This window comes from Serratia sp. EC4 (assembly GCF_059652115.1).
In genome coordinates, this window is sequence record NZ_JBNIDE010000003.1 from 224,887 (window position 1) to 281,337 (window position 56,451).

Sequence of the window (56,451 nt, forward strand, 5' to 3'; positions counted from 1 at the left end):
TGATGCAGCACATGCTTACTCTTGCGAAACTGACACAGCCGATGGCGAGTGTGCATTAACTCTCTCCTTACTTTTCCCTGTTTACCCTTCTTACTGGACGTTGCGGCGTTGTTGGCTGCATACATTCACGCCTGGCCGCAACGCCCATTACGTTGGGCGAGCCAAATTGAGAAACGCCGCGCCGCGCACGCCGCCGGCGTCGCCATAGCGCGCTTTCTCGATGCGCGGCAGCCGGGCCACCCGCAGCAGGTGAGCCGGCAGCCGCTGCGGCAACGCCTGGTAAATGGCGTCGAAGTTCGACAGCCCGCCGCCGATCACCACCAGGTGCGGATCCAGCACCGTCAGCAGGTTGCCCAGGCAGATCGCCAGCACGTCCATAAAGCGGTCGACGTGAGCCACCGCCTGCGGCTCGCCCGCCTGATAATGCGCAATGATCTCGGTGGCAGGCAAGCGCCGGTCATAGAAATGGGCGTACATCCATTCGAAACCGCGGCCCGATATGTAATTTTCAATGCAACCCTGATGGCCGCACCCGCAGGCAACGCGAGGCACATCACGCCCCAGCACCTCGAGCGCGTCCACCGGCAGGCGCAAATGGCCGAACTCGCCGGCGATATAGTTGCGCCCGGGCACCGTCTTGCCGCCGACGATCAGGCCGCCGCCTACGCCGGTGCCGAGAATGATGCCCAGCACCGTCGGGTAGCGGCGGAACTCGTCGTCCCAGGCTTCCGACAGCGCAAAGCAGTTGGCGTCGTTATCGACGCGCACCTCGCGCCCGATCAGCGCCGCCAGATCGCGCGGCAGCGGCCGCCCCATCGCCGCCGGCACGTTGGCGGTAAACAACGTGCCGTCATCGTCGTTGGGCAGACCCGGAATACCGATGCCGACGCTGCCGCGCCGGCCGCAAAACGCATCCGCCTCAAGGGTCAGATCGCACAGCGTGGCCAGCAGCTGCCGGTAATCTTCACGCGGCGTCGGCACCCGCTTTTGCCAAATGCGCTGCAGGTTGTCGTCGAACACCCCCAGCTCAATCTTGGTGCCGCCCATATCGAAACCGTAGTACATAACCCATCCCCAGGCTAAAAAAACGGGGCGGCATCGCTGCCTCCCCGTCGGTTTTATTGTCCGCTCAGCACCCGCGCCGGATCGATGCGGCTGGCGCGCCTCGCCGGATACCAACTGGCCAACAGGCTCAGCACGATGGCGGTCGCCAGCACGATCAGCACATCCAGCCAGTGCAGCTCGGAAGGCAGGAAGTCGATGAAGTAAATATCGCCCGACAGGAAGGAGTGACCGACCAGTTTCTCGATGCCACGGATGATGTTGGTCAGCTGCAGCGAGGCGATCACCCCGATCACCACGCCGCTCAGGCTGCCCAGCAGCCCGGCCAGCAGCCCGTACCAGATGAAGATGGCGCGGATAAAGCCGTCTTTGGCGCCCAGGGTGCGCAGCACCGCGATGTCGGCGCTTTTGTCTTTCACCGCCATCACCAGCGTGGAGACGATGTTGAAGCAGGCCACGCCAATCACCAGCACCATCGCCAGGTACATGATGGCGCGGATCATCTGGATGTCGCGATACATATAGCCGTACTTGCCGATCCAGCTCTTGATGTAGATGTAAGCGTTGGTCACTTCGCCGGCGTCGCGCACCAGCTTGTTGGCGGCGAACACGTCGTTCATCTTGAGCGCGATGCCCGTGACGCTGTCACCCATGTCGAGATACTGCTGCGCGTCGGCCAGCGGCACCAGCGCCAGGCTGTGATCGAGCTGGCCGCTGAGCTGCAAAATGCCGGTCACGTGCAGGCGAATGCGCTTCGGCTGCAGCAGCTTCATTTCCGGGTCGCTGTTGGGGATCATCACCGTGACATAGGCGCCCTGCTTGACGCCCAGCGCGTCGGCCACGCCCTTGCCGAGGATCACCTGCTGCTCGCCGGGCTTGAAGTTGGCCCAGGCGTCGCCCTGCACATACTGCGGCAGCGCGCTCAGTCGGCTCTCCTGCTGCGGATCCACGCCTTTGACTTCCACCGCGCGCAGCTGCGCGCCGTTTTCCATCAGGCCGGTAAAGTTAATGTACGGCGCGGCGGCCAAGATGCCCGGCACCTTTTCCACCCGCTGCAGAATCGACGGCCAACCGCTGAACGGCTGATTGACCGGCTCGAGCTCGCCGTGCGGCACCACCGCCAGAATGCGGTTCTTGAGCTCGCGCTCAAAGCCGTTCATCGCACTCAGGCCGACGATCAGCACCGCCACCCCCAGCGCGATGCCGATGGTGGAGATGACCGAGATCAGCGACACCATGCCGCCGCGTTTACGGCCGCGGCTAAAACGCAGGGCCGTCAGGAAGGACAGTGAGGCTCCCGCCATTACTCGGCCCCCATCAGGGTCAGCTGCGCCTGCAGGTGGCCGTCGGCCATTTCCAGCTGGCGGCTCAGGCGCTTGGCCAGCTGCAGATCGTGCGTCACCACTAGGAACGCGGTGCCCTGGCGCACGTTCAGCTCGCCCAGCAGATCGAAGATGCTGTCTGCAGTGCGTTTATCCAGGTTACCGGTCGGTTCGTCCGCCAGCACCAGCGCCGGGTTGTTGACCAGCGCACGGGCGATCGCCACGCGCTGACGCTCGCCGCCGGAAAGCTCGGACGGGCGGTGTTTGCTGCGCTTTTCCAGCCCGACCGCCGCCAGCATCTCCCGCGCTTTCTCCTGCGCCTGCGCCGGCTTGCCGCCGCCGATCAGCAGCGGCATGGCGGCGTTTTCCAACGCGGTGAAGTCCGGCAACAGATGGTGGAACTGATAGATGAAGCCCAGCTGGCGGTTGCGCAGCTCGGCCTTGGCCGCCGAAGACATGGCGTTCAGCGATTCGCCCTTGAAGATCACCTCGCCGGAGGTCGGCGAGTCCAACCCGCCCAGCAGGTGCAACAGGGTGCTCTTGCCGGAACCCGAGCTGCCGACGATCGCCATCATCTCGCCCTGCTGCATGGCAAAGCTGACGTTGCGCAGCACGTCGGTGTGCAGATTGCCTTCCTGGTAGGTCTTGCACAGGTTGTCACACTGCAGCAAAAGATGGTTACTCATAACGTAAAGCCTCAGCGGGTTGTACGGCGGCAGCGCGCCATGAAGGATAAAGCGTGGACAACAGGGAAACCGCCATCGCCACCACGGCGATGATCGTCACCTGCAGCGGATCGACCGCCACCGGCAGCGAAGCGCCGTCGATCAAGGCGCCGAGGATCGGCATCAGGTTATTCAGGTTGGTGGCCAGCAGCACGCCGAGCAGCGTGCCTAGCAGCGAACCGATAATGCCGGCGCTGGCGCCTTGCACCATGAACACCGACATGATCTGGCGGCGGGTCAGCCCCTGGGTCTGCAGAATGGCGACCTCGCCCTGCTTCTCCATCACCAGCAGGCCGAGCGACGTAATGATGTTAAACGCCGCCACCGCCACGATCAGGCTGAGCAGCAGCCCCATCATGTTCTTCTCCATACGCACCGCCTGGAACAGCTCGCCCTTGCGATCGCGCCAGTCTTTCCAGACAGTGCCCGCCGGCAGCGCCTGTTGGCTGAGGGTATCGACCGTCAGCGGCTGTTGCAGGAACAGGCGCCAGCCGGTGATGTTGCCGGCCGGGTAGCGCATCAGGCGCGAAGCGTCCTGTTGGTTGACCAGCAGCTGATAGCCGTCCACCTCGCTGTTGGCGTGGAAGGTGCCGATGAGAGTGAACAGGCGCTGGCTGGGAATGCGGCCCATCGGCGTGAACTGGCTGGCGCTCGGCACCATCACGCGCAGCGAATCGCCGCGCTTGACGCCCAGTTGCCCCGCCAGCTGTTCGCCGATGATGATGTTGTATTGGCCCGGCTGCAGTTGCTGCTGCTTGACGTTGACCAGATACGGGGTCAGCGGATCGGCCTCGTCGGGATTGACGCCGAGCATCACCCCGACCGCCACGCTGCGGGCGCTTTGCAGCACCACATCACCGGTGGTCAGTGGCGCGACGCGCGTGACGCCCTGCAGCTTCTGCACCTCGGAGGCCGGCAGCTGCTGCGGGTTGACCGATCCTTGCGGACTGGTGACCAACGCCTGCGGCATCAGGCCGAGAATGTTGTTTTCCAGATCCTTTTCGAATCCGTTCATCACCGACAGCACGGTGACCAACGCCATCACCCCCAGCGTAATGCCGATGGTGGAAAGCCAGGACACAAACCGCCCGAAGCGGTCTGAGGCTCGCCCGCGCATGTAGCGCAGGCCAATGAATAACGCGACAGGTTGATACATGAAATCCGTTTGATAGCCGTGGCTTAAGCAAAGTGATCATGGATAATAAAGGCTCTCCCTCGTTTAGGGAACACCCGACGGCCTTTTATTGCGTGGCGGCGAAGAGGGAGACGGCGGCAGCTTCGCGCGTTATTTATCCTCAACCGCAAAAAACAGACGGTATTAACCGGTTAAATAACCGGCAGAAAATTGATGGGCAGCGCTTTTTGCTGTGTCAGTTTGCCGGCCGCTGGGCTACTATAAACAGCATAAAGGCGCTGGGTTATCCGTGCCGGGACGCCATCCAACACATTGATTAAAGATACCTGAATGAGCACTTCCGATAGCCGTAACCGTTCTTCATCCCCCCGTTATTCTCTGCCCGATCGCGCGGGCGATCTGCGCCAACTGGGGCAACTGACCGGCGCGGCCTGTGCCGTGGAGTGCGCCGAGATCGTCGAACGCCACCCTGGCCCGGTGATGCTGATCGCGCCGGACATGCAAAACGCCCTGCGGCTGCGCGATGAGATCCAGCAGTTCACCGATCAGATGGTGACCACGCTGTCCGACTGGGAAACCCTGCCGTACGACAGCTTCTCGCCGCATCAGGAAATCATCTCGGATCGTTTGTCGAGCCTGTATCACCTGCCGACCATGGCGCGCGGCGTGATCATTCTGCCGGTCAACACCCTGATGCAGCGCGTCTGCCCGCACGAATTCCTGCACGGCCACGCGCTGGTGATGAAGAAAGGCCAGCGCCTGTCGCGCGACAAGCTGCGCGCGCAGTTGGAACAGGCCGGTTACCGCAGCGTCGATCAGGTGATGGAGCATGGCGAATTCGCCACCCGCGGCGCGCTGCTCGATCTTTACCCGATGGGCAGCGATGAGCCTTACCGCATCGACTTTTTCGATGACGAAATCGACAGTCTGCGCATCTTCGACGTCGATACCCAGCGCACGCTGAGCGAAGTCGAGGCCATCAATCTGTTGCCGGCCCACGAGTTCCCCACCGACAAGAACGCCATCGAGCTGTTCCGCAGCCAGTGGCGCGAGCAGTTTGAGGTGCGTCGCGACGCCGAGCACATCTATCAGCAGGTCAGCAAAAGCGCCTGGCCCGCCGGTATCGAATACTGGCAGCCGCTGTTCTTCAGCCAGCCGCTGCCGTCGCTGTTCAGCTACCTGCCGGCCAATACGCTGATCGTCAATACCGGCGATCTGGAGGGCGCCGCCGAGCGCTTCTGGCAGGACGTCAACCAGCGTTACGAAAGCCGCCGCGTCGATCCGATGCGTCCGCTGCTGGCGCCGGATACGCTGTGGCTGCGCGTTGACGCGCTGTTCGGCGAGCTGAAGGCCTGGCCGCGCATCGCGCTGAAAACCGATGAGCTGCCGGCCAAGGCCGGCAATACCAATCTGGATTACCATGCCCTGCCCGACCTGGCGGTGCAGGCGCAGCATAAATCCCCGCTGGATAATTTGCGGCGCTTTATCGAAGGCTTCGACGGCAGCGTGATTTTCTCCGTCGAGAGCGAGGGGCGGCGTGAAACGCTGCAGGATCTGCTCGGCCGCATCAAGCTGGCGCCAGCGCTGATTCAGCGTCTCGATCAGGCGGAGACGACAGGCCGTTACATGATGGTCGGCGCCGCCGAACACGGCTTCCTCGACGGCCTGCGCCAGCGGGCGCTGATCTGCGAAAGCGATCTGCTCGGCGAGCGCGTCAGCCGCCGCCGGCAGGACAACCGGCGCACCATCAACACCGATACCCTGATCCGCAACCTGGCGGAGCTGCATCCCGGCCAGCCGGTGGTGCACCTGGAGCACGGCGTTGGCCGCTACGTCGGCCTGACCACGCTGGAAGCCGGCGGCATCAAGGCCGAATACCTGATCCTCTCCTACGCCGGTGAGGACAAGCTGTACGTGCCGGTGTCTTCGCTGCATCTGATCAGCCGCTACGCCGGCGGCGCGGACGAAAACGCTCCGCTGCACAAACTGGGCGGAGACGCCTGGACGCGCGCGCGGCAGAAAGCGGCCGAGCGGGTGCGCGACGTAGCGGCCGAGCTGCTGGATATCTACGCCCAGCGCGCCGCCAAGGCCGGTTTCGCCTTCAAACACAACCGCGAGCAGTACCAGCTGTTCTGCCAGAGCTTCCCGTTCGAAACCACGCCGGATCAGGAACAGGCGATCAACGCGGTGCTGAGCGACATGTGCCAGCCGCTGGCGATGGACCGCCTGGTGTGCGGCGACGTCGGCTTCGGCAAAACCGAAGTGGCGATGCGCGCCGCCTTCCTGGCGGTGGAAAACGGCAAGCAGGTGGCGGTGCTGGTGCCGACGACACTGCTGGCGCAGCAGCACTTCGACAACTTCCGCGATCGCTTCGCCACCTGGCCGATCCGCATCGAGATGATGTCGCGTTTCCGCAGCGCCAAAGAGCAGCAGCAGGTGCTGGACGACGCGGCCGAAGGCAAAGTGGACATCATTATCGGCACCCACAAGCTGTTGCAGAGCGATCTGCGCTGGAAAGACCTGGGGCTGCTGATCGTCGATGAAGAGCACCGCTTTGGCGTGCGCCACAAGGAGCGCATCAAAGCGATGCGCGCCGACGTCGATATCCTGACGCTGACCGCCACGCCGATCCCGCGTACGCTGAACATGGCGATGAGCGGCATGCGCGATCTGTCGATCATCGCCACCCCACCGGCGCGCCGGCTGGCGGTGAAGACCTTCGTGCGCGAATACGACAGTCTGGTGGTGCGCGAGGCGATCCTGCGCGAAGTGCTGCGCGGCGGCCAGGTTTACTACCTCTATAACGACGTGGAAAACATCGAGAAAGCGGCGCAGCGCCTGGCTGAGCTGGTGCCGGAAGCGCGCATCGCCATCGGCCACGGCCAGATGCGCGAACGCGATCTGGAGCGGGTGATGAACGATTTCCACCACCAGCGCTTCAACGTGCTGGTGTGCACCACCATCATCGAAACCGGCATCGATATCCCCAGCGCCAACACCATCATCATCGAGCGGGCCGATCGCTTCGGCCTGGCGCAGCTGCACCAACTGCGCGGCCGCGTCGGGCGTTCGCACCATCAGGCTTACGCCTATCTGCTGACGCCAAACCCGAAAGCCATGGGCACCGACGCTCATAAACGGCTCGAGGCCATCGCGTCGCTGGAAGATCTCGGCGCCGGTTTCGCACTGGCGACCCACGATCTGGAGATCCGCGGCGCCGGTGAGCTGCTGGGAGAAGATCAGAGCGGCCAGATGACCACCGTCGGCTTCTCGCTCTATATGGAGCTGCTGGAAAGCGCCGTCGACGCGTTGAAAAACGGCCGAGAACCGTCGCTGGAAGATCTTACCAGCAGCCAGACCGAGGTAGAGTTGCGCATGCCGGCGCTGCTGCCGGAAGATTTCATTCCCGACGTCAATACCCGCCTGTCACTGTATAAGCGTATCGCCAGCGCGAAAAACGACGGTGAGCTTGACGAGCTGAAGGTCGAGCTGATCGACCGCTTCGGTCAACTGCCGGATGCGGCGCGCAATCTGTTGCAGTGCGCGGCGCTGCGCCTGCATGCGCAGAAACTGGGGATCAAACGCATCGAGAGCAACGAACGCGGCGGCTTTATCGAGTTCGGCGACAACAACCGCGTCGATCCGGGTTATCTGATCGGCCTGTTGCAGGGCAATCCGCAGGTTTACCGCCTGGACGGCCCGAGCAAGCTGAAGTTCACGCTCGATCTGGCCGATCGCCAAAAACGCCTGACGTTCACCGAAGAGCTGCTGAACGCCTTCCGCGAGCACACGCTGGCGGCCTGAGCCAACGCCCCCGCCGTGGCGGCGGGGGCGGCTTATTCGCGCGGGAATCCGGCGCCCAGCGGCGCCAGCTGCATCACGCGGCTGGTCACCACCCGGTTTTTGCCGCCGCGCTTCGCCTCATACAAGGCCTCGTCGGTCATGGCGATCGCCTTGTCCAGCGTCATGCCCGGCAGATACAGCGACACGCCGATCGACAGCGTGATGTGCGCTTCGTCGTGCGCATTCAGCAAGAACGTCGAGCTTTCCACCGCGCTGCGAATGCGCTCCGCCACCCCGCCGATGACCTGCGGATCGTAGCTGGCGGTGATCACCATAAACTCTTCGCCACCGTAGCGCCCGACGAAGTCCTCATTGCGCACGCTGTTTTGCAGCAGCCGGCCGACGCTGGCCAGCAGCACGTCACCGGCCGGATGACCGTAGGTATCGTTGATGCTTTTGAAGTTATCCAAATCGAGGATCATCAGCCCGCACGGGCGGCGTTCGGCACGCTGCAGCATCAGCTGATAATCGACGCTGGCGCGGTTGTTGATGTGGGTCAGGCTGTCGGTGGTGGCGCGCGCGCGCATCGCGAAATAGGCGTAGATATGGCGCTCTTTGAAATTCAGCGCATGATAGCAAATCGCCAGACAGAGCGCGGAAACCGCCTGGTACAGCAACACATCCGGCCACAGCCCGCTCATGTCCACCAGCAGCCACACCACCGCGATGCGATACAGCGCGATGACGCCAATCGTCAGGTAAAACGTCCGGTGGGATTTCTTCAGCCACACCCGCGACAGCAGCAGCGGCGCGACGATCGAGGCGATGAACAGGTTATCGACGGTGAAACCGCCGGTCAGCGCCATGGCGAACAGAAAACTCACCAACCCGCTGACGCCGCCGCCGAAGAAAGTCACCAATATCATCGGGATCATCGCAAAGCTGTAATGCACCTTATCGGTCAGCTCCAGCCGATCCTGGCTCAAATACAGCACCGCCACCCCGGCCAGCAGGCCGAAAACAACGCGCTTCCACAGTGCGGATTGATAAGAAAAAGGGGCATTCTTGCTGAGAAGGAAATAGCTTATCGACAACGTCGCGTAGGTGATGCAGGCGTCGCTGTAAAGGGTGGAAATGGACGCAATGTAAGTCATAAATAGTCAGCGCGCTCCTCGGGATCGCCAGGGGTAATGTGCAGACGTTGAATAACGCATCCCTGTCGTCTCCGCTTCGGCGGCGGCCATTTATACCCGTCGTCTTTCAAACCGCAGCGTTGTTACCTGCACGCTCTCACCCCAGTCACTTACCTGAGTAAGCTCCTGGGGATGCGATCGCTGGGTGCCTAGCTGCAATTTGAAATCCATAGGGATACACAGTCTATTAATAGAGTAGCAGTTCTATCTTATCGCCAAGCCGTCTATCTCACGACGCACGCTTCAGGCTACTCTGAGCGTTGTGTTATCGGGGGAGAACCGCATGAATATCGACGATGAACTGCAAGCGCTCAGCGAACAGGAAGCGACGCTGGCCTTTACCCATTTTGACGCCGCCACCGCCTGGGAACTGGGCGCGGCGCTGAAAACCGCCGCCGAGCGGCGCGGCCTGAGCATCGCCATCGAGATCCAACTGGCCGGGCAGACGCTGTTTTATTACGCCATGCCGGGCGCCACGCCGGACATTGCCGACTGGGTGCGGCGCAAGCGCAATCTGGTGAACCATTTTCACAAAAGCTCTTACGCCATCGGCCTGCGCCTGCAGCAGCGGCAAACGTCGCTGGAGGAGCGTTACGGGCTGAGCGTGCGCGACTATTCGGTGCACGGCGGCGCCTTCCCGCTCACCCTGACCGGCCTCGGCTGCGTCGGCAGCATCAGCATTTCCGGCGCGCCGCAGAAGGAAGATCACCAACTATTGGTGAGCACTTTAGCCCACTTTCTCGGCTTATCCCTGCCCGCCCTGCAATAACCGTTAAAACCTTGACTGTCACTTTCCTTTTCAGCCGCAGAATCTGCGGCTGACTTCTCTATTTTCGGCATTTAGCGCCGAACAAAAGGGCGACTCTCTGATTTCCTGCGCCAAATTGACACAGGTCTGGTAATCCGCTGAACAAAAGGCGTATGGTATCTGTCACGTGACAAGACGGACCTCATCGGGCCCGCCATTCCTTTCACTTTTGAAGATTTGGTACGCACCGTAGATGAAAACCCATGAAATAAACAAAATTCGCCCCTTCAGCGCGCTGATAGACGCCTGCTGGCGGGAACCTTATAACCTGGCGCGGTTGCTGAAAGACGCTATCGCCGGGGTGACGGTCGGTATTATCGCCATCCCGCTGGCGATGGCGCTGGCGATCGCCAGCGGCGTGCCGCCGCAGTACGGCCTGTATACCGCCGCCATCGCCGGCATCGTCATCGCCGTCAGCGGCGGTTCGCGCTACAGCGTCTCCGGCCCCACCGCCGCCTTCGTAGTGATCCTCTATCCGGTTTCTCAGCAGTTCGGCCTGGCCGGCCTGCTGGTCGCCACGCTGATCTCCGGGGTATTTCTGCTGCTGATGGGGCTGGCGCGCTTTGGCCGGCTGATCGAGTACATTCCGCTGCCGGTGACGCTCGGCTTTACCTCCGGCATCGCCATCACCATCGCCACCATGCAGATCAAGGATTTTTTCGGCCTGCAGCTGGCGCACACGCCGGAAAATTACGTCGGCAAGCTGTACGCCCTGCTGCAGGCGCTGCCGACGCTGGATTTCGGCGATACCCTGATCGGCGCCGTGACGCTGCTGATCCTGATCTTCTGGCCCAAGCTCGGCCTGCGGGTGCCAGGCCACCTGCCGGCGCTGCTGGCGGGCACCGCGCTGATGGGGCTGCTGACGCTGTTTGACCACCCGGTGGCGACCATCGGCTCCCGCTTCAGCTACCTGCTGGCCGATGGCAGCAGCGGCCAGGGCATCCCGCCTATCTTGCCGCAGCTGCTGCTGCCCTGGGATCTGCCGGGCGGCGGCGGGCAGCCGTTCACTCTGAGTTGGCAAACCGTTTCCTCCCTGTTGCCGGCGGCGTTTTCGATGGCGATGCTCGGGGCGATCGAATCGCTGCTGTGCGCGGTGGTGCTCGACGGCATGACCGGCAAGAAGCATAACTCGAACAGCGAACTGATCGGCCAGGGCGCGGGCAACATCATCGCGCCGTTCTTCGGCGGCATCACCGCGACCGCCGCGATTGCCCGTTCAGCGGCCAACGTGCGCGCCGGCGCCACCTCGCCGGTGTCCGCCATCATCCACGCGCTGCTGGTGCTGTTGGCGCTGCTGGTTCTGGCGCCATGGCTCTCTTATCTGCCGCTGGCGGCGATGGCGGCGCTGCTGCTGATGGTCGCCTGGAACATGAGCGAGGCTCACAAAGTGATTTACCTGCTGCGCCGGGCGCCGAAGGACGACATTCTGGTACTGCTGCTGTGCATGTCGCTGACGGTGCTGTTCGACATGGTGATCGCCATTACCGTGGGCATCGTGTTGGCGTCGCTGCTGTTTATGCGCCGCATCGCCCGCATGACGCGGCTAAGCGAACTGAGCGCCGATGACGGCCGCCTGGTGCTGCGAGTGAATGGCCCGCTGTTCTTCGCCGCCGCCGAGCGCATCTTTAGCGAACTGCTGGCGCGCAGCGAGGACTACCGAACGATCGTGCTGCAGTGGGATGCGGTGCCGGTGCTCGACGCCGGCGGCCTGAACGCCCTGCGGCGCTTTATCGACGTGCTGCCGGCGGATAAAAAGCTGGTGATCACCGACGTGCCATTCCAGCCGCTGAAAACCCTGGCGCGCGCGCGGGTGCAGCCGATCGAGGGCCGCTTACAGTTCTATCCGACCCTGCCGGAAGCGCTGGCGGCCACCGGCGCCTAAACGTAAAAAAGCCCGACAAGTCGGGCTTTTTTTATGGCGACGAGCGCTTAGTTGCTGGTATCCAGCTCCGGGAAGCTCTTCACCAGGTCGTCGATGGCTTTCATCTGCGCCAGGAACGGTTCCAGTTTGTCCAACGGCAGCGCGGAAGGACCGTCGCACTTGGCGTTGTTCGGATCCGGGTGCGCTTCGAGGAACAGGCCGGCCAGGCCAACCGCCATACCGGCGCGCGCCAATTCGGCCACCTGAGCGCGACGGCCGCCGGACGCGGCGCCGAACGGATCGCGGGTCTGCAGCGCGTGGGTCACGTCGAAGATCACCGGATGGCCGCCAGTGACGTTCTTCATCACGTTGATGCCCAGCATGTCGACCACCAGGTTGTCATAGCCAAAGTTGCTGCCGCGATCGCACAGGATCACCTGGTCGTTGCCGCCCTCTTTGAACTTGTCGACGATGTTGCCCATCTGCCCCGGGCTGACGAACTGCGGCTTCTTGACGTTGATCACCGCGCCGGTTTTCGCCATCGCTTCCACCAGATCGGTCTGACGCGCCAGGAAGGCCGGCAGTTGGATCACGTCAACCACTTCGGAAACCGGCTGCGCCTGCGCCGCTTCATGCACGTCGGTGATAATTTTCACGCCGAAGGTTTTTTTCAGCTCTTCGAAGATCTTCATCCCTTCTTCCAGGCCCGGACCGCGGTACGAGTGGATGGAAGAACGGTTGGCTTTGTCGAAGGAAGCTTTGAATACGTAAGGAATGCCCAGTTTTTGCGTCACGGTGACGTAGTGCTCGCAGATGCTCATCGCCAGATCGCGCGATTCCAGCACGTTCATACCGCCAAACAGCACAAACGGCAGGTCGTTTGCTACGTCGATGTCGCCAATGCTAACCACTTTCTGTTTCATGCTTTCGCCTTTGTTAAGGTTGTAACCGTCGCCTTGCAAACTGCACGGAGTCATTGAATTAATGCAGCGTCACCTGTTTCGGCTCAATCGAGTGGATCTGTACTTTGATCACTTCGCTGACCGGGTCTTCAGGACACTGCTCGACAAAATAGTTGAGATCGGAAATCGCGATGTGGTTGCACTCCAGCTGGGCATAAATCAACCCGCGGTCGCGGATCTCGTACGGATCTTCCGGATCGAAACACAGCACCGTTTCGCTGGTGCGCAGCGCCATTTCCAGCTGCTTTTCTTCCATCAGGGCGGCCTTCAACGTGTCCAGCATCTTGCGCACCACCATGATGTTCTCCGACTCATCGAGGTCGTCGTCTTCCAGCTCGGCACCCAGCCCCAGGTTGCCCTTGATCCACACTTCCAGCTGGTGCTCACTCAGGGTTTCGCCGTTCAGCGGGTTGATCAGCCACAGCTCTTCGTCCAGCCAATCGGCGCGCAGGATCAGCTGGGTGGGGAAAATCACCGGCAGCAGCGGCAGATCCAGCGCGTTGGCGATGTGCAGGAAAATGGTGCCCAGCGAGACCGGCGTGCCCTGCCGCCCTTCCAGCACCTTGTCCAGCCAGATGGCGTCCGACAGGCGGTACACGCCGCTGGCGCCGCCGAATCCCCAGGTCTTGTAGAACAGTTCAATGAGCGCATCCAGTTGCTGCTCCTGAGTGATATCGACCGGCACTGCCGCACGCGCTTCATCCACCAGCTGTTGCAGCTTTCGCTCCACGTCGGCAGCCGGGAAGTCGCGCCGCACCGACTGCGACACCAGGATCACCCCTTCGCTCAGCGGCGAGGTGTTAAATTCAAAATCAGCAATGCTACTCATAGGTATCCCATCAGAAACGGTATTTTCGTCGTGGCAAGTTTAATTATCAGATACAGACAGCCCAACGCCAGCACGAACGCCACGGTTCGCAGCCGCTGACTTTTGGTCTTCTTGCCCAATGCGACATAGCCAAGCAGGATATAGATAATAACGCCAAACAGCTTCTCGGTCAGCCATGAGTCCATACCCAGCAGCGGATAAAACCCGAACGTCACCACCAGCGCGATGCCGCTGACGAACAGCAGCGTGTCATTCAGGTGCGGCGCGACCTTGACCCAGCGGCGCCCCATGATCGGCGAGCGGCGCCACTGCCAGTAGAAACGCAGCACAAACAAGGTAATACTGATGGCGACCGTCAGCAAATGGAAATGTTTCAACGCGGTGTATGCAGTCATGATGCTCCCTTAAATGGCCCGGGCGTCGTTATTATGAGGGGCGCTTATCCCGGCCATTGGCCGAGCGTCACGCGGTCGTTGTCGCCGTAATCACGGTGGGTGGCGACAGCGGAAAATCCGGCGGCCTGCAGCAGCGCGCGCACGCTCTCGCCCTGCTGCCAACCATGTTCCAACAGCAGCCAGCCCTGCGGCTGCAAATAGTGCGGCGCCTGGCGCACGATGGCGGCCAGATCCGCCAGCCCGTGCTCGGCGGCGACCAGCGCGCTGCCCGGCTCAAAGCGCACGTCGCCCTGTGACAAATGCGGATCGGCGGCGTCGATATAGGGCGGATTGCTGGCAATCAGCGCAAAGCGTTGCCCCTCCACGGGCGCAAACCAGCTGCCCTGTAGAAATCGGACGTTGTCGATCCTCAGCTTGTGCGCATTGTGCTGCGCCAGCGCAACTGCGTCCGGCTGCACATCGACGCCGATTGCCGAACAATCCGGGCGCTCGCTGGCCAGCGCCAGCGCAATGGCGCCGGTGCCGGTGCCAAGATCGAGGAAGTGGCAGGATTGCGGCGGCAGGCGCGCCAGCGCCAGTTCCACCAGGCATTCGGTATCCGGGCGTGGGATCAGCGTCGCCGGCGAGACCGACAGAGGCAGCGACCAAAACTCGCGTTCACCCACCAGATAGGCCACCGGCTCACCGCGTTCGCGGCGCGCCAGCAGCGTCTCCAGCTGCTGTTGCTGCGGCGGCGTCAGCAGGGTTTCCCCGAACGCCATCAGGAAGGTTCTGGCCTTGCCGGTCACGAAACCCAACAGGATTTCCGCGTCGCGCCGGGCGCTGTCGCTGTGGGTCAAACGCGCGGCGGCGGCTTTCAGCCAGTGTTGATAGTCCATCACTCTTGCTCGGCGGACAGCGCAGCCAGCTGATCGGCCTGATACTCCTGCACGATCGGCTGGATCAACATGTCCAGTTTGCCTTCCATCACTTCGTCCAGACGGTAGAGCGTCAGGTTGATACGGTGGTCGGTCACCCGCCCCTGCGGGAAGTTGTAGGTGCGGTTGCGGTCGGAACGATCGCCGCTGCCCAGCAGGTTGCGGCGCGTGGACGCCTCGGCCTGCTGGCGCTTGGCCATCTCGGCGGCGCGAATGCGCGCGCCCAGCACCGACATCGCCTTGGCTTTGTTTTTGTGCTGCGAACGTTCGTCCTGGCACTCCACCACGATGCCGGTCGGCAGGTGGGTGATGCGGATCGCCGAGTCGGTGGTGTTAACGTGCTGACCACCGGCGCCGGAGGAGCGGAAGGTGTCGATTTTCAGATCGCCCGGGTTAATGTCCGGCAGCTCGGCTTCCGGCACTTCCGGCATCACCGCCACGGTACAGGCGGAGGTGTGGATGCGCCCCTGGGATTCGGTTTCCGGCACGCGCTGCACGCGGTGGCCGCCGGATTCAAACTTCAGCTGGCCGTACACGCCGTCGCCGGAAACTTTGGCGATCACTTCTTTGAAGCCGCCGTGTTCGCCTTCGTTGGCGCTCATCACCTCGACGCGCCAGCGGCGGCTTTCCGCATAGCGGCTGTACATGCGGAACAGATCGCCGGCGAAGATCGCCGCCTCATCGCCGCCGGTGCCGGCGCGCACTTCGAGGAAGCAGCTGCGCTCATCGTCCGGATCTTTCGGCAGCAGCAACACCTGCAGCTGCTGTTCCAGCGCTTCGCTGGTCGCCCGCGCCTGTTTCAGCTCTTCCTGCGCCATCTCGCGCATTTCCGGATCGTCCAGCATCATTTCCGCCGTCTCCAGATCCTCCTGCACCTGACGCCATTCCAGGAAGCAGCGGCTGACATCGGTCAGCTGCGCGTATTCTCGCGACAGCGCGCGGAACCGGTCTTGCTCGGCGATGACGCCGGCATCGCCGAGCAGCGCCTGCACTTCTTCATGGCGCTCTTGTAACGCTTCCAGTTTGGCAACAATAGAAGGCTTCATGCGTGGTAATAAACCCTGTTAATAGAGAAAACTAATGCTGATCCAGCCCGAGGCTGTCGCGTAATAACTGCAACCGCTCCACGTCGCCGTCGCCGGCGGCCTGCTGGAGGGATTTGGTAGGGGCATGAATAAGACGGTTGGTCAGTTTATGGGCCAGCTCGTGAATAACCTGCTCCACGCTGGCGCCCTGCGCGATGGCGGCCAGCGCTTTGGCCTCCATCTCTGCGCGGATTTGGTCAGCCTGCGAACGGTAGTCGCGGATGGTTTCCACCGCGCCCTGCGAGCGCAGCCAGGCCATGAAGTTGGTGCTTTCCTGCTGCACGATCGACTCCGCCTGCACCGCCGCCGCTTTGCGCTGCGCCAGGTTGCTTTGAATGATGGCGTGCAGATCGTCCACGCTGTACAGATAGGCGTTGGCCAGTTTGCCGACCTCCGGTTCGATATCGCGCGGTACGGCGATATCCACCAGCAGCATCGGCTGGTTGCGGCGCGCCTTCAGCGCGCGCTCCACCATCCCTTTTCCGATGATCGGCAGCGGGCTGGCGGTGGAACTGATGATGATGTCGGCGTCCGCCAGGCGTTCGTCGATCTCCGGCAGGGTGATCACTTCCGCGCCGACTTCGTCCGCCAGCAATTGCGCGCGCTCGCGGGTGCGGTTAGCGATGATCATGTGCCGCACTTTGTGCTCGCGCAGGTGGCGCGCCACCAGCTCGATGGTTTCACCAGCGCCCACCAGCAAGACGTTGAGATCGGCCAGCGATTCGAAGATCTGCCGCGCCAGCGTACAGGCGGCGAAAGCCACGGAGACCGCGCTGGCGCCGATGTCGGTTTCGGTGCGCACGCGCTTGGCAACGGAGAAGGATTTCTGGAACAGCCGCTCCAGCTCGCCGGACAGCGACTGGCCGCGTTGAGATTCGGCGAAGGCCTTTTTCACCTGGCCGAGGATTTGCGGTTCGCCCAGCACCAGCGAGTCCAACCCGCTGGCCACTCGCATCAGATGGCTGACCGCGTCGTTGCCTTGATGCCAGTAGAGGCTTTTCTTCACCTCTTCCGGACGCAGGTTGTGGTAGGCGCACAGCCAGGCGACCAGCTGTTCGTGCATGTGCTCCTGCTGCTCCACGCTGAGGTACAGCTCGGTGCGGTTGCAGGTGGACAACACGACGCCGCCCTGCACCAACGGTTGTTGGAGCAAGCTGGTCAGCGCCTCATCGATGGACTCTGGCGAGAAGGTCACCCTTTCACGCAGAGAAACCGGAGCGGTTTTGTGATTTATACCTAACGCCAGCAGGGTCATTGCTTCGAGTAATACTTCTGTTGGTACGGGTTCTCGTTGAACGGCATTCTACTTGATGCGCGGGATCAATAAAAGTAACAACCGCATCTTCCGTTCAATCGCTGTCATAGACGACATCAATTAATGAATAAGTAATAAATACAGCGGGATAAATAGTCAAAGGGTAGGTTGATTGTTTAAATTTTAGCGCAGTTTGCGATGACGCGCACGCTATTCGGCGCACATAACGGCGGCGTTTGCGCAACTCTGCACCGCTTATCGGGAGCGCCTCCCCCGCCTTCAGGCGATTGTGTTACGCTTAATGGCAACCCCGACGCGCGCGCCGCGTTGGCACTACGCCGGTAAACGCGGCAAGATTCAACGCGATGCAGCAAAAAATTGACGCGCCGCCGGCGCCCCGTTAGCGTGAGCGCTGAATCCGGGTTTCGTCGCGCATGCCCGCAAGGACAAAAGGACAAGAAAAAGTTATGCCAATACGCAAAGTTAGTTTGCTCCGTCTGATCCCGCTGGCCAGCCTGGTGCTGGCCGCCTGTACCACCACCAAGCCGACCGGCCCGGCCACCAGCCCGACCTCACCGCAGTGGCGCGCCCATGAGCAGGCGGTGCAGCAGCTTAGCACCTATCAGACCCGCGGCTCTTTCGCCTACTTGTCTGATCAGAAAAAAGTCTATGCCCGCTTCTTCTGGCAACAGTTTTCGCCGGAGCGCTACCGCCTGCTGCTGACTAACCCGCTGGGCAGCACGGAAATGGATCTCAACGTACAGAAAAACGTGGTGCAGCTGACCGACAACCAGGGCAAACGCTACGTCAGCGACAACCCGGAAGAGATGATCCGCAAGCTGACCGGCATGGCGATCCCGCTGAACAACCTGCGCCAGTGGATGGTCGGCCTGCCGGGCGAAGCCAGCGATTTTGCGCTGGATGACCAATATCGACTGAGCAAACTGACCTACCAGCAAGGCGGCCAGACCTGGAAAGTGGATTACCAGAGCTACAGCACCGAGGTGCAGCCGACGCTGCCGAACCGTCTGGAGCTGCAGCAGGGCGACCAGCGCATCAAGCTGAAAATGGATAACTGGACGCTCAAATGATCCGCCAGTGGCCCTCCCCCGCGAAACTCAACCTGTTTCTGTACATCACCGGCCGTCGTGAAGACGGCTATCACCTGCTGCAAACGCTGTTCCAGTTTTTGGACTACGGCGACACCCTGACCATTGACCCGCGCCAGGACGATCGCATTAACCTGCTGACGCCGGTCGAGGGCGTGCCGGACGAGCAGAACCTGATCGTGCGCGCCGCCCGCCTGCTGCAGCGCTATTGTGATGAACAGGGTCTGCAGACCGCGCCGCGCGGCGCCGACATCAGCATCGACAAGCGCCTGCCGATGGGCGGCGGTTTGGGCGGCGGTTCCTCCAACGCCGCCACCGTGCTGGTGGCGCTGAACGAACTGTGGCGCTGCGGTCTTGGCGACGACCAACTGGCTGCATTGGGGCTTAGCCTCGGCGCCGACGTGCCGGTGTTCGTGCGCGGCCACGCCGCCTTCGCCGAAGGCATCGGCGAGCGTCTGCAGCCGGCCGAGCCGCAGGAAAAATGGTATCTGGTGGCGCATCCCGGCGTCGGCATCCCGACGCCGGTTATCTTCGGCGACCCCGAATTAAAAAGAAACACCCCGGTTCGCTCCTTAAGTGAGCTGTTGCAGGCGCCGTACGCAAATGATTGCGAACCGATCGCAAGAAAACGTTTTCGCGAGGTTGAACAGCTTCTTTCATGGCTGTTAGAATACGCCCCGTCACGCCTGACTGGCACAGGTGCTTGTGTGTTTGCTGAATTCGACACAGAAATCGCCGCCCGTCAGGTGTTAAATCAAGCCCCGGAGTGGTTGTGTGGTTTTGTAGCGCGCGGCGTTAACGTCTCCCCACTACATCGCATTCGTTCCGGGCGGTTTGAGTCGTAGCTCAACGTTTCGCTGCGCAGGGTCATGCACACCTGGCCCTGTTATCCCTGCGCTGCCTGCGGTCTCAATTTTAGTTTTACATACCCGTATGTATATTGCGCCGGCGTCGCCGACTGCCCCTTGGCGATGTCGCATGACAATATCTTCTCTGGACGCAAGCCTGAGGTTCTTCTCGTGCCTGATATGAAGCTTTTTGCTGGTAACGCCACCCCGGAACTAGCACAACGTATTGCCAACCGTTTGTACACCAGCCTTGGTGACGCCGCTGTAGGTCGTTTTAGCGACGGCGAAGTGAGCGTGCAAATCAACGAAAATGTACGCGGCGGTGATATTTTCATCATCCAGTCCACCTGTGCCCCGACCAACGACAACCTGATGGAACTGGTTGTGATGGTCGACGCCCTGCGTCGCGCCTCCGCAGGTCGTATTACCGCCGTTATCCCTTACTTCGGCTATGCCCGCCAGGATCGCCGCGTGCGTTCCGCGCGTGTGCCAATCACCGCCAAGGTTGTCGCCGATTTCCTCTCCAGCGTAGGGGTTGACCGCGTTCTGACGGTGGATCTGCATGCTGAGCAGATTCAAGGCTTCTTCGACGTACCGGTAGACAACGTGTTCGGCAGCCCGATCCTGCTGGAAGACATGCTGCAGCAGAACCTGGAAAACCCGATCGTGGTTTCCCCGGACATCGGCGGCGTCGTGCGCGCCCGCGCCATCGCCAAACTGCTGAACGACACCGATATGGCCATCATCGACAAACGCCGCCCGCGCGCGAACGTTTCTCAGGTGATGCACATCATCGGTGACGTGGCAGGCCGCGACTGCGTGCTGGTCGACGACATGATCGACACCGGCGGCACCTTGTGTAAAGCGGCTGAAGCGTTGAAAGAACGCGGTGCCAAGCGCGTATTCGCCTACGCGACGCACCCGATCTTCTCCGGCAACGCCGTGGACAACATCAAGAACTCGGTGATTGATGAAGTGATCGTCTGCGACACCATTCCGCTGTCGCCGGAAATCAAGGCACTGAAAAACGTTCGCACTCTGACCCTGTCCGGCATGCTGGCTGAAGCCATCCGCCGCATCAGCAACGAAGAGTCGATCTCTGCGATGTTCGAGCATTGATCCGTCATCTTTCCGGTGCGGCGCCCACTGCGCCGGAAAGATAGCGCGCTCGACAGCAGAAAAAGAAAAACCCGTTGGTGCGTGAGCAACAACGGGTTTTCTACTCGTAGTCCGACATGACCTCAAACCTTAATGCACGGCAGATGTTCCCTTGCCCTGCTCTTGCTTCCCTTCTGCTTTTTTAATCAATGCGACGAACGATGTTGATCGTTGCGGCACCGTTTATCAAAGTGTTTTACCCACCAGTAGCGATCCGCCACCTGCTCGCGGCCGCCGATACGCGCGCCCACCAGCCACAACAGCGCGCCGACGAAGATGCTCATGATGGCGCCGTGGGCGAAAAACTGCGGCAGATTAAACTGGGATACTTCAGCAATAATGGAGTATCCGACACCGCCGATCATCACGACCAGCCCCAGCCCCATAAAAAAGTTGCCCACTCTGTCCGCGCTTCTACGTTTCATATGCCACCTCCATGATTGCCATGTGCCAACCGGGATAACGCTGCAACTTGTTAACCCACTTTGATAAGTTAAGTATAGTCCCTGTTGCGGCAAGGGGATTGCGGAGGCGATCACAAATGGTAAAGAATTATTGACACTTCTTAACACGGCGATGAAAATTAGCGGACAAATTGAATTATTCAGCTAATGAATTACTCGCCTTTCTTACCTAAGGTGACGGCAGAGATCGGGTTTTGTCATTCACCGCCCCGACAGGTAGACTAAGGCCCTTTCCATTACCCTGATCATAGCGAATCTCCCAGTGAGCAGTATTAAATTGATAGTCGGCCTCGCCAACCCGGGCGCGGAATACGCCCAGACACGCCACAACGCCGGCGCCTGGTACGTCGATCTGCTGGCCCAGCGCCACAATCAGCAGTTAAAAGAAGAGAGCAAGTTCTTCGGCTACACCGCCCGTTTGAACCTGGCGGGCAACGACGTGCGCCTGCTGGTGCCGACCACCTTCATGAACCTGAGCGGCAAAGCGGTGTTGGCGATGGCCAATTTCTACCGCATCGAACCCAACGAGATCCTGGTGGCGCACGACGAGCTGGATCTGCCGCCCGGCGTGGCCAAAATCAAGCTCGGCGGCGGCAACGGCGGCCACAACGGCCTGAAAGACATCCAGAACAAGTTCGGCAACAACCCGAATTTCTACCGCCTGCGCATCGGCATCGGCCATCCGGGCGACAAGAACAAGGTGGTGGGCTTCGTGCTCGGCAAGCCGCCGGCCGGCGAGCAGAAGATGATCGATGAAGCGATCGACGAATCGCTGCGCTGCACCGAGATGCTGATGAAGGACGGGCTGGAAAAAACCGTTCAGCGCCTGCACAGCTTCAAGGCGCAGGCCTGAACCTTGCCGCAGCGGGCGCCCTGCCCGCTGCCTGCTTTTAGCCGCGCGGGTTGAAGGTTTCCTCACCCACGCGGCGCTCATCGGCGGTGAAGCCCTCTTCCGCCACATAATACTGCGGATCGTCCAGCTCATGGCTGCAGAACGGCCCGGCGCGCTTGAGCAGGCGCACGCAGTCAGCGCTCAGGTGGCGCAGACGAATGCTTTTCCCCGCCGCCAGATAGCGCGCCGTCAGCTTATCGATCGCCTCTACGCCGCTGGAATCCATCACCCGGGTGCCGGCAAAATCCAGCACCACGCGCTGCGGATCGCTCTGCGGGTCGAACAGCTCGGCGAAAGCCGCAGCAGAGCCGAAGAACAGCGGGCCATCGAGCTGATACACCGCCACCTCGCCCGTTACCTGCCGCTGACGCACGCGGATGCGCGCCTGCTGCCAGGCGAACACCAGCGCCGAAATAATCACCCCGCTGATCACCGCCACCGCCAGATCGGTAAAGATGGTGATCAGCGTGACGGCGACCATCACCAGCGCGTCCGCCTTCGGCATGCGGCGCAAGCGACGCAGCGAGCTCCACTCGAAGGTGTTGTAACACACCACCAGCATCACCCCGGCCAGCGCCGCCACCGGCAGCAGGCCGATATAGCGCGACAGGCTGACCACGAACAGGATCAGCAGGATGGCGCCTACCGTGCCGGAGATGCGCCCGCGACCGCCCGAGGTGAAGTTGATGATCGACTGGCCGATCATCGCGCAGCCGGCGAAGCAGCCGAACAGGCCGCATACCGCGTTACCGGCGCCCTGCGCGATACTCTCGCGGTTGCCGTTGCCCTTCTTGCCGCCCATTTCATCCAGCACCGTCATGGTCAGCAGCGATTCAATCAAACCGACCAGGGCGATCACCACCGCATAGGGCAGCACCACCCGCACCATCTCCAGGGTAAACGGCGCCGTCGGCAGGCTAAAGTGCGGCAGCGCGCCGGAAATGTCCGCCAGATCGCCCACGCGCAGCGTGTGCAGGTTGAGGCCGATCGCCAACGCCGAGACCACCAGCAGCGCCGCCAGCGAAGACGGAATGGCTTTGGTCAGGCGCGGGAACAGCACCACCACCGCAATCGCCAGCGCCACCAGGCCGTACATCAGCGGGCCCTGCCCGGCGATCATCTTCAGCTGCGCCAGCATGATGACGATCGCCAGACCGTTGACGAAGCCGTGGATCGCCGGCAGCGGCACCAGCCGAATGAACTTGCCCAACCGAAAGGCGCCGATCAGAATTTGGATCCCCCCGGCAAACAGCGTGGCCCACAGCACGTAACCCATGCCGTACTGCGCCGCCAGACTCATCAGCACCACCACAATGGAGCCGGCGGCGCCGGAAACCATGCCCGGCTTGCCGCCGAACAGCGCCGTGACCAGGCCGATAATAAACGCGGTATGCAAACCGACGATCGGCGAAAGACCGGCGACCAGCGAAAAGCCGACCGCCTCGGGGATCATCGAAACCGCCACCACAAAGCCCGCCAGGACTTCATTTTTAACGTCCGCGATCCTGACGTTACTCAGGTTAAACATGCATTATTCACTTATGACAGATGACATCATCTCCCCGCGTAGCGGGTATGGGGTACCGCAAGGCGCGGCAGAGTGCAGGCGGGCACAGCTCAGGGTGGCGTAGGCAAGAAATACATCCGGCGCGTTTCCTGTCGGTTAATCGGAACGGCCAGTATGGGTAAATGTGATCCAAATCTCAATCAAAAACCGGTCGCCCGCGCTGCGCTCACCCCCGCCAAGCAAGTCTGATCGAGATAAACGCCCATTACGTGTATAATGGCGGCATTATTTTGCCCTTTATGCAGTCGGTTAAACCTAACCAGCTGATAGTTAAGATATTTAAGGTGATTACAACATGGGATTCAAATGCGGTATCGTCGGCCTGCCTAACGTAGGCAAATCCACCCTGTTCAACGCGTTGACCAAAGCGGGCATTGAAGCAGCCAACTTCCCGTTCTGCACCATTGAACCGAACACCGGTGTGGTGCCGATGCCCGATCCGCGTCTGGATAAGCTGGCCGAGATCGTCAAGCCGCAGCGCATTCTGCCGACCACCATGGAATTCGTCGACATCGCCGGCCTGGTGAAAGGCGCGTCCAAGGGTGAAGGCCTGGGCAACCAGTTCCTGACCAACATCCGCGAAACCGAAGCCATCGGCCACGTGGTGCGCTGCTTCGAGAACGACAACATCATCCACGTCAACAACAAGGTCGATCCGGCCGAAGACATCGACGTCATCAACACCGAGCTGGCGCTGTCTGACCTGGACACCTGCGAGCGCGCCATCCACCGCGTGCAGAAGAAAGCCAAAGGCGGCGACAAAGACGCCAAGGCCGAGCTGGCGGCGCTGGAGAAATGCCTGCCGCACCTGGAAAACGCAGGCATGCTGCGCGCGCTGGATCTGACCGCGGAAGACAAGGCGGCGATCAAATACCTGAGCTTCCTGACGCTGAAGCCGACCATGTACATCGCCAACGTCAACGAAGACGGCTTCGAGAACAACCCGTACCTGGACACCGTGCGTAAAATCGCCGACGCCGAAGGCTCCGTGGTGGTCGCCGTGTGCGCCGCCGTGGAATCCGACATTGCCGAGCTGGAAGACGAAGAGCGCGACGAATTCATGGCCGAGCTGGGTCTGGAAGAGCCGGGCCTGAACCGCGTGATCCGCGCCGGTTACGAGCTGCTGAACCTGCAGACCTACTTCACCGCCGGCGTGAAAGAAGTGCGCGCCTGGACCATCCCGGTCGGCGCCACCGCTCCGCAGGCGGCCGGCAAGATCCACACCGACTTCGAGAAAGGCTTTATCCGCGCGCAAACCATCGCCTTTGACGACTTCATCACCTACAAGGGTGAGCAAGGCGCCAAGGAAGCCGGCAAAATGCGCTCCGAAGGTAAAGACTACATCGTCAAAGACGGCGACGTGATGAACTTCTTGTTCAACGTCTAACCCCTTCCCCGCAGCGTTTCTCTCCGCTGCCGGAAACGGAAAAATCCACGCTTCGGCGTGGATTTTTTGTTTCTCGGTTCTGTGTTTTGACGGTCTGGACACAGAGCATCACGGTCTCATGTTTCCCACAGAACGATCTCGCCGTACATTTCATTGCGCCCGTCATGACGGCATTATCCGCATCACAGCACGAAAAACGGCTCTCGTGTTGATCCCTTGTCCTACAGGAAAAAGCTTGTCATCTTCCCTTGCGTCTTTATAATGAGTATTTACTCACTTATTAAAGGAGCCTCACCGTGGCCCGTCCCCGCAGTGAAGAAAAGCAGCAGGCGCTCTTGCAGGCCGCCACCGACATTTTTGCCGAACAAGGATTAGCGGCGCCCACATCGGCCATCGCCAGGAAAGCCGGCGTCTCGGAAGGCACGCTGTTCCGCTACTTTGAAAATAAGGACGTACTGCTGAGCGCAGTCTGCGACTACCTGCTTGATGAAATGGAGCGCCTGCTGACGCAAAGCTTGCAGGGCGTTTTGCCGGGTAAAGATCAAATGCAGCTCGCCTGGGATGCCTACATTGATTGGGCGCTCGCCAATCCCGCCGCGTATGCGACAGGGAACAAATTGATGGTCTCCGGCAAGTTATCCCCTGCACAGAGGGAAAGAAGCGTACGGTTCGGTGATATTTCCCAGCTGGGTATTCCATTGGTTCAAGGGCTGGATTTACCGCAGTCGAGCGAGTTTCAGGGCATGATCTGCACGGTAATGGCCAATGGCGTTATCGATATGGCCGTTCAAAAACCGCACCTGTTGGATATTTACAAACGCGCAGGTTATGAAGCCATGGTGCGGGCCATTGAGCTTCCTGGCGCTCATACAGCCATCTAGCTTCTTTTTTTAATTAAATAATGAGTATGTGCTCACGCATTAAAAAGACACGACAATCATGCCACCCGTTTCAAAACTAAAAATGCTGCGGAGACGGGCCTGTCCAAGGCTCCGCCGACTCACAATCGTTTCTTTTATTCTCAACGTGTCTTTGATCCTCTGCGGGTGCGTAACCTCGCCTGCATCAGACCGTCTGTCAGGAACCCAGCATGTTCCAGCAACATGGCGAGCCTCCCTGCCTGACTCGGCACACGTGCCTGTGTGGAATGCATGGCCCTCCGCCCGAAATGAATCAGGCGCCCGGCGCTTGCGCACTCCGGCTGGCAAGCCCAGTCACGAGGAGAATGAGCGCGGAGCAAAAACGCCGGTTGCGCGTGCAAATTTGGAGTGCGTTCAAGCGTTATGGAATGACGCTCGCAAACTGGTTGCGGCAGAGGCTGCGGCCCTCTATTACGCATCACGCACCTGCCGGCGACAACACGCGTTCTCTCTCCAAAGCGCGCCATTGCCTGAATCCCCCGAACGGGCGAGACAAACGCCCCCGCGTCGAACGTCCTCCCCTCTGCGTGGGGACGTCGCCGAGCGTGGCAAGACCGCTGCCGATGGAAACGGAAGCAAACGCCACACCACCAGGAATTCCGTTTCCTTGATGTTGGATTTATCGCGCGTGGATACCGATCCCGGCGAAAGCGCAGCGGATTGGCGGGCTGAACCGCATGAGCATCATAACCGCGTGCGATCGACCGTGCGGAAGTGGATACGGCGTTTGTTCACTTCGTCAGAGCGAACAGTGCTCCAACGCCAGGCTGAACCGCAGCAGAACAGCACCGGATTCGTTTGAAATTCAATACAGAACAATACATCGCCGCGCCGTTGGCGACTGGTCCGACAAATAATTACCTTATGGGTTCTCCCGATGACACAACTGATAGCTCAAAACACGCGCCCCCGCTTTTGGTCTTTACAGACACTTCGTACAACCGCGCTGATGATACCGATTGCCGCCGCCTTATCGGCCTGCGATGCGCCGGCGGACAAGGTTGCCCCACCGGCAGATAAACCGACGCTGACCGTGGCCCTGACGACGCCGGCAAGACAATCCCTTTCCCGCACCATCACGGCCAATGGTTCGATTGCGGCCTGGCAAGAGGCGATCATCAGCCCGGAGGCTAATGGACTGCGCGTGCAAAAACTGTTGGTGCAGGAAGGGGATGTGGTGCGCCAGGGCCAACCTCTGGCGGAATTTACACGCGATTCCGTGATGAATGACTGGCTGCTGGCGAAAGCCGATCTCAACGAAGCGAAAGCGGTCGCGTTGAATGCGCAAGCGGATGGAAAACGAGCGCGGTTGTTGCGCGGTGTCGGCAGCCTGAGCGAACAGGATATCCAAAAGCTGTTAACCCAGGAAAAGACGGCACAGGCGCGTCTGGAATCGGCGAAAGCGCGGATGGCGGCCCAGCAGTTGCGACTAGACCAGACGATATTGCGCGCCCCCGATGACGGCATCATTTCCGCGCGATCGGCCGCGGTCGGTTCAGTTCCTATGCAAAGCACCGAAATGTTCCGCCTGATCCGCCAGGGAAAATTTGAATGGCGAGCGGAATTGTCGGCGCAGCAGCTGGAACAAATCCAACCGGGGCAAAAAGCGCAGATCGCTTCACCTGGCGGTAACACCTGGGAAGGCATCGTGCGCCTGGCGGCACCGACGGTCAATTCGACCTCGCGCCGCGGAATTGCCTATGTGGACATCCTCCCATCAACCGCGAAGAATGCCTCGCCGATTCGGCCCGGCACGTATGCCAGCGGTACGATTACGGTAGGCGATCGGCAAGGGCTGACCGTGCCGCAATCCGCCGTCGTGGCGCGCGACGGTTTTCACCTGGTGTTCACCGTAGATGACGAGCTGCATGCACATCCGCTTAAAGTCGCGGTAGGCCGTCTGGTGAATGACCAGCAGGAGATCCTGTCCGGTCTTCAAGGCGCGGAACGCATCGTCGCCAGCGGCGGCGTGTTCCTCAATGAGGGCGATAAAGTCCAGTTGGCCAACACGGCCGAGGCTTCCAACTCATCGGATCCGCGCTAAGAGGCCCATTATGAATATCTCAACCTGGTCCATTCGCAACCCTATTCCGTCCATCTTGCTCTTTGTCATCTTGAGCGTTGCCGGCTTTTATTCTTTCAAATTGATGAAGATCCAGAGCTTCCCGGACATGGATGTGCCCACGGTCACCGTATCAGCTTCGCTTCCGGGCGCTGCGCCGCCCCAGCTCGAAACGGAGGTGGCGCGCAAGCTGGAGGACACCGTCTCTTCGGTACAGGGTTTGAAGAACCTGCGCACCACGATCCAGGATGGACTGGTCGATATCTCAGCGGAGTTTCGTCTGGAAAAACCCGTTCAGGAAGCGGTGGATGAAGTCCGCTCAGCCGTGCAAAGCATTCGCACCGAATTGCCGACGGATTTGCGTGATCCTATCGTTCGCAAGCTCAACATCACGGGCAAACCTGTCCTGGCCTTTTCCATCAGCGCCAGCAAGATGGATGAGAATGAGCTGTCCTGGTTTGTGGACAATACCCTGTCGCGGCGTCTGAGAGGCGTCGCCGGCGTAGGGTCGGTCACCCGTGTGGGCGGCGTGAACCGCGAGATCCAAGTCGAACTCGATCCGGTCAAACTGGAGGCGATTGGCGCCACCGCCGCCGAGGTTTCCCGCCAGTTGCGCGATGTACAGATGGACGCGACGGGCGGGCGAGTCGATCTGGGGCGGGGAAAACAGCCGCTGCGTTTGGTCGCCCGCGTCAAGAACGTGGATGAATTAGCCGCAGTCGAACTGTCGTTGCCCGGCGGGCAACGTTTTCGCCTGGACGACGTGGCGACGCTGAAAGACACCATTGCAGAACGCAGTTCACTTGCGCTCCTCAACGGCCAGAAGGTGGTTGGCTTTGAGATCACGCGCGCCAAAGGCGCCGGTGAAGTCGAGGTCGGCGACAAGGTTGAAAAAGTTCTGGCGCAATTGCGTGCGGAGCGGCCTGATTTGCACGTCACGCAGGTCTTCGACTTTGTCCGGCCTGTGCAGGAGGAGTTCGACGCCTCCATGCACATGATTTATGAAGGCGCCATTCTCGCCATCCTGGTGGTCTTCATGTTTCTGCGCGATATCCGAGCGACGTTGATCTCGGCGGCGGCGTTGCCCCTGTCGATTTTACCGGCCTTCATCGGTATGGACATGATGGGCTTCTCGCTCAGTATCGTCACGCTGCTGGCGCTATCGCTGGTGATTGGCCTGTTGGTGGATGATGCCATCGTCGAAGTGGAGAACATCGAACGCCACATCGGCATGGGCAAACCGCCGTACCAGGCCGCGATGGATGCCGCATCGGAAATCGGCCTGGCCGTCGTCGCCACGACATTTGCCTTGATCGCCGTTTTCCTGCCGACGGCCTTCATGTCCGGCGTTGCCGGAAGATTCTTCACGCAGTTTGGATGGACGGCGGCGCTGGCGGTGTTTGCCTCGCTGGTTGTGGCGCGCTTGCTGACGCCGATGATGGCCGCCTACCTGATGAAGCCGCATACGCGCCCTCAGCGCGATCCTTTCTGGATGGCGCTCTACCTGCGCGCCTGTCGGTGGACGCTGCGGCACCGCGGGCTCACCCTGGCGCTGGCCGGCGGGTTCTTTATCGGCTCTCTGATGCTTATCCCTCTGCTGCCCCAGGGCTTTTTCCCTGCAGATGACAACTCCCAGACGCAGGTGACGTTGGAACTGCCGCCGGGGAGCACGCTGGAACAAACCCAGGCAGTGGCCGAACGCGCTCGGCATCGCCTGGCCCCCATCCCGCATATCCGCAACATCTATACCACCATCGGTGGCGGCGCAACGGGCGGCGATGTCATGGCTTCCGACGGAAAAACCGATGTTCGCATGGCAACGCTGACGGTGTTGTTGGATGCGCGTAACGAGCGCCCGAAGAAACAGGTCATCGAAGGCGAGATACGCACGGCAATGGCAGCGCTTCCGGGCGTGCGCAGCAAGGTGGGGTTTGGCGGCTCAGGTGAGAAATACCAATTGGTGCTGGCCGGCGATGATCCTCAGCTGCTGGCAAAGGCGGCCGATGCCGTATTAAGTGACCTGCGGCAGATCCCCGGCCTCGGCAATATTGCCTCCAGCGCCGGGCTGGCGCGCAGCGAAGTCCTCTTGCAGCCCAATTTCGCCAAAGCGGCCGATCTGGGGGTATCGGGCGTCGCGATTGCCGATACCTTGCGTATCGCAACCGTGGGTGACTACGATCAGTTTCTGTCAAAATTCAACGTGGAGCAGCGCCAGATCCCGATCGCCGTCAAGCTGTCAAAGGACATCCGTGAAGATATGGGGGTACTTGAACGTTTGACCGTACCAGGCGCCAGAGGCCCGGTGCTGCTCAATCAGATCGTCAATATCGAGCAAGGCAGTGGGCCGGCGCAGATTAATCGCATCAATCGCACACGCAGCGTGACCCTTGACGTGGAACTGTCGGGCACCCAGCTCGGGGATCTGGCCGCTCAGGTGGCGAAGCTGCCGTCAATCCAGAATCTGCCGACCGGCGTGCACCAGGTTGTGCAGGGTGATGACGAAATGATGAAGGAGCTGTTTTCCGGTTTCGGTACGGCAATGGTCGCCGGCATCCTGGCCATCTATATCGTGCTGGTTCTGCTGTTCAAAGACTTCTTCCAACCGATCACCATTCTGGCCGCGCTCCCGCTGTCATTGGGCGGCGCATTCGTTGGGTTACTGCTGGCGGGCCAGTCTTTCTCGATGTCATCCCTGATCGGGTTAATCATGTTGATGGGGATTGCGACCAAAAACTCGATCCTGCTGGTCGATTATGCGATCGAGTCACGGCGCGGCCATTACGGCCCGAATGGCGAAGTGCTCAATAAACCCATGAGCCGGACAGAGGCGCTGATTGATGCCTGCCACAAACGTTCCCGCCCCGTCATCATGACGACGTTAGCGATGGGGGCGGGCATGTTGCCCGTGGCTCTGGGTTTCGGCAGTGCCGATCCCAGCTTCCGCAGCCCGATGGCGGTGGCTGTCATCGGAGGATTGATCACCTCCACCGTGCTGAGCCTGCTGGTTATCCCTGTCGTTTATACCCTGATTGACGATCTCGAAAACTGGCTGCGCAAGTTGCCCAGCCTACTGGCACGCAGCAAGAACCTGAGCGGGAGGAAAAAAGCCGGGTTTGCCATGCTTACCGTGGTTTTGCTGTATTGGCTGGCATTTCCTGTCATTCCGTTCCTCGACATTCCCTACAAGATTGTCGTTGTCTCTACGCTTGTCGTGGTCGGTGAAACCTTGTTTGTCATTGCCATCGCCCTGCTGGGCAAAGAGTATTGGGGCCAGATCAAACACTGGCTGCGGCAGAAGGTCTTTAAGCGAAAAGGCTAAGCGCTGATGACGGTTCGCGGTGGCGAATAGCGTTTTACCGCCGCCGCGCCCCCATCAACTTCCCTCCCACGCCGAGGGCCGATTCTCGCTGCGCCACCTCTCCCCCGCCGAAGGCCCCGGCGCAGGCGGTTTCAATTCGTCAATGGTCCACAGCGAGAACGGCGTTTCGTCGGCGTGCAGTTCCCGACACAGCCCGCGGGCGGCGATGTCGGGTTGCAGGATGCGGGTGCAGGCTGCCAGGAATTGCTGCTGCTCTGCGTCGTTGTCCATGGCGCGGGCGATATGATCGATGGTCACCCGCACGAAGTCATCGGCCGGCTCGCCGCCGAGATAGGCCGACCCTGGCGGCAGCGCGTGAAAAAACACGTTGACGTAAAAACGCGGCAAGAAGTCCTGATATAGGGCGGAGGCCTTCTGTGCGATCGCGCGTTTAGCGGCAATACCCGACGCGCCCCGATCGCTGCGAGTATCTGCCGACGGAGAAGGGAAAGGATCTCGGGTTGCTGGTGATGGCGATGATTCAGATTGGCGACAAATGGAATCTGTCCGAGCTGGCCGGGCCGCCGCTGCGCGTAGTTGACCGCGCGACCGGCCACCCCGCTACCTTGCCCGTGGTAGATGCCGTGACCGGCGAATCGCTGCCGCCGCAAAACCTGGCGCTGGCGGCCGAGCCCGGCGCCGATGAGATCACGCGATGGCGGCTGGCCGTCGGCCAGGCCCGTTAACGGCGCGCTACAACAGCGCAATCATCTTCAGCAGTTCCACCCGATTACGGATGCCGAACTTCTTGCCGGCATTGTTGAGGTGCGAATAAACGGTTTTCGGGTGCAAATTCAGCCGCCGCGCGGTCTGGCGGATATCTTCGGTGCGGGCGGTTTCACACAGCACCGCCGCCTCGCCAGGCGTGATCGCCGCCGCCCGATGCCGGTTCACCACGCGCCGTTCGCCCGCCGCTTCACGGCGGACTAGCGCCGCGCAGGTTTCCCGCACCACCTGCAGCGCTTCCCGTTTGTGCAAAATCGCATCCGGCCGCGCCGCCGCGATAAATGCCAGGATCAGCGGCGAAGTCTTATCGACGAAGAACAGTATCCGGACGTCTTTATATTCAGCGCGGCAAAGGTCAACAAACCTCAAATAGGCTTCGAACCGATAGATTTCATGGGGAAAATCCATGATAATTAAATCAGGCGCCGGGCTTATATTTTTAACGATGTTAATATTAGGCGCAGATAAGGTTATCACCCCACCGCCCAATAATGTTTTCATACCTAACCGGCACAACGACGAACCGTCGATATAAATCACTCTCACTTTAATTCTCCTTATCAGCATGAAAACATGCTTCCACACCTTAGGCAGCTTGTCGCTGTTCTTTTTTGGGGTAATTCGTTTGCAAAGCACACCGATATAAAACATCTTGATAACATGTTTTTCAAATAATCACGCAACAGTCAGCACGTTGATTAATACGCAAAAAAGGCATGAATGTTTCAAATTATTTCTTAAGTAAAAACTGACAACCCAATAAAAATGCAACGCAATGATATAGATCTATTTTCCATTTTGTATGATATAAGGGAAAATGAAAATAAATGTAACAACCCACACCATCACCTTATTACCATGTGGAAAACACCTATAGGGAAAATTCTTAGTTTGTTAGGATGAAAATCCATGTTTGCCGACGCGTTTAAAAAACAATTGCGCAACATGATTAATCAACAAACGCACGTCAGTAATTTATTACTGTCAGGAAAGCTTTTCTCTAAAGTTAATTAAAGGGCATTTCACATGAATGTTAAATTAGTCGCATTATCCATGCTGGCTCTCTCCGGCGCCTGTGCGGCCGCCTCATCCAATACCGTGCAATTCAAAGGCGAAGTCAGCACGCAAACCTGTTCGGTGAATATTAACGGCAACCAATCCAACCCGGTCGTGTTGCTGCCGACCGTCGCCGCCAGCAAACTCGCCGCCAAAGGCGCCACCGCCGGCGACACCACCTTTACCGTTAACGTGACGGGCTGCGCCGCGGCGACCAGCGATACGGCGATCAAAACCGTGCTGGCGGGCAACAACCCGACCACTAACGGCAACCTGGGCAACGCGGGCGATGCGGCCAAGGTGTCCATTCAACTGCTGGACAGCGACGCCACCACGCCGCTGTCATTCGCCAGCGGTTCGACCGTCACCACCTCCGCGATGACGCTGGCGAAGGACGCCACCTCCACCTCACAGAACCTGGTGGCCCGCTACTACGCGGAAGACACCGGCGTGGCGGCCGGTTCGGTGATCGCCACCGCCCAGTTCGCCATTAGCTACAAATAAGCCGGCGTCAGGCGCCATACCTGTTGATGCCAGCGCCGTTCCTTAGCGGGCGGCGCTGAATGACTCGCTCCCTTTATCGGTTCACGTTTATGCCGCAGATAACCCGCTCCGCCCGCCGATGGGCCGCCCTGTCGCTTTGCCTAATGAGTTTTGCCGCCACCCACGCCTTGGCCAGCGTAACGCTGCTCGGCAACCGCGTGATCTACCCCGCCGAGGCGCGGGAAAAAACGCTGCAGTTCACCAATGACGACGGCGCCCCGGCGCTGATGCAGATCTGGCTCGACATCAATAACCCGCAGTCCACGCCGGAAAACGCCGATGCGCCCTTTGTCGCCTCGCCGCAAATCTTCCGCATGGCCCCGCACAGCGGGCAAATGGTGCGGCTGTCGTTCGTCGGCCAGCCGCTGGCGCGCGATCGCGAATCGCTGTTCTACCTCAACTTCCTGCAGGTGCCCGCCGTGCGTCAGACGGACAGCGACAAGAACAAACTGCTGCTGGTGGTCACCAATCGGCTGAAGGTGTTCTATCGCCCCGCCGGGCTGGCCGGCGACGCCAACCACGTCATCGATCGGCTCAGCCTGCGCCAGGTCGGCAACGCGCTGCGCATCGACAACCCGACCGGCTACTACGCCAACATCAGCCAGGCCGCGATCCTGAGCGGCGCGAAACGCACCGTGATCCCGCAGGCGGATCTGATCCCGCCGTTTTCGCAGGCCAGCTGGTCGGTGAACGGGGAAGTGCGGCAGGTCGCGCTGCGCGTCATCAATGACTATGGGGTGGAAATCACGCGCACCCTGAACGTCGCGCGCTGAAACCAGACAGGGAGGTTTTCATGTTCGATGTCCGCAAGGCGACGCCGCTGCCCGCGCGCTGGTGCTGCGCGCTGCTGGCGCTGCCGCTGGGCTGCGCCGCCGCCGACGGCTATACCTTCGATCCCGCGCTGCTGCGCGGCAGCGTGCTAAGCAACAGCGCCCTGAGCCAGTTCAACCAACAGGACGCCGTCGCCCCCGGCAGCTATCAGATCGATCTGTACCTCAACGGCCAGTTTCTCGAACGCGACCAAATTCGCTTCGTGCGCGCAGACAAGCAGGTGCTGCCCTGTTTCGATCGGCCGCAGCTGACACGCTTCGGGCTGAAGAATCCGCCGGCGGCCGAGGCGGAATGCCTGCTGCCCGGCCGGGATCTCAAAGACATCGCGGTGAATGCCGATATCTCGCGGCTACGGCTGGATCTGAGCATTCCGCAGGCGCTGTTGAACGGCCAGCCGCGCGGCAGCGTCAACCCCGCCAGCCTGGACAGCGGCGAATCGATGGCCTTCGTCAATTACAACCTCAACCAGTACCACGTCAGCTACCGGCAGGGGCAAACCCGCGACCTCGATTCGACCTACGCCAACCTGAACGGCGGGTTCAACCTCGGGCTATGGCGCTACCGTCAGCAGTCCAGCTACCGCTACGATCGGGAGTTCGGCGGTCACCTGGACACCAGCCGCCGCTACGTGCAGCGCGCGATCCTGCCCTGGCGCAGCGAAATGCTGTTGGGCGAAGGCTTTACCGACGGGCACTTCTTCTCTGGCCTGGGCTTTCGCGGCATTCAGCTCAGTTCGGACGATCGCATGCTGCCGGATTCACAGCGCGGCTATGCGCCGGTGGTGCGCGGCGTGGCGAAAAGCAACGCGCGCGTGACGGTGCTGCAGGGCAAAAGCACGCTGTACGAAACCACCGTTGCGCCGGGGCCGTTCGCCATCAACGATCTGTACGCCACCAACTACGCCGGCGATCTGACCGTAGTGGTGACCGAAGCCGACGGCAGCGTCAGCACCTTCACCGTGCCGTTCGCCGCAGTGCCGGAATCCATCCGCCCCGGCCAGTCTCGCTACTCCGCCATTGTCGGCCGTTCCCGCTACGTCGGCGACAACGATCTGTTCAGCGAAGTGACCTGGCAGCACGGCCTGACCAACGCCCTGACCTTCAACCTCGGCAACCAGCTGGCGGACGGCTATCAGGCGATGATGCTGGGCGGCGTGTACAGCAACGAACTGGGCGCCTTCGGCATGGACACCACCTATTCCCACGCCAGCCTGCCGGACGGCGGCGCCTCAGGCTGGATGCTGCATCTCTCTTACAGCCGAACCTTCAGCCCGACGGACACCACCTTATCCATCGCCGGCTACCGCTACTCCACCGAAGGTTTCCGCGATCTCAGCGACGTGCTCGGCGTGCGGCGCGCCGCCGTCACCGGCCAACGCTGGCAGTCCGACTCCTACCGCCAGCGTTCGCGTTTCGAGGTGGCCGTCAATCAGGGCATGGGCGCGTTCGGCAGCCTGACGATGTCCGGCTCGACCCAGGACTACCGCGATCAGCGCGGCCGCGATAATCAGCTCCAGTTGGGCTGGGGGAAAACCTTCGGCAACGGCGTGGCACTTAACCTCTCCGTCACCCGCACCCGCAGCCTGGGCTACGGCAACGGCGACTACCGCGGCTACGGGCCGCTGGACAACGTCTACAGCGCGCCGTTGGCGCAGAACACGCAGACCGTCACCGCCCTGTCGCTGAGCTTCCCGCTCGGGCGTTCGTCATCCGCCCCCAGCGTCTCGCTGCTGGCCAACCACAGCCAGGGTCAGGGCGGCAACTATCAGGCTGCGCTGTCGGGCAGCGTCGGTGACGAGCAGCCAGTCAGCTACGGCCTGAACTTCACCACCGACGACGATCGCCAACAAAGCATCTGGGGCGGCAACCTGCAAACCCGCCTGCCCTACGCCAACGTCACCGGCTCGTTCTCCACCGCGCGCCAGTATCGACAAGGCTCACTGTCGCTGCAGGGCGCGGTGGTGGCGCACCGCGGCGGCGTGACATTAGGGCCGTATGTCGGTGACACCTTCGCCCTGATCGAGGCGCCCGGCGCCAGCGGCGCGCAGGTGATGGACGGCCAGGGCGCGCGTGTCGATCGCTTCGGCTATGCGCTGGCGCCGGCGCTGGTGCCCTATCACTACAACACCGTCGCGCTGAACCCCGAGGGTATGAATGACAAAGCGGAACTGGAAGACGGCCAGCGGCGCGTGGCGCCGTACGCAGGCGCCACGGTGCGCCTGCGCTTCAACACCGTGCGCGGCCAGGCGCTGCTGATCACCGCGCAGCGGCCCGATAACGCGCCGATCCCGATGGGCGCCACCGTATTGGACAAAGCGGGCAACAGCGTGGGCATGGTCGGCCAGGCCAATCAGGTGTATCTGCGCAGCGACCGGAATGCCGGTGTGCTGACGCTGAACTGGGGCGACGCGCCCGGTCAGCAGTGCACGCTGCATTACCGCCTGCCCGTCGCGGAAGACAGCCCGATCCAACGGCTCAGCGCCCCGTGCCGCTAGCCCGTTTAACTTATCTCAGGAGAGACGATGAAACGCATTTCTTATCTGGTCGCCGCCCCGGCGCTGTTCGCCCTGTCGCTGTTCGGCGCGCCCGCGGCGCTGGCGCAATGCACGCGGGTCGCCCCCTGGATCGACTCCGGCTGCGATCCTTGCGGGGTGGGCACGGCGCTGGGTCGGGTCAACCTGACCAGCACCTATCTGCAGCCCGTCGGCACGCCGCTCGGCACCAGCGTGTTCGATCTGACCTCCGGCACCCGCTATCCCGATCCCAATAAGGTGCTGTATGAATGCGATGCCGGCGATGTCGGGCAAATTTATGAAGTCTTCGCCACCAACGGCGACGATCGCGTCGGCGGCTATAACGATCTGGGTGCCAGGGACGGCAACCCCAACTATTACGCCACCTACTTCCCTTACGTCGGCATCCGTTTGACCCACCTGGATTCCGGCAAGGTTTTTACCCGTTACTGGCAGTCGGCGCCGATTACCCGCTACGCCACCGTCGGCAACAAAATCCAGATCCGGGTGAAAGACTTCAGCGCCATCCGCGCCGATCTGATCCGCATCAGCTCGCTGCCGGGCGCGGGCGCCAGCAACTACTGCGGCTACAGCGCCGGCAACCCGCTGGTGGGCATGGCGTCGACCACCGGCAATTCGAACTATACCTGCACGCAGCCGAACGGCTATGTCACCTTTCAGGGGCCCGGCATCGCCTCGGATCCTATCGGCAGCGACTCCGCCACCAACTACGCCACCTGGGGCACCGGGCGCTGGAATGCGATGGGCATGGGCACCGCACCGATCTCTTCGCTGACCTATACCGCCACCTGCGTGGCGCGCAACGTCACGCCGCTGGTGATCCTGCCGACCCTCTCCGTCAGCCAGTTGACCGCCGGGCAAACCTCACAGGCGCAGTTCACCCTCAATATCGAATGTGACAACGCCGCCGTGTCCGGCGTCAGCAGCAACAATACCGCCCTCGGCCTGCAGGTGCCGTATGAAAGCTATGTCGCGGCGCAGCGACTCGGGTTGGTCAGCGCCAACGGCGGCGTGAGTTACCTGCTCTCCAGCGGCTACGGCACCGACAGCAGCGTCGCTACCGGCGTGGGCATCGCGCTCGCCAACGCCAGCAACGGCGCGCCAATGAACTTTGTCGGCTGGGCGCGCTGCAGCGCCGGGCAATGCCCGCAGGGCAACGACGCCGGCTGGTATCCGGTACTCAACGGCGCCAGCGGCGGCGGCAGCACCGCGGCGGGGTTTACCCACTACACCACCCAGCTCACCGCCACGCTCGCCCGGCTGCCTGGCCAAACCGTCACCGCCGGCAAGGTGGACGCCAGGGCCTACGTCTGGGTTAAGGTGCAATGATGAGAAAGAAATGCCTGATTATGGGATGCGCCCTGCTGCTGGCGCTGGCTTCCATCGGCGCGCAGGCGGGCATCATCGCCTCCGCCACGCGGGTGATCTTTCACGAGGGCGAGACGGAAAAAACCCTGATGCTGCTCAACACCAACGGCTATCCGATCGTGGCGCAAACCTGGGTCGATAACGGTGACGTCAACGCCGCCCCCGAACTGTCCCGCGCGCCGTTTGTCACCCTGCCCAGCGTATTCGCCCTGCAGCCTTCGGCGCTGAAAGGGCTGCGGATCCTGTTTGCCGGCGCGAGCCTGCCCGCCGACAGGGAGTCGGTGTTCTGGCTTAACCTGTATGAGATCCCGCCCAGCCGGCCGGCCACGCCGCCGCTGGCGTCGAGCGTGACGCTGGCGATGAACACGCAGATGAAAATCTTCTACCGGCCCAGCGCGCTGAAGGGAAACGCCGACAACGCGGCCGAGGCCGTTTCGTTCACGCTGCAAAAATCACCGGGCGGCTATCTGCTGCGCTGTCACAACCGGTCGGCGTTTTATCTCTCGTTCGCTCGCATTGCCGTGCAAACCGACAGGCGCGATGCCCCGGTGCGGCAAGAAAGCGACATGATGACCGCGCCATTAAGCACGCGAGATTATCACCTGGACGACGTTGCAGCGTCGGAACTCCCCTCTCAGATCACCGTTCAGGCCACCCTCATCAACGACCAGGGCCAACAGATCGTCAAGTCATACACAGCAAACCCATAACGATAAAAAGCAGCACATTTTTTAAGTACAGGAAATAGGGAAAATGAGTCTAAGCAGATTCCAGCTACAGTTTCACCTGGAGAAACAGGCCAACATCATCAGGCAGTCACCGGCGTTTCACGCCGCCATCGTCAAACACGGGGAGTTATTGAAAGAGACCTACAAGAAACATCCGCTGTTTTACAAAATCATCTTCAGGAACAGCCGGTTCATCATTTGTTCCACCATCCTGTCCATTTATTACCACCAGCCCGCCGCCGGGCTGAAAGACATCAAAGCCTTTTTTAAAGGGAAAAATTTGATCAGCGAGAACTCCCTGGACTCCTTTCTGTTTTTCTTGCGGGTCGGGCGCCGGCTGGAGGTCAAACCCTGTGAGCATGACAAACGCCAGTTACGCTATAAGCCTACGCCGCACGCGCTGGCGGAAACCCAGGCGCTGATCGCCTCAATGGCGCGGCCTTATCAGGCGCTGGCGCCACAGATGCCCATCGCGGCGCTGCTGGCGGCGCCCGGCTTTCTGTCCACCTTTTTCGCCGCCTACGGACAACTGATGCTCAAGGAGATCTACCTGATCGATCTGGTGCAACAGTCAGGGCTGTTTATCAGCAAAGATGCCGGCCACATGGTGCTGTTGATGCTGTTTATCGAAAGCATCCGACAGGACTCCCCTTTTCTGCTGCTCTCCTCGGCCAAAATCGCCAAGTCCTGCTCCGTCTCACGCGCGCACGTGAACCGCATTCTGCAGGCGGCGGAAAAATCCGGTCTGCTGACCACCACCAATAATGTGGTGATCGAACTCAACAGTTCGTTCTTCATCATGGCGGAGCGCTATTTCAGTCTCTATTTCGCAATGGTCGAATTCGGACTTGAACGGGTTTGGCAAACGCAACAATCCGCCTCGCACTCCTGAGCCCTTTACCGCGCCCGCAATACCCGATCGATCAACCCCCAGGCCGCCGCTTCGTCGGCGGTCATGAAGCGATCGCGATCCAACACCCGCTCCACCTCTTCATAACTCAGGCCGCAATGTTGGGCATACAGCCGAATCACCCGGTCTTTGGTGCGCTTCATCTCTTCGGCGTGGATCAAGATGTCGGAGGCCTGCCCCTGAAAGCCGCCCAGCGGCTGGTGCACGTGCAGGCTGGCATTAGGCAGCGCCATACGGTGCCCCGGTTCGCCGGCCATCAACAGGAACGACCCCATCGAACGCGCGGTGCCCATGCACAGCGTATGCACCGGCGCGCGGATATACTGCATGGTGTCGTAAATCGCCAGCCCGCTGGTGATCGCCCCGCCCGGCGAGTTGATGTACAGGTGGATCGGTTTTTCCGGGTTTTCCGCCTCCAGAAACAGCAACTGGGCACACAGCATTTCGGCCACGTCGTCGTTGACTTCGCCGTTAAGGAACACGATCCGATCGCGCAGCAGGCGCGAATAAATATCAAAGGAACGTTCTCCCCGGCTGGTCTGTTCCACCACCATCGGGACGAGCATCATCTTCTCACGCATCGGTGAACTCCTGGGTTGGCAACAAAGAGAAATGTGTTTAACGCGTCAGGCGGCGCGCATCACCGTCGGCGGGCCATCGTTGGCGGCGTCGAGCTGGTGGATAATCCGCAGCAGGCTGCCGCCGCCGGCGTCCGGCACGATCTGCAGGGTGACGACGCTTTCGAGAAACGGCGGTTGGTCGTCGCGCAGGCGATAGCTCACCGCCTCGCCCGGCGTGGCGGCCAACGGTTCAGCCTGCGCCAGATCCCCCGTCGGCAGCCATTGCTCGCGCAATTCGGGAACGCTGAGCGCCCGCCACACTTTTTCCGGCGGCGCCTCGAGCGCATACTCCAACACCAGCCGGTCGCGCGGCGGCCGCTCAGCCTGTTTGTTCATTGATCCATGTCCTTCAGCAAGGTTTGCAGCGCGTCGATGCGCGCCGGCCAGTAGGCGCGGTACTTCGCCAGCCACTGGGCGATCTGCGCCAGCCCTTCCGGGTCGACCTGGTAATTGACGCAGCGCCCCTGCTTCGTCTCGCGTACCAGTCCGGCGTTACGCAGCACCGCCAGGTGTTGTGACATCGCCGACTGGCTGATGGGCAGCCCTTCGCGCAACGCACTGGCGTTCATGCTGGCGACAGCGAGTTTGTCGAAGATGCGGCGGCGGGTCGGATCGGCCAACGCCTTGAAGATGTCATTTTCGTTCATATAAACACATTAGTATTCACTTATGTATTATGCAACCGAGCACGGCATTTTTTGCTGCAAAAGAGACTCCGCGCCGCAGCGCGGAGTGAATGGACGAGGCATGATCGCGCTTATGAACGGATCGGGATCACCAGCACGTCGATATTCAGTTGGTTGATGGCGTTGCGGGTAGAGGAAAACAGGTTGCTCCACAGATCGTGGTGATGGCCGAACACCAACAGATCGATGTTCTTGTCCACGACCGCCGTGCGCAGTTCGTCAACGAAGCCGCCGCGCCCGATAATCACTTCCGCGATCGGGTAATTGACGTTTTGCGTGGTGGGTTCCAGCTCTTTGCGGATCTTCTCTTCGAACGGCACGCCGTCATAGCTGCGTTCCGAAAAGCCGATCGCCGCGTGGTAGGTGTCGTAGTGGACGTCCACATAGATCAGCGAGAGTTTGGCCTGCAGCGCTTCCGCCAGCAACGCCCCCTTTTCGACCAGCCGTTTGCCGTCATCGCTCAGATCGGTGGCGATGACAATATGGTGGTAACACATAGCGCCTCCTGTCATGGACTCGGTTGAGCCGAGGCTCCGATATCACGCCGGGGTCATATCGTTATGATTAATTTTAGTTCAGAAATGGCGCTCATGGCGGGAGGTGATGCGGTGGGAAAGCCCCGTTGCCGGGGCTGAAGGCAGAAATTATTTCTCGCGCTGCGCCTCAAACCAGACGTTGCACAACGACAGGATCAGCGTGTTGGCGTCTTTCACCAGCACGTTATCGCCGGGCACCCCATCAGTGCCCTGATCGGTGATGCCTTTGATGACGGTATCCGCGTGCTGAATGGCCACACGCTCGACCGACGGCGTGCTGATGCCCAGCATCGGGAAATCGATATAGGAGCTGCTGCCGGCATTGTCCTCGACAAACTCCTGCGCTTCTACGGTGCTGACGGTCGCCCCTTCGCTTTTCAGCGCCGTGTCGTTCCAACTGAACGCATCCGCCTTATAGCTGATTTTGCCGCCGATCAGGCTCTGCGCCTGTTGCTGATCCCAGCAGCCGGTGGTTTGAGTCGGCACAATTTTGCTGACGCGCCAGTTGCCCAGCAGTTGTTTAGGGATCGGCCCGGTATCGCTCTCCGCCGCCCGAACCTGAGTCGCCGAGACGCAGGCCAACACCACCAGCGGCAGCAGCGCCTTGCTCCAAGTGTTCAATCGCATTGTCTATTCCTTCGTTTCAGTACCCAGTCTGCCCTTACGGGCCAACGGCTATCATAATAAGCCCGCCGATTCGCCGTCAAAACAATCCGCACCGCGCCGGGCAGCGGCCGCTCATAGCTAATCGCTATGAGTCATAGTGAATCAGTATTTTGTTTTAGCCCAGCGATTACCTACAGTCACTGCCACTATTCTGCCCGCCAAAATTAGCAGGCAATGTTGACAAGGACTCTGGGAAAATGACATTTACGCTGAAAAACCTCACGTTGGCGCTGGCCGCCGCCGGCACGCTGCTGCTGACCGCATGCGGCCCGACCGCACAGGACGAGCACCACATCAAGGTCGGCATCAGCGCCGGCATCGATCAGTCGCTGTGGGCGGTGGTGCAGAAGGTCGCCAAGCAAAAATACGATCTGGACGTGGAGGTGGTGACCTTCAACGATTACGTGCTGCCGAACGAAGCGCTGAACAATGGCGATCTGGACGTCAACGCCTTCCAGCACAAGCCTTACCTGGACAAGCAGATGCAGGAGCGTGGCTACAAGCTGGCGGCGGTGGGCAATACCTTCGTCTACCCGATCGCCGGGTATTCGAAGAAGATAACCGCACTCAGCCAGTTGCCGGACGGCGCGCAGGTGGCGGTGCCTAACGATCCGACCAACCTGGGCCGTTCGCTGCTGCTGTTGCAAAAACAGGGGCTGATTACCCTGAAAGACGGCGTCGGCCTGCTGCCGACCGCGCTGGATATCGTCAGCAACCCGAAAAAGCTGAAGATCGTCGAGGTTGAAGCGCCGCAACTGCCGCGCGCGCTGGACGACCAACAGGTGACGCTGGCGATCATCAACACCAACTATTCCAGCCAGATTGGCCTGTCGCCGGCCAAGGACGGGCTGTTTGTCGAAGACAAAAACTCACCTTACGTCAACATCTTCGCCAGCCGCATCGACAACAAAGACAGCGAGAAAGTGAAGGATCTGGTCAAGGCCTACCAGACTGATGAAGTGGCGGCCAGCGCCGCCGACATCTACAAAGGTGACGCCGTCAAAGGCTGGTAAATCTCTCCCGTATGCCCGTGGCGCCAGGCCACGGGCCATGCCAACCTCAGCCGCGCTGAATGGACACGCCGCCGTCCACCAGCATCGCGGTGCCGGTGACGAATGAGGAAGCGTCAGACGCCAGATACAGCGCCGCCTGCGCGATCTCCTCCGGCATCGCCAGCCGCTTCAGCGCGTGCAGATCGGCCACCTGCGCCAGCGCCTCCGGGGTATTGCTCATCTGCCGGCCCATCGCCGTGTCGGTGCCCCCCGGCAGCAGCGCGTTCACCCGAATGCCGCGCCCGCCAAACTCCACCGCCAGCGCCTGCGTCAGGCCGATCAGCCCCGATTTGCCGGCCGCATAGGCTGCCGTGCCGGGAAACGCCGCGGTGTGGCCGACGAACGTGGAGGTGAAAATCACCGAGCCCGCGCCGCGCGCCAGCATGGCGGGAATTTGATGCTTGGCGCCGTAATAGGCGCTGGACAGGTTGGTTTCCAGCACCTCGCGCCATTCTGACGCGCTGAGCGCCAGCGACGGCCCCAGCGGCCCCAAGGTGCCGGCGTTGTTGAAGGCGATATCCAGCCCGCCGAATTCGTCGACCGCCGTCGCCGTCAGCCGTTCGGCGAAGGCTTCGTCGCGCACGTCACCCACCACCGCCAATGCTCGGCCGCCCTCGCGCCGAATGTCCTCCACCAACTCGGCCAACAGCGGCGCGCGCCGGGCGCCCAACACCAGCGCTGCCCCCTGCCGGGCGAACAGCAGCGCCGCCGCTTTGCCGATCCCCGAACTGGCGCCGCCGATCACCGCCACCTTGCCGTTTAATGCATTCATCGCTCATCCTCACGCGGTTTAAAGATCCTCAGTGTGAGGCAAGATCCCGCGCCGCGCTGGCCGCAAGCGGACATGTAACTGACGCCAATAAAAAAGGCGCTGCAAGCAGCGCCCCGGCAACGCGAACCTGGCGGTTAACTCACGGCCTGGCCGCGTATTTTCCCTGATTGGCTGGCGTCACCAGCTCGAACGGGATCCAGTAATACGGCTCGAGCTTTTCACCGTTGATCATGCGCTGCGCCACATCGACCGAGGCCTTGCCCTGGCCGACCGCGTCCTGGAACACCGTGACCTGCATCTTGCCGGAGGCCAGCGCCTTGAGGCCGTCGGGCGTGGCGTCGATGCCGCCGATCAGCACTTTCTTGTCCGCCTTGCCCGCCTGCTGCAGCGCCATGATCGCGCCGATCGCCATCTCGTCGTTGTTGGCGGCGACGATGTCGATCGCTTCGCCGTTGGTCAGCCAGTTCATCATCAGATCCATGCCTTCACTGCGTGAATAGTTGGCGCTCTGCTTCTGCACCACTTTCATTTTCGGGTACCTGGCCACCACCTGCTCCACGTCTTTGGTGCGCTGCAGCGCGCCGGCGTCGGTCAGGTTGCCGATCATCACCGCCACGTTGCCCTGATAGTTGGCCAGCCGCGCCAACTCTTCCATCTGCAGCGTGCCGGATTCCCGCTCGTCGGAGCCGACGAACACCACGCCCTGCGGCAGTTTGGCGTCGCCCGGCGTGCGGTTCACGTACACCAGCGGCACGCCGGCGGCCTGCACCATTTTGGTCATTACCGGCGTGCTGGCCGAGTTGACCGGATCGACGATAATCGCGTCCACCCCGGCGCTGATAAAACTCTGCACCTGATCGGTCTGGCGGCCGACGTCGCCGCGCGCGTCCTCGAACTGCACGGTAATGCCGCGCGCCTTGGCCTCCTTGTCGATCGCCTGGCGGATAATGGTGAGGAAGTTCTGGTCGAAATAGGCCATCGATACGCCGATGGTTTGCGCCAATGCCGGGGTGGACGCACACAGCGCCACCGCCAGCCACAGCCCTTTCAGGTAATTCATGATGTGCCCCCCGGTAAAAAAACACCGCCGGCCAACCTTGGCGCCGGCGGCAATTCACGGCAATCAGTGTTTTTTGCGGTTGCGACGCATGTCGATCGACACGGCGGCGACGATAATCACGCCTTTGATGATGTCCTGAATGTAAGAATCGACGCCGATAAAGGTGAAACCGCTTTTGATAAGGCCGAGGATCACCGCGCCGATCAGCGTGCCGGTGATGCGCCCGACGCCGCCCATCAGGCTGCTGCCGCCGATCACCGCCGCGGCGATGGCGTCCAGCTCGTACGACATCCCCATGCTCGACTGGCCGCTGCTGACGCGCGCCGCCAGCACCACGCCCGCCAGTCCCGCCAACCCGCCGGCGATGGTGTAAACCGTCACCAGATATTTGTTGACGTTGATGCCGGACACCCGCGCCGAGGTCATATTGCCGCCGATGGCGTAGATGTATTTGCCGTAGCGGGTGTGTTTGAGCGCGATATGGAAGATCACCGCAATCACCAGGAAGATGATCACCGGCATCGCGCCCTGGCCGATTGACGTGAAGCCGTCCGACAGGAAGCTGACCGGATTGCCCTTGGTGTAGTACTGCGCCAGACCGCGCGCCGATACCATCATCCCCAGCGTGGCGATGAACGGCGGAATGCCGGTGCGGGTGATCAGGAAGCCGTTGATAAAGCCGCAGACAATGCCCACCCCAATCCCCGCGCCGATCGGGATCGCCGCCGGCAGATCGAGCAGCCCCGGGTACATCGGCGAAATGCTGTCCGAGGTCTGCGCCAGGCTGGCCGCTACCACCGCGGTCAGCGCAATCAGCGAACCGGAGGAGAGATCGATGCCGGTGGTGATGATCACCTGGGTGACGCCCACCGCGATGATGCCGATAATCGCCACCTGCAGCACGATCAGCAGCAGGCGGTTCGGGTTCAGCAGGAACGACTGATCGCGCATGTACCAGCCGAGGATTTCGAAGATCAGCGCGATGCCGATCATCACGATGAAGATGCCGGTATCCTTCGGCATTTTGCCGCTCAGCCCGGAGAACAGCGTTCCCTTGCCCGTTGAATCGGCGGAGAGCGGCTTCTCAATCTTTACGTTACTCATGATGTTCACCCTTCGTTATTCTGAGGCCAGCGCCAGGATCTTTTCCTGGTCCGCGTCGTCTTTGTCCAAAATGCCGGTGATGCGGCCGCCGTGCATCACCATCACCCGGTCGCTCATGCCGAGGATCTCCGGCAGCTCGGAGGAGACCAAAATGATGGCGACGCCGCGGTTGGCCAGCTCGCTGATCAGGCGGTAGATTTCCGCTTTCGCACCCACGTCGATGCCGCGCGTCGGTTCGTCGAGGATCAGAATTTTCGGCTGCGCCAGCAGCCAGCGCGCGATCAGCACCTTCTGTTGGTTGCCGCCGCTGAGGTTATTGATGATCTGATCCATGGTCGGCGTTTTGATGTTGAGTTTTTTGATCTGATCCATGCAGTCTTTGGCCATCTGTACGTGGCTGACGAAACCGTTCTTGCCGATGTATTCCGACAGGTTGACGATGCTCATGTTCTCGACCACCGACAGCACCAGAAACAGGCCGGATTTCTTGCGGTCTTCGGTGAGAAACGCCAGCCCGCTCTCGATCGCCTTCGCCGGGGAATCGACCTTCACCGCCTGGCCTTCGATAAAGATCTCGCCGCCGTCCGCCGGATGCATGCCGAACAGGCTTTCCATCACTTCGCTGCGCCCGGCGCCCACCAGCCCGGCGACGCCGAGGATCTCGCCGCGTTTGACGCTGAACGACACGTCATGGAACCAGCCGCTGCGGCGCAGCCCCGCCACCCGCAGCACTTCCTCGCCGATATTGTTGTTGAATTTGGGGAACATCTGCGTCAGTTCGCGCCCCACCATCATGGTGATCAGCGACTGTTTGGTCAGGTTTTCGGTTTTGTCGCAGGCGATGAAGGTGCCGTCGCGGAAAATGCTCACTTCGTCGGTGATGGCGAAGATCTCGTCCATCTTGTGGCTGATATAGATGATGCCTTTGCCCTGCTCGCGCAGTTCGCGGATGATGGCGAACAGATGCACCACTTCACCTTCGGTCAGCGCCGAGGTCGGTTCGTCCATGATCAAGACGTCGGCGTTGTAGGACACCGCCTTGGCGATCTCCACCATCTGCTGGTTGGCGATGCTCAGATCACCCACCAGCGTGTCCGGCTGCAGTTTGATGTTCAGCCGCGCCAGCAGCTCGCGGGTGTTCTCGTTCAGCTGTTCGTGGTTGACGAACCCCAACCGCGCCGGCTCGCGCCCCAGCCAGATGTTTTCCGCCACCGTCATGTAAGGCACCAGGTTCAGCTCCTGGTGGATCATGGAAATGCCCGAATGCAGCGCCTGCAGCGTGTCGCTGAAGGTGACCGGCCGGCCTTTGATTTTTATCGAGCCTTCATCCGGGTGGTAGATGCCGATCAGGCATTTCATCAGCGTCGATTTGCCCGCGCCGTTTTCTCCCATCAGCGCATGCACGCTGCCGGGTTTGATTTTAATCGAGACCTTATCCAGCGCTTTGACGCCGGGGAACTGCTTGCTGATGCCTTCGGCCTCAAGAACATAAGGGTACATACCGCTTACCTCCGCACTGACCCACGTTTTCCGCCGCGCTCGCCCCACACCGGCGCCCGCGGCGGGCTTCAAGGCTTATTTCTTGTTTTTATCGGCGAATTGCTGGTAATTGGCCTGAGTGATCAGCTGGTAAGGGATCAACACGTTGCTTTCCACTTTTTCGCCTTTCACCAGCTGAACGGCGGTCTGCACCGCGCCCTCGCCCTGGCCTTTGGCGTCCTGGAACACGCTCAGCGCCAGATCGCCCTTCTTGATGAACTCCAGCGCGTCCGGCGTGCCGTCAACGCCGGCCACCAGCACGCCGGATTTTTTGGCTTGCTTCAGCGCCAAAATAGCGCCGATGGCCATTTCGTCGTTGTTGGAGGCGATGGCGTCGATCTGTTGGCCGGACAAAATCCAGTCGGTGGTGACGTCCACCGCCTCTTTGCGGAAGAACTTGGCGGTTTGCTTGTCGACTATTTTGATGCCGGGATAGTTGGCCGCCACTTCTTCCACGCCGCGGGTGCGGTCGCGCGTGGCTTCGCTCGACAGCTCGCCCATCAGGATCATCACGTTGCCCTTGCCGTTCATCAGCTTGGCCAGCGCTTCCATCTGCAGTTTGCCGGCCAGCTTGGAGTCGGATCCGACGTAGGCCATGCCGGCCGGCAGCGCCACTTCCGGCTTGCGGTTGACGAACACCAGCGGGATCTTGGCGTTCTCGGCCAGTTTGATCATCGGCTTGACGCCCTGGGTATCCACCGGGTTGAGGATGATGGCGTCGACGCCCTGGCTGACGAAGTTTTCGATTTGTTGAATTTGTTGCGCGATGTCGCCCTTGGCGTCTTCGAACTGGCCGCTGACGTTGCCGTCGGCTTTCATTTTGCTTTGCATCGACTGGCGCAGAATGGTGAGGAAGTTGTCATCGAAGTAAGCCATGGAAACGCCGATCTTGATGTCTTTCGCCAACACGCTGGCCGGCAGCATGCACATCAGTACCGAGGCGGCGATCAGTTTCTTCAGCTTCATGTTCGTTACCCTTTAATCGTTAGAATGAAGAGGTCTGTTGGTTGACAGCTAATGAAAAATATTTTTTACATTCAAACAACAATACGGTCGGTGTTATCCCTTTGATACGGCGAAATTACCGCGTTATCGCCGTATTAAGGCCGTGAACAAAATGGTGATCGATATCTAAAAACAGATTAAAAACAATCAATTGAAATAAACCCCTGGAGGAGAAAGCCGCGTCCTCGCCGCTTTTTTAAATGTTTATTTCATAATTTAGATTATTGAAACTTTTTAACCCAAACAAGCGAAACATGCGTTTTGGAATGGCTTATTAACAAAAACATGACATGGATCTAACAAATGAAATGAAAGCCGCCCGCGAGCGTTCCCCTTTCGTGCGCCGGCAAAAACTGCGAGCGGGCGCGCAGTTTGCGGTTTCCGCGTTTCCCGACCATCCTTACTCGGCAATAATGGACATATCCCTATCTCAGGAGGACCTGACATGCAGCTCAGCAGTAAGGTGCGGATGAACCGCCTGTTCAACAACGGCAAGTGCCTGGACGTGGCGATCGATCACGGCATCGCCAACGAACCGGATTTCTTAATCGGCCTGGAAGATATCGAACGGGTGATGGGCAACCTGATCGCCGCGCGCCCCGACGCCATTCAGGTCAACTACGGCCAGGCGGATCTGCTGCAGCGCGCGCCGCAGCGCGAAAAGCCGGCGCTGGTGCTGCGCACCGACGTCGGCAACGCCTATAACGCCGCGCGCCACCGTGAGATGTGGGCGGTGTTGCACAATCCGGAAGCGCCGATCCTGGCCGCGCTGCAAATGGACGCCGCCGCGGTGGTGGTCAACCTGTATATGATCCCGGATGAACCCGGCATTTTCCGCCAATGCGTAGAGAACATCGGCCGCCTGCGCCACGCCTGCGACCGCTACGCCATGCCGCTGATGATCGAACCGCTGGTGATGGCCCCGGCCGGCCAGGGCGCCGCCTACGGATCGCTGGGTGACGTGGAGAAGATCGTGCCGCTGGTGCGGCTGGCGCGCGAGCTGGGCGCCGACATCATCAAGGCCGATCCGACCGATCGGGTGGAAGATTTCCACCGCGTGGTGGAAGCGGCGCGCTGCCCGACGCTGGTGCGCGGCGGCGGCAAGGGTGAGCTGGGCCCGGTGCTGGAGAAATCCGCCGCGCTGATGGCGCAGGGCGCCTCCGGCATGGTCTATGGCCGCAACGTCTATCAACACAGCAACCCGTCGCAGGTGGTGCGCGCCCTGATGGCGATCATCCATCAGGGCGCCAGCGGCCAACAGGCGCTGGAGATCTACCACCAGCAGTAACCCGCTTTTGTAACTAAAATAACCCCCCGCTCCCCCGGCAGCATGCTATAACCTGCTGCCGGTAACTGCAGCTTGCCGCATTCCTCGCTAGAATACGCCGTGATATCGCCATTCGGAGAACCGCCATGCCAAAACAACGGGTGCCGCTCAAGCTGAGCACCTCCATCACGCTGATGGTGTCCGCCATCATCGCTTCGGTGCTGCTGGTGGTGTTCGCGCTGTTTTTCGTGCAGATGAGCCGCGAGGGGCAAGATCAGCTGCAGCAAAAAGCCATCGCCGTCGCCAACACGCTGGCGCTCTCCAACACCGTGATCGACGGCTTGCAGCGGCGCGATCAAAGCGGCGCCATTCAGCGCTTCGCCGAGCAGGTGCGCCATCAAAACGAGCTGCTGTTCGTGGTGGTGGTGGATATGCAGGGCATCCGCTATTCGCACCCTAAACCCTGGCTGATCGGCAAGCATTTTATCGGCGACGATCTGGCGCCCGCGCTGCAAGGCAACGTCAACAGCGCCATCAACCGCGGCACGCTGGCCCCGGCGCTGCGGGTGTTCGTGCCGGTGTATGACGATCAGAAAAAACAAATCGGCGTGGTGGCGCTCGGCATCGCGCTGGACACCGTGCAGCGGGTGGTGGCGGAGAGTCGTTGGATCATCTATTGGACCATCGCCTTCGCCGCGCTGGTCGGCAGCCTGGGCACCTTTTTCCTGGTCTCTGCGCTCAAACGCATCATGCTGGGTTTCGAGCCCTACGAAATCTCCAACCTGTTCGAACAGCGCAACGCCATGCTGCAGTCGATTAAAGAAGGCGTGATCGCGGTCGATAATGAATCCCGCATCACCATCGTCAATGACGAAGCCAAGCGCCTGCTGCGCCAGAGCGGGCCGGTGGAAAACCTGCTGCTGGAAGCCGCCAGCAAGCATTGGCCGGCGCAGCTGCATCTGGCGGAGGTGCTGGCCAGCGGCGAACCGCTGCGCGATCGGCAGATCAGCTTCAACGGCAGCGAACTACTGACCAATACCGTGCCGGTGATCGTCAACGGCCAGGTGACCGGCGCCATCGCCACCTTCCGCGACAAAACCGAAGTCAGCCGCCTGCTGCAGCGGCTGAGCGGCATGGCGCACTACGCCGACGCCCTGCGGGTGCAGTCGCACGAATTTATGAACAAGCTGCATGTGATACTCGGCATGCTGCACATGAAGGCCTATCAGCAGTTGGAAAACTACATCATCAACACCGCCAGCAACTACCAGGAAGAGATCGGCGCGTTGCTGCGCAAGATCCATTCGCCGGAAGTGGCGGGCTTCTTCATCGGCAAGATCAGCCGCGCCCACGAGGCCGGCATCGAACTGACCATCGAGGAAACCAGCCTGCTGCCGGAAACCGACGATGCGGAGACCACCCACGTGCTGATCAGCGTGCTCGGCAACCTGATCGAAAACGCCATCGACGCCATCGACGGCGTTGAGGGCCACGAGATCGGCCTGAGCTTCCATCATCACGACGATCAATTACACTGTATCGTCAGCGACGACGGCCCCGGCATCGATCCGGCGATCGGCGCGCGCATCTTCGAACACGGATTTTCCACCAAGGGAACGGGACGCGGCATCGGCCTGGCGCTGATCCGCAGCCATCTGGAGAAACTGGGCGGCAGCATCGATTTCGAATCCGAACCGGGCGAGCTGACCCAATTTTTCGTGCACCTTCCCTATCAGGCCAAGAGCAGAGCCCATGATTAACGTACTGATTGTCGACGACGACCCGATGGTGGCGGAGCTGAACAAATACTACCTGAGCCAAGTCGGCGGTTTTCACTGCCAGGCGACGGTCGCCACCCTGAGCCAGGCGCGCGCCCTGCTGGCCGATGCCAGCGTCAACATCGATCTGGTGTTGCTGGATATCTACATGCAGCAGGAGAACGGGCTGGATCTGCTGCCCGGCCTGCGCGAACTCGGCGAGAAGACCGATGTGATCATCATCTCCTCCGCCAGCGACGTGAACACGGTGCAAAAAGCGCTGCACTACGGCGTGGTGGATTATCTGATCAAGCCGTTCCAGTTCAGCCGCTTCAAGGAGGCGCTGAGCCACTATCGGCAACAGTCCCAACTCTTGGCGCAGCGCGAGTTTTCGCAGGCCGACGTCGACAGTCTGTTGCGCCGCCAGCCCGGCGGCCAGGAGAGCAAAAAGCTGCCGAAGGGCCTGACCAGCATCACCCTGAGCACGGTGTGCGAGTGGATCGAACAGCAGCACGACAGCGAATTCTCCACCGACAACCTGGCCAACGCCATTGGCATTTCGCGAGTGTCCTGCCGCAAGTACCTCATCTATCTGGCGGAGAGCGGTATCCTCGGCACCCGTATTCTGTACGGCGCCACCGGCCGACCGGTATATCTGTATCAGCTGAAGCCGGACGCGATCGCCATGCTGAAAGAGCATTGCCGCCCGGCCTAAACGACGTCGGGCGCAGAAAGCGCCCGGACGTTGAAGGTTAGAAGTTGTGCCTGTAACACTTCGCCTCGGGGTGAGGATCTTTCGAGTGTCTCCGCAGGCAGCGCTGCTTTTTCTGCTGCTGTTCCAGATTCCGCTGCTGCCGCTCGGCGGTCTCAGCGGCTTCGCGCTGCTGTTCGCGTGCAATCGCCTGCTCGTTGGCCAGCGTCAGGTTATCGACATTCCACACCTTGTGGCGCAATGCGTCGCGCTTTTTCTGGTACTCCTCGGTGACCTTACTGTCCTTCGGCGCCGCCGCATGGTATTCCAGATCCACCCGCGCCTGCGCGAAGCTGGAACAACACAAGGCCACGCCGGCCAACACGATCCTTTTCATCAATGACTCCTTTTACATTACATCGCTTGACTCTGCGCACACGCCGGCTCAGCAACCGTTCGGCGATGCCGTCGGCTTTTCCTCTGAACGGGAGACGCGCTGCCCGCCGGTGACGGGCGCCTTGCCGGGCTCGATAGCGCACTCCGCCAACCGCGCCAGCTCTTCCGCATCGCGCTCCGTCGGCGGCGCTTCCTCGCTTATTTCCTGCCGCAGATCCTGCGCCAGCGCTTTCAGGCGCTTTTGAAACAGCACCGGCGACAGCCCTTCGCACGGCCTGTCGTAGCGCGCTGCGCCGGCGCTTTGGCTTAGCGGCGGCAACAGCAAGAGAAAGATCGCGGCCATGTTCTTCGTCATGGGCAACTCCTTTGATTACGCCGAAATAAACCGGCGGTTCCCTATAAGGAAAACGAATTGTCTGCTAACGCAATGAATGGTCAAGCCACGGCAGAATAACGCAGGAAAGGTAAACCCTCCGACAATATCGGCAGAATGCGCGCATTAATTTGGCTGAATATATTTAGCGGTTTAACGATCGAATATTTTCGACCCATCTAACGTGCCGCCAATACCGATATTCCCTTCATGCAATACCGACGAGGCAGACTCACCCGCCATGATGCGTTGCCGCTGCTCCCGCGTGGCCGGCTGGGGCTGAGACCAGTCTGGGGACGTCGACGTCGGCTGGATCGCGCCGCAGCCGCTCAACAAAAACAACGATACCGTAGCACAATAACGCCATGTCATAGTTTTCTCCTTAAAGGAAATAAAATACCCGCAGCCGGCGGCAAGGGTAAATAAAAAATGACTTTCTTTAGTTTAATAACCGCCGTTATTTCATCTTCCGACCGCCGATGTTAACCACTCGGTTCCTCTGTTAACCCGAAATAAACATTTTCGCTTAGCCAGCCGATAATTCGCAGGCAATAAAAAAGGCCGGGCTAACCCGACCTTGTTTGACCGCTCGACGCGCTTAGACCAGCTCGATCACATCGAAATTGGCTTCGCCGCTCAGATCGGCGTCGTAGTCAACGCCCTGCAGACCGAAGCCGAACAGGCGCAGGAATTCCGCCTTGTAGCCCTGGTAATCCGTCAGTTCGTTGATGTTGTTGTCGTTCAGCTGCCGCCAGATTTCACGACAGGTTTCCTGCACTTCGTCGCGCAGTTCCCAGTCATCCAGACGCAGACGGTGCTTCTCGTCGGTGTCCGGCGCCGCGCCGCTGTACAGCTTGGTGGCGAACAGACGCTGGATCTGCTCGATGCAGCCTTCGTGAATGCCCTGTTCCTTCATGATTTTGAACACGATGGAGATATACAGCGGCATCACCGGAATGGCGGAGGAAGCCTGAGTCACTACCGACTTGAGCACCGCAACGTAAGCCGCGCCGCCTTTGGCCTGCAGCTTCTGGTTGATGGCGTGCGCCGCGCGATCCAGATCTTCTTTCGCCTTGCCCAGCGTGCCGTGCCAGTAAATTGGCCAGGTCAGATCGGTACCGATGTAGGAGTAAGCGACCGACTGCGCGTTATCCGCCAGCACGCCCGCTTCGTCCAGCGCGTCCATCCACAGCTGCCAGTCTTGGCCGCCCATCACCTTCACGGTGTCGGCGATTTCTTGCTCGTTGGCCGGCTCGACCACGGCTTCAACCAGCACGTCTTTGTTGGTGTCCAGTGCGACGGATTTGTATGGCTCGCCGATCGGCTTCAGTGCGGAACGCACCACTTCGCCGGTTTCCGGCATCTTACGCACCGGCGAAGCCAGCGAGTAAACCACCAGGTCAACCTGGCCCAGGTCTTTTTTGATCAGATCGATCACGGTCTGACGGCACTCGTTGGAGAATGCGTCGCCGTTGATGCTTTTCGCGTACAGGCCTTCTTCTTTAGCTGCCTTGTCGAAACCGGCGGAGTTGTACCAACCGGCGGAACCGGTTTTGCCTTCGCTGCCAGGCTTCTCGAAAAATACGCCGATGGTGGCCGCACCGCTGCCGAAAGCGGCATTGATGCGCGAGGCCAGACCGTAACCGGTGGAAGCACCAATGACCAGTACCTTTTTAGGCCCGTTTTTCAGTTCGCCGCGCGACTTAACGTAGGCGATTTGCTCACGGACGTTGGCTTCACAGCCTGCCGGGTGAGCGGTGGTGCAGATAAAACCACGAATTTTAGGTTTGATAATCATAGTAATTTTTTCTTGGTAGCTAAAAACCGAAGGACAATATACCTGATTTTCTCAATATACTTAAGAAAGTGCGAAAACAAGCGCAGTGAACAGACCAGTCGGAAAGCCCGCTACCGAGACATGTCATGATGGCAAAGGGATAATCATGGCAGGCCGGGTTGCGATTACCCGGCCAGTCGAGAGTCACGCCTTGTTCTTTTCCAACTGCTCAATCAGCGTGTAACGCAGCGATGAGGCGTCGGCCGGCACGTTCTCCACCGGAGTGACGCGCACTTTCAATCGATACTGATAGCCCGGTTCGAAAATGAAGCCCTCGATGCCGGTATAGAACAACTCCCACGGCTGCTGCGCGGAGCGGCGCACCTGCATGCACTTCATCGGGCCGACGCCCACGCAGTCCACCAGCGCGCTGTTCACCAGCAACACTTCCGTTTGGCCGCCTTTCTCGTTTGCGGGCTGATTCATCGAGGTTCCCTCCTGGCTGCAGCCGGCCAGCGCGGCCAACGCAACAAATAACAACGCTTTAATTTTCAATGTACTGCACCAATAGTCATCCAGGGGCGCCATGCTAACAAATTAACCGGCTCAAGAGAACGGATAGCGATGCGGATCCACACATCCAAAATATCATTCCTCTGTGCCCTATCAGACTGGAAAATATCGCAAAATAAACCCCCTGTTCTTATCCGAACCGGTAATTACCCCCGCTATTTTTTCTGTTAAAAACAGCTGGCTTGCGCAAGCTTTACTGAATTTAACTGAATCGATAAAGAGGGAATTTTATGCAAGAGATCGATGCCAAACACTTTCACCTGATCGCCGGCGCCGGTAACTTTGCCGACAACCGCGGCAGCAATGGTCGCGTCAACAACAACGGCGGCAACAAGAACGGGGGCGGGTCATCCAATCAGGGATTCTACGGCAAGCACACCTCGCCGGATTGCGTTAACGGCGTGATCACCGGCTCTCTGGGCGGCCTTGGCGGCCTGGCGGTGGGCGCGCTCAACGGCGGCTGCTTCAAGGAAGGCAGCAAAGGCGGCGGCAACGTCGGCATGGGGAAAGGCGGCAACAAAAACAGCGGCAGCAACTGCAATAACAATAGCAGTAAAGGCGGCAATACCTGTTCGCGCTAAGCGGTTTTAATTAATCAAAGCTCCGGCTGAGCCTCTCCGTTCGGTCGGCGCTTTCCGTATTTTTGGTGATAACCATGTTTAAACTGTTTCGTACCTTATGCCTGCTGCTCGGCTTCTGGATCGCCACCCTGCTGCTCAGCGGCGCGGGGGTCTCCTTTACCCACGGCTATGCCGCGCCTAAAAATCTGTCGCATTTCGTCGTCT

At 60.5% G+C, this 56,451-nt stretch carries 56 protein-coding genes (2 of these 56 cut by a window edge); 25 read left to right on the forward strand and 31 right to left on the reverse strand.

The window, feature by feature from the left end; all coding sequences use genetic code 11:
- The 5 genes from cobB to lolC form a co-directional block, all read right to left on the reverse strand.
- Positions 1 to 56: the 5' end (the start) of a Sir2 family NAD+-dependent deacetylase gene (cobB, locus tag ACP39K_RS11195; RefSeq protein WP_342093796.1), read on the reverse strand. 781 nt of this gene lie to the left of the window's left edge; only the first 56 of its 837 coding nucleotides appear in the window; its start codon is at positions 54 to 56; its stop codon lies off the left edge, out of view.
- 91 nt (positions 57 to 147) lie between these two features.
- On the reverse strand, positions 148 to 1,065 hold the full coding sequence (gene nagK, locus ACP39K_RS11200) for an N-acetylglucosamine kinase (RefSeq protein ID WP_016928087.1): 918 nt from the start codon (positions 1,063 to 1,065) through the stop codon (positions 148 to 150).
- Positions 1,066 to 1,118: 53 nt separating this feature from the next.
- Complete coding sequence (gene lolE / locus ACP39K_RS11205; RefSeq protein WP_004941124.1) at positions 1,119 to 2,366, reverse strand: lipoprotein-releasing ABC transporter permease subunit LolE; 1,248 nt, start codon at positions 2,364 to 2,366, stop codon at positions 1,119 to 1,121.
- Positions 2,366 to 3,070, reverse strand: a complete 705-nt coding sequence (gene lolD / locus ACP39K_RS11210) for a lipoprotein-releasing ABC transporter ATP-binding protein LolD (RefSeq protein WP_289527310.1) — start codon at positions 3,068 to 3,070, stop codon at positions 2,366 to 2,368. Before lolD ends, lolE begins: the two co-directional genes overlap by 1 nt.
- Positions 3,063 to 4,265 (reverse strand): lipoprotein-releasing ABC transporter permease subunit LolC, encoded by a 1,203-nt coding sequence (gene lolC, locus ACP39K_RS11215; RefSeq protein ID WP_004941116.1) that lies wholly within the window; start codon positions 4,263 to 4,265, stop codon positions 3,063 to 3,065. Before lolC ends, lolD begins: the two co-directional genes overlap by 8 nt.
- A 38-nt stretch (positions 4,266 to 4,303) precedes the next feature.
- Here lolC and ACP39K_RS11220 point away from each other — a divergent pair, with 38 nt between their 5' ends.
- Entirely contained in the window at positions 4,304 to 4,564 is a 261-nt protein-coding gene (locus ACP39K_RS11220; RefSeq protein ID WP_047575746.1) for a hypothetical protein, read from the forward strand.
- 10 nt (positions 4,565 to 4,574) lie between these two features.
- Entirely contained in the window at positions 4,575 to 8,048 is a 3,474-nt protein-coding gene (gene mfd / locus ACP39K_RS11225; RefSeq protein WP_033640624.1) for a transcription-repair coupling factor, read from the forward strand.
- A gap of 32 nt (positions 8,049 to 8,080) precedes the next feature.
- Here mfd and ACP39K_RS11230 read toward each other — a convergent pair whose 3' ends face one another.
- Entirely contained in the window at positions 8,081 to 9,181 is a 1,101-nt protein-coding gene (locus ACP39K_RS11230; protein WP_060444385.1) for a GGDEF domain-containing protein, read from the reverse strand.
- Between the two features lie 322 nt (positions 9,182 to 9,503).
- Between ACP39K_RS11230 and ACP39K_RS11235 the strand changes: the two genes are divergently transcribed.
- Together ACP39K_RS11235 and dauA are read left to right on the forward strand one after the other, a co-directional pair.
- The gene (locus tag ACP39K_RS11235) at positions 9,504 to 9,989 is read left to right on the forward strand and encodes a heme-degrading domain-containing protein (RefSeq protein ID WP_004941092.1); all 486 of its coding nucleotides are present in this window, start codon (positions 9,504 to 9,506) and stop codon (positions 9,987 to 9,989) included.
- A gap of 232 nt (positions 9,990 to 10,221) precedes the next feature.
- Positions 10,222 to 11,910, forward strand: coding sequence for a C4-dicarboxylic acid transporter DauA (gene dauA, locus ACP39K_RS11240; RefSeq protein ID WP_243811208.1), 1,689 nt, complete (start codon positions 10,222 to 10,224; stop codon positions 11,908 to 11,910).
- A gap of 47 nt (positions 11,911 to 11,957) precedes the next feature.
- On the opposite strand, the gene kdsA is transcribed toward dauA, so the two are convergent.
- From kdsA to hemA, 6 genes are read right to left on the reverse strand one after another with little or no spacing between them, the layout of a single operon-like run.
- A complete protein-coding gene (kdsA, locus tag ACP39K_RS11245; RefSeq protein WP_004941087.1) occupies positions 11,958 to 12,812 on the reverse strand; it encodes a 3-deoxy-8-phosphooctulonate synthase in 855 nt (284 codons plus the stop codon).
- A 58-nt stretch (positions 12,813 to 12,870) separates the two neighbouring features.
- Entirely contained in the window at positions 12,871 to 13,680 is an 810-nt protein-coding gene (gene sirB1, locus ACP39K_RS11250) for an invasion regulator SirB1 (RefSeq protein ID WP_016928096.1), read from the reverse strand.
- Complete coding sequence (locus ACP39K_RS11255) at positions 13,677 to 14,078, reverse strand: SirB2 family protein (RefSeq protein WP_170913124.1); 402 nt, start codon at positions 14,076 to 14,078, stop codon at positions 13,677 to 13,679. Before ACP39K_RS11255 ends, sirB1 begins: the two co-directional genes overlap by 4 nt.
- A 41-nt stretch (positions 14,079 to 14,119) precedes the next feature.
- Positions 14,120 to 14,953 (reverse strand): peptide chain release factor N(5)-glutamine methyltransferase, encoded by an 834-nt coding sequence (gene prmC, locus ACP39K_RS11260; RefSeq protein ID WP_115115889.1) that lies wholly within the window; start codon positions 14,951 to 14,953, stop codon positions 14,120 to 14,122.
- Positions 14,953 to 16,038 (reverse strand): peptide chain release factor 1, encoded by a 1,086-nt coding sequence (gene prfA / locus ACP39K_RS11265; RefSeq protein WP_016928099.1) that lies wholly within the window; start codon positions 16,036 to 16,038, stop codon positions 14,953 to 14,955. Before prfA ends, prmC begins: the two co-directional genes overlap by 1 nt.
- Positions 16,039 to 16,069: 31 nt before the next feature.
- Entirely contained in the window at positions 16,070 to 17,332 is a 1,263-nt protein-coding gene (gene hemA / locus ACP39K_RS11270; protein WP_016928100.1) for a glutamyl-tRNA reductase, read from the reverse strand.
- 467 nt (positions 17,333 to 17,799) lie between these two features.
- Here hemA and lolB point away from each other — a divergent pair, with 467 nt between their 5' ends.
- The 3 genes from lolB to prs all read left to right on the forward strand — a co-directional run bounded on the left by lolB (position 17,800) and on the right by prs (position 20,408).
- The gene (gene lolB / locus ACP39K_RS11275) at positions 17,800 to 18,423 is read left to right on the forward strand and encodes a lipoprotein insertase outer membrane protein LolB (protein ID WP_004941069.1); all 624 of its coding nucleotides are present in this window, start codon (positions 17,800 to 17,802) and stop codon (positions 18,421 to 18,423) included.
- Positions 18,420 to 19,286: a 4-(cytidine 5'-diphospho)-2-C-methyl-D-erythritol kinase gene (gene ispE / locus ACP39K_RS11280; protein WP_033640629.1), complete on the forward strand. Its 867-nt coding sequence runs from the start codon at positions 18,420 to 18,422 to the stop codon at positions 19,284 to 19,286. The genes lolB and ispE overlap by 4 nt, the downstream gene beginning before the upstream one ends.
- A gap of 174 nt (positions 19,287 to 19,460) precedes the next feature.
- Positions 19,461 to 20,408, forward strand: a complete 948-nt coding sequence (gene prs, locus ACP39K_RS11285) for a ribose-phosphate diphosphokinase (protein ID WP_004941061.1) — start codon at positions 19,461 to 19,463, stop codon at positions 20,406 to 20,408.
- Between the two features lie 185 nt (positions 20,409 to 20,593).
- Here prs and ychH read toward each other — a convergent pair whose 3' ends face one another.
- Positions 20,594 to 20,872 (reverse strand): stress-induced protein YchH, encoded by a 279-nt coding sequence (ychH, locus tag ACP39K_RS11290; RefSeq protein ID WP_004941056.1) that lies wholly within the window; start codon positions 20,870 to 20,872, stop codon positions 20,594 to 20,596.
- A gap of 301 nt (positions 20,873 to 21,173) precedes the next feature.
- Between ychH and pth the strand changes: the two genes are divergently transcribed.
- On the forward strand, positions 21,174 to 21,764 hold the full coding sequence (gene pth / locus ACP39K_RS11295; RefSeq protein WP_028128042.1) for an aminoacyl-tRNA hydrolase: 591 nt from the start codon (positions 21,174 to 21,176) through the stop codon (positions 21,762 to 21,764).
- 37 nt (positions 21,765 to 21,801) lie between these two features.
- Here pth and ACP39K_RS11300 read toward each other — a convergent pair whose 3' ends face one another.
- Entirely contained in the window at positions 21,802 to 23,331 is a 1,530-nt protein-coding gene (locus ACP39K_RS11300) for a SulP family inorganic anion transporter (protein ID WP_049191857.1), read from the reverse strand.
- A 334-nt stretch (positions 23,332 to 23,665) separates the two neighbouring features.
- Between ACP39K_RS11300 and ychF the strand changes: the two genes are divergently transcribed.
- From ychF to ACP39K_RS11320, 4 genes are all read left to right on the forward strand, one after another.
- A complete protein-coding gene (gene ychF / locus ACP39K_RS11305; protein ID WP_004941048.1) occupies positions 23,666 to 24,757 on the forward strand; it encodes a redox-regulated ATPase YchF in 1,092 nt (363 codons plus the stop codon).
- 296 nt (positions 24,758 to 25,053) lie between these two features.
- Positions 25,054 to 25,638 (forward strand): TetR/AcrR family transcriptional regulator, encoded by a 585-nt coding sequence (locus ACP39K_RS11310; protein WP_060444381.1) that lies wholly within the window; start codon positions 25,054 to 25,056, stop codon positions 25,636 to 25,638.
- Positions 25,639 to 26,554: 916 nt separating this feature from the next.
- On the forward strand, positions 26,555 to 27,721 hold the full coding sequence (locus ACP39K_RS11315) for an efflux RND transporter periplasmic adaptor subunit (protein ID WP_232065829.1): 1,167 nt from the start codon (positions 26,555 to 26,557) through the stop codon (positions 27,719 to 27,721).
- Positions 27,722 to 27,731: 10 nt separating this feature from the next.
- Complete coding sequence (locus ACP39K_RS11320) at positions 27,732 to 31,058, forward strand: efflux RND transporter permease subunit (protein WP_497008490.1); 3,327 nt, start codon at positions 27,732 to 27,734, stop codon at positions 31,056 to 31,058.
- Positions 31,059 to 31,112: 54 nt separating this feature from the next.
- Here the strand turns inward: ACP39K_RS11320 and ACP39K_RS11325 are convergent, their stop codons facing one another.
- The gene (locus ACP39K_RS11325) at positions 31,113 to 31,445 is read right to left on the reverse strand and encodes a tautomerase family protein (RefSeq protein WP_261267257.1); all 333 of its coding nucleotides are present in this window, start codon (positions 31,443 to 31,445) and stop codon (positions 31,113 to 31,115) included.
- A gap of 119 nt (positions 31,446 to 31,564) precedes the next feature.
- Here ACP39K_RS11325 and ACP39K_RS11330 point away from each other — a divergent pair, with 119 nt between their 5' ends.
- The gene (locus ACP39K_RS11330) at positions 31,565 to 31,783 is read left to right on the forward strand and encodes a hypothetical protein (protein WP_261267256.1); all 219 of its coding nucleotides are present in this window, start codon (positions 31,565 to 31,567) and stop codon (positions 31,781 to 31,783) included.
- Between the two features lie 7 nt (positions 31,784 to 31,790).
- Here ACP39K_RS11330 and ACP39K_RS11335 read toward each other — a convergent pair whose 3' ends face one another.
- On the reverse strand, positions 31,791 to 32,474 hold the full coding sequence (locus ACP39K_RS11335) for a helix-turn-helix transcriptional regulator (protein WP_228988403.1): 684 nt from the start codon (positions 32,472 to 32,474) through the stop codon (positions 31,791 to 31,793).
- 375 nt (positions 32,475 to 32,849) lie between these two features.
- Here ACP39K_RS11335 and ACP39K_RS11340 point away from each other — a divergent pair, with 375 nt between their 5' ends.
- Genes ACP39K_RS11340 through ACP39K_RS11365 form a run of 6 tightly spaced genes read left to right on the forward strand, consistent with a single transcriptional unit; the run spans position 32,850 to position 39,774 of the window.
- The gene (locus ACP39K_RS11340) at positions 32,850 to 33,383 is read left to right on the forward strand and encodes a fimbrial protein (protein WP_033640638.1); all 534 of its coding nucleotides are present in this window, start codon (positions 32,850 to 32,852) and stop codon (positions 33,381 to 33,383) included.
- A gap of 59 nt (positions 33,384 to 33,442) precedes the next feature.
- Complete coding sequence (locus tag ACP39K_RS11345; protein ID WP_497008491.1) at positions 33,443 to 34,195, forward strand: fimbrial biogenesis chaperone; 753 nt, start codon at positions 33,443 to 33,445, stop codon at positions 34,193 to 34,195.
- Between the two features lie 20 nt (positions 34,196 to 34,215).
- Positions 34,216 to 36,747 (forward strand): fimbria/pilus outer membrane usher protein, encoded by a 2,532-nt coding sequence (locus tag ACP39K_RS11350; protein WP_048795212.1) that lies wholly within the window; start codon positions 34,216 to 34,218, stop codon positions 36,745 to 36,747.
- Positions 36,748 to 36,774: 27 nt separating this feature from the next.
- Complete coding sequence (locus ACP39K_RS11355; RefSeq protein WP_497008492.1) at positions 36,775 to 38,115, forward strand: fimbrial protein; 1,341 nt, start codon at positions 36,775 to 36,777, stop codon at positions 38,113 to 38,115.
- Complete coding sequence (locus tag ACP39K_RS11360) at positions 38,112 to 38,864, forward strand: fimbrial biogenesis chaperone (protein ID WP_497008493.1); 753 nt, start codon at positions 38,112 to 38,114, stop codon at positions 38,862 to 38,864. The genes ACP39K_RS11355 and ACP39K_RS11360 overlap by 4 nt, the downstream gene beginning before the upstream one ends.
- Positions 38,865 to 38,907: 43 nt before the next feature.
- Positions 38,908 to 39,774: a hypothetical protein gene (locus ACP39K_RS11365; RefSeq protein ID WP_033640644.1), complete on the forward strand. Its 867-nt coding sequence runs from the start codon at positions 38,908 to 38,910 to the stop codon at positions 39,772 to 39,774.
- A gap of 5 nt (positions 39,775 to 39,779) precedes the next feature.
- On the opposite strand, the gene ACP39K_RS11370 is transcribed toward ACP39K_RS11365, so the two are convergent.
- The 5 genes from ACP39K_RS11370 to ACP39K_RS11390 all read right to left on the reverse strand — a co-directional run bounded on the left by ACP39K_RS11370 (position 39,780) and on the right by ACP39K_RS11390 (position 42,261).
- Positions 39,780 to 40,373, reverse strand: a complete 594-nt coding sequence (locus ACP39K_RS11370) for an ATP-dependent Clp protease proteolytic subunit (RefSeq protein WP_033640645.1) — start codon at positions 40,371 to 40,373, stop codon at positions 39,780 to 39,782.
- A 45-nt stretch (positions 40,374 to 40,418) separates the two neighbouring features.
- Positions 40,419 to 40,748: an SRPBCC family protein gene (locus ACP39K_RS11375; protein ID WP_033640647.1), complete on the reverse strand. Its 330-nt coding sequence runs from the start codon at positions 40,746 to 40,748 to the stop codon at positions 40,419 to 40,421.
- Positions 40,745 to 41,059 carry an ArsR/SmtB family transcription factor gene (locus ACP39K_RS11380; protein WP_016928121.1) on the reverse strand — a complete coding sequence of 105 codons (315 nt, stop codon included), beginning with the start codon at positions 41,057 to 41,059 and terminating at the stop codon, positions 40,745 to 40,747. Before ACP39K_RS11380 ends, ACP39K_RS11375 begins: the two co-directional genes overlap by 4 nt.
- 110 nt (positions 41,060 to 41,169) lie before the next feature.
- On the reverse strand, positions 41,170 to 41,595 hold the full coding sequence (locus tag ACP39K_RS11385; RefSeq protein WP_015377548.1) for a universal stress protein: 426 nt from the start codon (positions 41,593 to 41,595) through the stop codon (positions 41,170 to 41,172).
- A gap of 147 nt (positions 41,596 to 41,742) precedes the next feature.
- On the reverse strand, positions 41,743 to 42,261 hold the full coding sequence (locus tag ACP39K_RS11390) for a hypothetical protein (protein WP_016928122.1): 519 nt from the start codon (positions 42,259 to 42,261) through the stop codon (positions 41,743 to 41,745).
- Between the two features lie 236 nt (positions 42,262 to 42,497).
- On the opposite strand from ACP39K_RS11390, the gene metQ reads away from it, so the two are divergent.
- Positions 42,498 to 43,313, forward strand: a complete 816-nt coding sequence (gene metQ / locus ACP39K_RS11395) for a methionine ABC transporter substrate-binding lipoprotein MetQ (protein ID WP_033640648.1) — start codon at positions 42,498 to 42,500, stop codon at positions 43,311 to 43,313.
- Between the two features lie 46 nt (positions 43,314 to 43,359).
- On the opposite strand, the gene ACP39K_RS11400 is transcribed toward metQ, so the two are convergent.
- The 5 genes from ACP39K_RS11400 to ACP39K_RS11420 form a co-directional block, all read right to left on the reverse strand.
- Positions 43,360 to 44,124 carry an SDR family oxidoreductase gene (locus ACP39K_RS11400; protein ID WP_033640649.1) on the reverse strand — a complete coding sequence of 255 codons (765 nt, stop codon included), beginning with the start codon at positions 44,122 to 44,124 and terminating at the stop codon, positions 43,360 to 43,362.
- Positions 44,125 to 44,263: 139 nt separating this feature from the next.
- Positions 44,264 to 45,184, reverse strand: a complete 921-nt coding sequence (locus tag ACP39K_RS11405) for a sugar ABC transporter substrate-binding protein (RefSeq protein ID WP_048795219.1) — start codon at positions 45,182 to 45,184, stop codon at positions 44,264 to 44,266.
- A 63-nt stretch (positions 45,185 to 45,247) separates the two neighbouring features.
- Positions 45,248 to 46,288, reverse strand: coding sequence for an ABC transporter permease (locus ACP39K_RS11410; protein ID WP_025160279.1), 1,041 nt, complete (start codon positions 46,286 to 46,288; stop codon positions 45,248 to 45,250).
- A 15-nt stretch (positions 46,289 to 46,303) separates the two neighbouring features.
- Positions 46,304 to 47,788, reverse strand: coding sequence for a sugar ABC transporter ATP-binding protein (locus ACP39K_RS11415; RefSeq protein WP_033640651.1), 1,485 nt, complete (start codon positions 47,786 to 47,788; stop codon positions 46,304 to 46,306).
- 75 nt (positions 47,789 to 47,863) lie between these two features.
- Entirely contained in the window at positions 47,864 to 48,793 is a 930-nt protein-coding gene (locus ACP39K_RS11420; protein ID WP_016928128.1) for a sugar ABC transporter substrate-binding protein, read from the reverse strand.
- Positions 48,794 to 49,277: 484 nt separating this feature from the next.
- Between ACP39K_RS11420 and ACP39K_RS11425 the strand changes: the two genes are divergently transcribed.
- The 3 genes from ACP39K_RS11425 to dcuR all read left to right on the forward strand — a co-directional run bounded on the left by ACP39K_RS11425 (position 49,278) and on the right by dcuR (position 52,571).
- Positions 49,278 to 50,120, forward strand: coding sequence for a class I fructose-bisphosphate aldolase (locus ACP39K_RS11425; protein ID WP_033640653.1), 843 nt, complete (start codon positions 49,278 to 49,280; stop codon positions 50,118 to 50,120).
- A gap of 125 nt (positions 50,121 to 50,245) precedes the next feature.
- Complete coding sequence (locus ACP39K_RS11430) at positions 50,246 to 51,859, forward strand: sensor histidine kinase (protein WP_115115904.1); 1,614 nt, start codon at positions 50,246 to 50,248, stop codon at positions 51,857 to 51,859.
- Positions 51,852 to 52,571: a two-component system response regulator DcuR gene (gene dcuR / locus ACP39K_RS11435; RefSeq protein WP_016928130.1), complete on the forward strand. Its 720-nt coding sequence runs from the start codon at positions 51,852 to 51,854 to the stop codon at positions 52,569 to 52,571. Before ACP39K_RS11430 ends, dcuR begins: the two co-directional genes overlap by 8 nt.
- Before the next feature lie 37 nt (positions 52,572 to 52,608).
- Here the strand turns inward: dcuR and ACP39K_RS11440 are convergent, their stop codons facing one another.
- From ACP39K_RS11440 to ACP39K_RS11460, 5 genes are all read right to left on the reverse strand, one after another.
- Positions 52,609 to 52,944, reverse strand: coding sequence for a hypothetical protein (locus ACP39K_RS11440; RefSeq protein ID WP_016928131.1), 336 nt, complete (start codon positions 52,942 to 52,944; stop codon positions 52,609 to 52,611).
- A gap of 48 nt (positions 52,945 to 52,992) precedes the next feature.
- Positions 52,993 to 53,298 (reverse strand): hypothetical protein, encoded by a 306-nt coding sequence (locus tag ACP39K_RS11445; protein WP_244758130.1) that lies wholly within the window; start codon positions 53,296 to 53,298, stop codon positions 52,993 to 52,995.
- Positions 53,299 to 53,469: 171 nt separating this feature from the next.
- Positions 53,470 to 53,688, reverse strand: a complete 219-nt coding sequence (locus ACP39K_RS11450) for a hypothetical protein (protein ID WP_033640657.1) — start codon at positions 53,686 to 53,688, stop codon at positions 53,470 to 53,472.
- Between the two features lie 226 nt (positions 53,689 to 53,914).
- The gene (gene fabV, locus ACP39K_RS11455; protein WP_016928134.1) at positions 53,915 to 55,114 is read right to left on the reverse strand and encodes an enoyl-ACP reductase FabV; all 1,200 of its coding nucleotides are present in this window, start codon (positions 55,112 to 55,114) and stop codon (positions 53,915 to 53,917) included.
- A 183-nt stretch (positions 55,115 to 55,297) separates the two neighbouring features.
- Positions 55,298 to 55,648 carry a DUF4377 domain-containing protein gene (locus ACP39K_RS11460; RefSeq protein ID WP_033640658.1) on the reverse strand — a complete coding sequence of 117 codons (351 nt, stop codon included), beginning with the start codon at positions 55,646 to 55,648 and terminating at the stop codon, positions 55,298 to 55,300.
- Between the two features lie 248 nt (positions 55,649 to 55,896).
- On the opposite strand from ACP39K_RS11460, the gene ACP39K_RS11465 reads away from it, so the two are divergent.
- Together ACP39K_RS11465 and ACP39K_RS11470 are read left to right on the forward strand one after the other, a co-directional pair.
- The gene (locus tag ACP39K_RS11465; RefSeq protein ID WP_033640660.1) at positions 55,897 to 56,247 is read left to right on the forward strand and encodes a hypothetical protein; all 351 of its coding nucleotides are present in this window, start codon (positions 55,897 to 55,899) and stop codon (positions 56,245 to 56,247) included.
- Positions 56,248 to 56,321: 74 nt separating this feature from the next.
- Positions 56,322 to 56,451, forward strand: partial view of a hypothetical protein gene (locus ACP39K_RS11470; protein WP_033640661.1) — the 5' portion only. It continues 89 nt past the right edge of the window; 130 of the gene's 219 nt are visible here — the first part of the coding sequence; the start codon lies at positions 56,322 to 56,324; its stop codon lies beyond the right edge, outside the window.

Bases quoted from the DNA above. Each gene is read 5' to 3' on its own strand.
- kdsA (WP_004941087.1), bottom strand. From the start codon at position 12,812: ATGAAACAGAAAGTGGTTAGCATTGGCGACATCGACGTAGCAAACGAC.
- prfA (WP_016928099.1), bottom strand. From the start codon at position 16,038: ATGAAGCCTTCTATTGTTGCCAAACTGGAAGCGTTACAAGAGCGCCAT.
- metQ (WP_033640648.1), top strand. From the start codon at position 42,498: ATGACATTTACGCTGAAAAACCTCACGTTGGCGCTGGCCGCCGCCGGC.
- ACP39K_RS11230 (WP_060444385.1), bottom strand. From the start codon at position 9,181: ATGACTTACATTGCGTCCATTTCCACCCTTTACAGCGACGCCTGCATC.
- ACP39K_RS11350 (WP_048795212.1), top strand. From the start codon at position 34,216: ATGTTCGATGTCCGCAAGGCGACGCCGCTGCCCGCGCGCTGGTGCTGC.
- ACP39K_RS11425 (WP_033640653.1), top strand. From the start codon at position 49,278: ATGCAGCTCAGCAGTAAGGTGCGGATGAACCGCCTGTTCAACAACGGC.
- ACP39K_RS11375 (WP_033640647.1), bottom strand. From the start codon at position 40,748: ATGAACAAACAGGCTGAGCGGCCGCCGCGCGACCGGCTGGTGTTGGAG.
- dcuR (WP_016928130.1), top strand. From the start codon at position 51,852: ATGATTAACGTACTGATTGTCGACGACGACCCGATGGTGGCGGAGCTG.
- lolC (WP_004941116.1), bottom strand. From the start codon at position 4,265: ATGTATCAACCTGTCGCGTTATTCATTGGCCTGCGCTACATGCGCGGG.
- ychF (WP_004941048.1), top strand. From the start codon at position 23,666: ATGGGATTCAAATGCGGTATCGTCGGCCTGCCTAACGTAGGCAAATCC.
- ACP39K_RS11340 (WP_033640638.1), top strand. From the start codon at position 32,850: ATGAATGTTAAATTAGTCGCATTATCCATGCTGGCTCTCTCCGGCGCC.
- dauA (WP_243811208.1), top strand. From the start codon at position 10,222: ATGAAAACCCATGAAATAAACAAAATTCGCCCCTTCAGCGCGCTGATA.
- ACP39K_RS11400 (WP_033640649.1), bottom strand. From the start codon at position 44,124: ATGAATGCATTAAACGGCAAGGTGGCGGTGATCGGCGGCGCCAGTTCG.
- ACP39K_RS11465 (WP_033640660.1), top strand. From the start codon at position 55,897: ATGCAAGAGATCGATGCCAAACACTTTCACCTGATCGCCGGCGCCGGT.
- ACP39K_RS11440 (WP_016928131.1), bottom strand. From the start codon at position 52,944: ATGAAAAGGATCGTGTTGGCCGGCGTGGCCTTGTGTTGTTCCAGCTTC.
- nagK (WP_016928087.1), bottom strand. From the start codon at position 1,065: ATGTACTACGGTTTCGATATGGGCGGCACCAAGATTGAGCTGGGGGTG.
- ACP39K_RS11320 (WP_497008490.1), top strand. From the start codon at position 27,732: ATGAATATCTCAACCTGGTCCATTCGCAACCCTATTCCGTCCATCTTG.
- ACP39K_RS11430 (WP_115115904.1), top strand. From the start codon at position 50,246: ATGCCAAAACAACGGGTGCCGCTCAAGCTGAGCACCTCCATCACGCTG.
- ACP39K_RS11220 (WP_047575746.1), top strand. From the start codon at position 4,304: ATGGATAATAAAGGCTCTCCCTCGTTTAGGGAACACCCGACGGCCTTT.
- ispE (WP_033640629.1), top strand. From the start codon at position 18,420: ATGATCCGCCAGTGGCCCTCCCCCGCGAAACTCAACCTGTTTCTGTAC.
- ACP39K_RS11405 (WP_048795219.1), bottom strand. From the start codon at position 45,184: ATGAATTACCTGAAAGGGCTGTGGCTGGCGGTGGCGCTGTGTGCGTCC.
- lolB (WP_004941069.1), top strand. From the start codon at position 17,800: ATGCCAATACGCAAAGTTAGTTTGCTCCGTCTGATCCCGCTGGCCAGC.
- ACP39K_RS11335 (WP_228988403.1), bottom strand. From the start codon at position 32,474: ATGTTTTATATCGGTGTGCTTTGCAAACGAATTACCCCAAAAAAGAAC.
- lolE (WP_004941124.1), bottom strand. From the start codon at position 2,366: ATGGCGGGAGCCTCACTGTCCTTCCTGACGGCCCTGCGTTTTAGCCGC.
- fabV (WP_016928134.1), bottom strand. From the start codon at position 55,114: ATGATTATCAAACCTAAAATTCGTGGTTTTATCTGCACCACCGCTCAC.
- ACP39K_RS11365 (WP_033640644.1), top strand. From the start codon at position 38,908: ATGAGTCTAAGCAGATTCCAGCTACAGTTTCACCTGGAGAAACAGGCC.
- ACP39K_RS11385 (WP_015377548.1), bottom strand. From the start codon at position 41,595: ATGTGTTACCACCATATTGTCATCGCCACCGATCTGAGCGATGACGGC.
- ychH (WP_004941056.1), bottom strand. From the start codon at position 20,872: ATGAAACGTAGAAGCGCGGACAGAGTGGGCAACTTTTTTATGGGGCTG.
- hemA (WP_016928100.1), bottom strand. From the start codon at position 17,332: ATGACCCTGCTGGCGTTAGGTATAAATCACAAAACCGCTCCGGTTTCT.
- lolD (WP_289527310.1), bottom strand. From the start codon at position 3,070: ATGAGTAACCATCTTTTGCTGCAGTGTGACAACCTGTGCAAGACCTAC.
- ACP39K_RS11360 (WP_497008493.1), top strand. From the start codon at position 38,112: ATGATGAGAAAGAAATGCCTGATTATGGGATGCGCCCTGCTGCTGGCG.
- ACP39K_RS11415 (WP_033640651.1), bottom strand. From the start codon at position 47,788: ATGTACCCTTATGTTCTTGAGGCCGAAGGCATCAGCAAGCAGTTCCCC.
- ACP39K_RS11355 (WP_497008492.1), top strand. From the start codon at position 36,775: ATGAAACGCATTTCTTATCTGGTCGCCGCCCCGGCGCTGTTCGCCCTG.
- ACP39K_RS11300 (WP_049191857.1), bottom strand. From the start codon at position 23,331: ATGTTTAACCTGAGTAACGTCAGGATCGCGGACGTTAAAAATGAAGTC.
- prmC (WP_115115889.1), bottom strand. From the start codon at position 14,953: ATGGACTATCAACACTGGCTGAAAGCCGCCGCCGCGCGTTTGACCCAC.
- ACP39K_RS11235 (WP_004941092.1), top strand. From the start codon at position 9,504: ATGAATATCGACGATGAACTGCAAGCGCTCAGCGAACAGGAAGCGACG.
- ACP39K_RS11315 (WP_232065829.1), top strand. From the start codon at position 26,555: ATGACACAACTGATAGCTCAAAACACGCGCCCCCGCTTTTGGTCTTTA.
- ACP39K_RS11370 (WP_033640645.1), bottom strand. From the start codon at position 40,373: ATGCGTGAGAAGATGATGCTCGTCCCGATGGTGGTGGAACAGACCAGC.
- mfd (WP_033640624.1), top strand. From the start codon at position 4,575: ATGAGCACTTCCGATAGCCGTAACCGTTCTTCATCCCCCCGTTATTCT.
- ACP39K_RS11380 (WP_016928121.1), bottom strand. From the start codon at position 41,059: ATGAACGAAAATGACATCTTCAAGGCGTTGGCCGATCCGACCCGCCGC.
- ACP39K_RS11445 (WP_244758130.1), bottom strand. From the start codon at position 53,298: ATGACGAAGAACATGGCCGCGATCTTTCTCTTGCTGTTGCCGCCGCTA.
- sirB1 (WP_016928096.1), bottom strand. From the start codon at position 13,680: ATGAGTAGCATTGCTGATTTTGAATTTAACACCTCGCCGCTGAGCGAA.
- ACP39K_RS11420 (WP_016928128.1), bottom strand. From the start codon at position 48,793: ATGAAGCTGAAGAAACTGATCGCCGCCTCGGTACTGATGTGCATGCTG.
- ACP39K_RS11450 (WP_033640657.1), bottom strand. From the start codon at position 53,688: ATGACATGGCGTTATTGTGCTACGGTATCGTTGTTTTTGTTGAGCGGC.
- ACP39K_RS11410 (WP_025160279.1), bottom strand. From the start codon at position 46,288: ATGAGTAACGTAAAGATTGAGAAGCCGCTCTCCGCCGATTCAACGGGC.
- ACP39K_RS11390 (WP_016928122.1), bottom strand. From the start codon at position 42,261: ATGCGATTGAACACTTGGAGCAAGGCGCTGCTGCCGCTGGTGGTGTTG.
- ACP39K_RS11345 (WP_497008491.1), top strand. From the start codon at position 33,443: ATGACTCGCTCCCTTTATCGGTTCACGTTTATGCCGCAGATAACCCGC.